The 55,112-nt window shown below is 44.1% G+C and carries 65 protein-coding genes (1 of these 65 running past the window's edge); 53 read left to right on the forward strand and 12 right to left on the reverse strand.

What is annotated here, in order from left to right; genetic code table 11:
- From EZE20_RS08100 to EZE20_RS08115, 4 genes are all read right to left on the reverse strand, one after another.
- On the reverse strand, positions 1–1,183 hold the 5' portion of the coding sequence (locus EZE20_RS08100) for a tetratricopeptide repeat protein (protein ID WP_132116341.1). It extends 1,076 nt beyond the left edge of the window; the window shows 1,183 of its 2,259 coding nt (coding positions 1–1,183); the start codon lies at positions 1,181–1,183; the stop codon falls past the left edge of the window.
- 181 nt (positions 1,184–1,364) lie between these two features.
- The gene (locus EZE20_RS08105; protein WP_132116343.1) at positions 1,365–3,680 is read right to left on the reverse strand and encodes a family 65 glycosyl hydrolase domain-containing protein; all 2,316 of its coding nucleotides are present in this window, start codon (positions 3,678–3,680) and stop codon (positions 1,365–1,367) included.
- Between the two features lie 35 nt (positions 3,681–3,715).
- Positions 3,716–4,378 (reverse strand): beta-phosphoglucomutase, encoded by a 663-nt coding sequence (gene pgmB, locus EZE20_RS08110; RefSeq protein WP_132116345.1) that lies wholly within the window; start codon positions 4,376–4,378, stop codon positions 3,716–3,718.
- A gap of 187 nt (positions 4,379–4,565) precedes the next feature.
- The gene (locus EZE20_RS08115; protein WP_132116347.1) at positions 4,566–6,491 is read right to left on the reverse strand and encodes a glycoside hydrolase family 13 protein; all 1,926 of its coding nucleotides are present in this window, start codon (positions 6,489–6,491) and stop codon (positions 4,566–4,568) included.
- 181 nt (positions 6,492–6,672) lie between these two features.
- Between EZE20_RS08115 and EZE20_RS08120 the strand changes: the two genes are divergently transcribed.
- From EZE20_RS08120 to EZE20_RS08140, 5 genes are all read left to right on the forward strand, one after another.
- Positions 6,673–8,418, forward strand: a complete 1,746-nt coding sequence (locus EZE20_RS08120) for an alpha-amylase family glycosyl hydrolase (protein ID WP_228713637.1) — start codon at positions 6,673–6,675, stop codon at positions 8,416–8,418.
- A gap of 13 nt (positions 8,419–8,431) precedes the next feature.
- Positions 8,432–10,000, forward strand: a complete 1,569-nt coding sequence (locus EZE20_RS08125; protein ID WP_132116494.1) for an MFS transporter — start codon at positions 8,432–8,434, stop codon at positions 9,998–10,000.
- Between the two features lie 252 nt (positions 10,001–10,252).
- Complete coding sequence (locus tag EZE20_RS08130; RefSeq protein WP_132116351.1) at positions 10,253–12,478, forward strand: bifunctional alpha,alpha-trehalose-phosphate synthase (UDP-forming)/trehalose-phosphatase; 2,226 nt, start codon at positions 10,253–10,255, stop codon at positions 12,476–12,478.
- A 9-nt stretch (positions 12,479–12,487) separates the two neighbouring features.
- Positions 12,488–13,327 carry an N-acetylmuramoyl-L-alanine amidase-like domain-containing protein gene (locus tag EZE20_RS08135; RefSeq protein ID WP_132116353.1) on the forward strand — a complete coding sequence of 280 codons (840 nt, stop codon included), beginning with the start codon at positions 12,488–12,490 and terminating at the stop codon, positions 13,325–13,327.
- Positions 13,328–13,329: 2 nt separating this feature from the next.
- Positions 13,330–14,400: a mechanosensitive ion channel family protein gene (locus tag EZE20_RS08140; RefSeq protein ID WP_132116355.1), complete on the forward strand. Its 1,071-nt coding sequence runs from the start codon at positions 13,330–13,332 to the stop codon at positions 14,398–14,400.
- A gap of 186 nt (positions 14,401–14,586) precedes the next feature.
- Here EZE20_RS08140 and EZE20_RS08145 read toward each other — a convergent pair whose 3' ends face one another.
- On the reverse strand, positions 14,587–15,147 hold the full coding sequence (locus EZE20_RS08145) for a DinB family protein (RefSeq protein WP_132116357.1): 561 nt from the start codon (positions 15,145–15,147) through the stop codon (positions 14,587–14,589).
- A gap of 263 nt (positions 15,148–15,410) precedes the next feature.
- Here EZE20_RS08145 and EZE20_RS08150 point away from each other — a divergent pair, with 263 nt between their 5' ends.
- Both EZE20_RS08150 and EZE20_RS08155 read left to right on the forward strand, forming a co-directional pair.
- Complete coding sequence (locus EZE20_RS08150; protein WP_132116359.1) at positions 15,411–18,647, forward strand: WD40/YVTN/BNR-like repeat-containing protein; 3,237 nt, start codon at positions 15,411–15,413, stop codon at positions 18,645–18,647.
- 136 nt (positions 18,648–18,783) lie between these two features.
- Positions 18,784–19,332, forward strand: coding sequence for a DUF6580 family putative transport protein (locus EZE20_RS08155; RefSeq protein WP_132116361.1), 549 nt, complete (start codon positions 18,784–18,786; stop codon positions 19,330–19,332).
- A 106-nt stretch (positions 19,333–19,438) separates the two neighbouring features.
- Here EZE20_RS08155 and EZE20_RS08160 read toward each other — a convergent pair whose 3' ends face one another.
- Both EZE20_RS08160 and EZE20_RS08165 read right to left on the reverse strand, forming a co-directional pair.
- Positions 19,439–19,810, reverse strand: a complete 372-nt coding sequence (locus tag EZE20_RS08160; RefSeq protein WP_132116363.1) for a hypothetical protein — start codon at positions 19,808–19,810, stop codon at positions 19,439–19,441.
- A gap of 59 nt (positions 19,811–19,869) precedes the next feature.
- Positions 19,870–20,772 carry a histone deacetylase family protein gene (locus EZE20_RS08165; protein WP_132116365.1) on the reverse strand — a complete coding sequence of 301 codons (903 nt, stop codon included), beginning with the start codon at positions 20,770–20,772 and terminating at the stop codon, positions 19,870–19,872.
- Between the two features lie 250 nt (positions 20,773–21,022).
- Between EZE20_RS08165 and EZE20_RS08170 the strand changes: the two genes are divergently transcribed.
- From EZE20_RS08170 to EZE20_RS08180, 3 genes are read left to right on the forward strand one after another with little or no spacing between them, the layout of a single operon-like run.
- Positions 21,023–21,643, forward strand: coding sequence for a DUF4136 domain-containing protein (locus EZE20_RS08170; RefSeq protein ID WP_132116367.1), 621 nt, complete (start codon positions 21,023–21,025; stop codon positions 21,641–21,643).
- 59 nt (positions 21,644–21,702) lie between these two features.
- Positions 21,703–22,359, forward strand: a complete 657-nt coding sequence (locus EZE20_RS08175; protein ID WP_132116369.1) for a porin family protein — start codon at positions 21,703–21,705, stop codon at positions 22,357–22,359.
- Positions 22,360–22,373: 14 nt separating this feature from the next.
- Positions 22,374–24,530, forward strand: a complete 2,157-nt coding sequence (locus EZE20_RS08180) for a hypothetical protein (RefSeq protein WP_132116371.1) — start codon at positions 22,374–22,376, stop codon at positions 24,528–24,530.
- Here EZE20_RS08180 and EZE20_RS08185 read toward each other — a convergent pair.
- Positions 24,523–24,849: a hypothetical protein gene (locus tag EZE20_RS08185; protein ID WP_132116373.1), complete on the reverse strand. Its 327-nt coding sequence runs from the start codon at positions 24,847–24,849 to the stop codon at positions 24,523–24,525. The genes EZE20_RS08180 and EZE20_RS08185 overlap by 8 nt on opposite strands.
- A 360-nt stretch (positions 24,850–25,209) precedes the next feature.
- Between EZE20_RS08185 and EZE20_RS08190 the strand changes: the two genes are divergently transcribed.
- Positions 25,210–25,458, forward strand: coding sequence for a hypothetical protein (locus tag EZE20_RS08190; RefSeq protein WP_132116375.1), 249 nt, complete (start codon positions 25,210–25,212; stop codon positions 25,456–25,458).
- 67 nt (positions 25,459–25,525) lie between these two features.
- Here the strand turns inward: EZE20_RS08190 and EZE20_RS08195 are convergent, their stop codons facing one another.
- From EZE20_RS08195 to EZE20_RS08205, 3 genes are all read right to left on the reverse strand, one after another.
- Entirely contained in the window at positions 25,526–26,035 is a 510-nt protein-coding gene (locus EZE20_RS08195) for a glycosyl-4,4'-diaponeurosporenoate acyltransferase CrtO family protein (RefSeq protein WP_132116377.1), read from the reverse strand.
- A 231-nt stretch (positions 26,036–26,266) separates the two neighbouring features.
- Positions 26,267–26,680 carry a hypothetical protein gene (locus tag EZE20_RS08200; RefSeq protein ID WP_132116379.1) on the reverse strand — a complete coding sequence of 138 codons (414 nt, stop codon included), beginning with the start codon at positions 26,678–26,680 and terminating at the stop codon, positions 26,267–26,269.
- Positions 26,681–26,766: 86 nt separating this feature from the next.
- Positions 26,767–27,123, reverse strand: coding sequence for a helix-turn-helix domain-containing protein (locus EZE20_RS08205; RefSeq protein WP_132116381.1), 357 nt, complete (start codon positions 27,121–27,123; stop codon positions 26,767–26,769).
- A gap of 209 nt (positions 27,124–27,332) precedes the next feature.
- On the opposite strand from EZE20_RS08205, the gene EZE20_RS08210 reads away from it, so the two are divergent.
- The 37 genes from EZE20_RS08210 to EZE20_RS08380 all read left to right on the forward strand — a co-directional run bounded on the left by EZE20_RS08210 (position 27,333) and on the right by EZE20_RS08380 (position 49,394).
- Positions 27,333–27,608, forward strand: coding sequence for a hypothetical protein (locus EZE20_RS08210; RefSeq protein WP_132116383.1), 276 nt, complete (start codon positions 27,333–27,335; stop codon positions 27,606–27,608).
- Complete coding sequence (locus EZE20_RS08215) at positions 27,605–27,925, forward strand: helix-turn-helix domain-containing protein (RefSeq protein ID WP_132116386.1); 321 nt, start codon at positions 27,605–27,607, stop codon at positions 27,923–27,925. The genes EZE20_RS08210 and EZE20_RS08215 overlap by 4 nt, the downstream gene beginning before the upstream one ends.
- A 223-nt stretch (positions 27,926–28,148) precedes the next feature.
- On the forward strand, positions 28,149–28,355 hold the full coding sequence (locus EZE20_RS08220) for a hypothetical protein (RefSeq protein WP_132116388.1): 207 nt from the start codon (positions 28,149–28,151) through the stop codon (positions 28,353–28,355).
- Entirely contained in the window at positions 28,346–28,696 is a 351-nt protein-coding gene (locus EZE20_RS08225) for a hypothetical protein (RefSeq protein WP_132116390.1), read from the forward strand. Before EZE20_RS08220 ends, EZE20_RS08225 begins: the two co-directional genes overlap by 10 nt.
- Positions 28,620–28,973, forward strand: coding sequence for a hypothetical protein (locus tag EZE20_RS08230; protein WP_132116392.1), 354 nt, complete (start codon positions 28,620–28,622; stop codon positions 28,971–28,973). The genes EZE20_RS08225 and EZE20_RS08230 overlap by 77 nt, the downstream gene beginning before the upstream one ends.
- Before the next feature lie 8 nt (positions 28,974–28,981).
- Positions 28,982–29,227 (forward strand): hypothetical protein, encoded by a 246-nt coding sequence (locus tag EZE20_RS08235; protein ID WP_132116394.1) that lies wholly within the window; start codon positions 28,982–28,984, stop codon positions 29,225–29,227.
- A gap of 414 nt (positions 29,228–29,641) precedes the next feature.
- Positions 29,642–31,105 (forward strand): hypothetical protein, encoded by a 1,464-nt coding sequence (locus tag EZE20_RS08240; RefSeq protein ID WP_132116396.1) that lies wholly within the window; start codon positions 29,642–29,644, stop codon positions 31,103–31,105.
- Between the two features lie 43 nt (positions 31,106–31,148).
- Entirely contained in the window at positions 31,149–31,490 is a 342-nt protein-coding gene (locus EZE20_RS08245) for a hypothetical protein (protein WP_132116398.1), read from the forward strand.
- A 4-nt stretch (positions 31,491–31,494) separates the two neighbouring features.
- Positions 31,495–31,833: a hypothetical protein gene (locus EZE20_RS08250; protein WP_132116400.1), complete on the forward strand. Its 339-nt coding sequence runs from the start codon at positions 31,495–31,497 to the stop codon at positions 31,831–31,833.
- Positions 31,814–32,158, forward strand: a complete 345-nt coding sequence (locus tag EZE20_RS08255) for a hypothetical protein (RefSeq protein ID WP_132116402.1) — start codon at positions 31,814–31,816, stop codon at positions 32,156–32,158. The genes EZE20_RS08250 and EZE20_RS08255 overlap by 20 nt, the downstream gene beginning before the upstream one ends.
- A 364-nt stretch (positions 32,159–32,522) precedes the next feature.
- A complete protein-coding gene (locus EZE20_RS08260) occupies positions 32,523–32,969 on the forward strand; it encodes a hypothetical protein (RefSeq protein ID WP_132116404.1) in 447 nt (148 codons plus the stop codon).
- Positions 32,970–33,131: 162 nt separating this feature from the next.
- Complete coding sequence (locus tag EZE20_RS08265) at positions 33,132–33,695, forward strand: hypothetical protein (protein ID WP_132116406.1); 564 nt, start codon at positions 33,132–33,134, stop codon at positions 33,693–33,695.
- A gap of 12 nt (positions 33,696–33,707) precedes the next feature.
- On the forward strand, positions 33,708–35,276 hold the full coding sequence (locus tag EZE20_RS08270; protein ID WP_132116408.1) for a hypothetical protein: 1,569 nt from the start codon (positions 33,708–33,710) through the stop codon (positions 35,274–35,276).
- Positions 35,276–35,692, forward strand: coding sequence for a hypothetical protein (locus EZE20_RS08275; protein ID WP_132116410.1), 417 nt, complete (start codon positions 35,276–35,278; stop codon positions 35,690–35,692). The genes EZE20_RS08270 and EZE20_RS08275 overlap by 1 nt, the downstream gene beginning before the upstream one ends.
- Positions 35,689–36,063 (forward strand): DUF1353 domain-containing protein, encoded by a 375-nt coding sequence (locus EZE20_RS08280; RefSeq protein WP_132116412.1) that lies wholly within the window; start codon positions 35,689–35,691, stop codon positions 36,061–36,063. Before EZE20_RS08275 ends, EZE20_RS08280 begins: the two co-directional genes overlap by 4 nt.
- Before the next feature lie 302 nt (positions 36,064–36,365).
- On the forward strand, positions 36,366–37,232 hold the full coding sequence (locus tag EZE20_RS08285) for a S49 family peptidase (RefSeq protein WP_132116414.1): 867 nt from the start codon (positions 36,366–36,368) through the stop codon (positions 37,230–37,232).
- A gap of 45 nt (positions 37,233–37,277) precedes the next feature.
- Positions 37,278–37,808 (forward strand): hypothetical protein, encoded by a 531-nt coding sequence (locus EZE20_RS08290; RefSeq protein ID WP_132116416.1) that lies wholly within the window; start codon positions 37,278–37,280, stop codon positions 37,806–37,808.
- 53 nt (positions 37,809–37,861) lie between these two features.
- Complete coding sequence (locus EZE20_RS08295) at positions 37,862–38,875, forward strand: hypothetical protein (protein ID WP_132116418.1); 1,014 nt, start codon at positions 37,862–37,864, stop codon at positions 38,873–38,875.
- A 79-nt stretch (positions 38,876–38,954) separates the two neighbouring features.
- The gene (locus EZE20_RS08300; protein WP_132116420.1) at positions 38,955–39,623 is read left to right on the forward strand and encodes a hypothetical protein; all 669 of its coding nucleotides are present in this window, start codon (positions 38,955–38,957) and stop codon (positions 39,621–39,623) included.
- Positions 39,624–39,660: 37 nt separating this feature from the next.
- On the forward strand, positions 39,661–40,107 hold the full coding sequence (locus EZE20_RS08305) for a hypothetical protein (protein ID WP_132116422.1): 447 nt from the start codon (positions 39,661–39,663) through the stop codon (positions 40,105–40,107).
- A 265-nt stretch (positions 40,108–40,372) separates the two neighbouring features.
- A complete protein-coding gene (locus EZE20_RS08310) occupies positions 40,373–40,588 on the forward strand; it encodes a hypothetical protein (RefSeq protein ID WP_132116424.1) in 216 nt (71 codons plus the stop codon).
- A gap of 61 nt (positions 40,589–40,649) precedes the next feature.
- Entirely contained in the window at positions 40,650–41,372 is a 723-nt protein-coding gene (locus EZE20_RS08315) for a hypothetical protein (RefSeq protein WP_132116426.1), read from the forward strand.
- A 19-nt stretch (positions 41,373–41,391) separates the two neighbouring features.
- A complete protein-coding gene (locus tag EZE20_RS08320) occupies positions 41,392–41,730 on the forward strand; it encodes a hypothetical protein (RefSeq protein ID WP_132116428.1) in 339 nt (112 codons plus the stop codon).
- Between the two features lie 75 nt (positions 41,731–41,805).
- A complete protein-coding gene (locus EZE20_RS08325; protein WP_132116430.1) occupies positions 41,806–42,420 on the forward strand; it encodes a ParB/RepB/Spo0J family partition protein in 615 nt (204 codons plus the stop codon).
- Positions 42,417–43,157, forward strand: a complete 741-nt coding sequence (locus tag EZE20_RS08330; protein ID WP_132116432.1) for a GREB1-related protein — start codon at positions 42,417–42,419, stop codon at positions 43,155–43,157. The genes EZE20_RS08325 and EZE20_RS08330 overlap by 4 nt, the downstream gene beginning before the upstream one ends.
- 31 nt (positions 43,158–43,188) lie before the next feature.
- Positions 43,189–43,437, forward strand: a complete 249-nt coding sequence (locus EZE20_RS08335) for a hypothetical protein (protein ID WP_132116434.1) — start codon at positions 43,189–43,191, stop codon at positions 43,435–43,437.
- Between the two features lie 260 nt (positions 43,438–43,697).
- Positions 43,698–44,132 carry a JAB domain-containing protein gene (locus tag EZE20_RS08340; protein WP_132116436.1) on the forward strand — a complete coding sequence of 145 codons (435 nt, stop codon included), beginning with the start codon at positions 43,698–43,700 and terminating at the stop codon, positions 44,130–44,132.
- A gap of 181 nt (positions 44,133–44,313) precedes the next feature.
- Positions 44,314–44,730, forward strand: coding sequence for a hypothetical protein (locus EZE20_RS08345; protein WP_132116438.1), 417 nt, complete (start codon positions 44,314–44,316; stop codon positions 44,728–44,730).
- 192 nt (positions 44,731–44,922) lie between these two features.
- Complete coding sequence (locus EZE20_RS08350; RefSeq protein ID WP_228713639.1) at positions 44,923–45,771, forward strand: hypothetical protein; 849 nt, start codon at positions 44,923–44,925, stop codon at positions 45,769–45,771.
- A 76-nt stretch (positions 45,772–45,847) separates the two neighbouring features.
- A complete protein-coding gene (locus EZE20_RS08355) occupies positions 45,848–46,207 on the forward strand; it encodes a DUF6876 family protein (protein ID WP_132116440.1) in 360 nt (119 codons plus the stop codon).
- A gap of 234 nt (positions 46,208–46,441) precedes the next feature.
- Positions 46,442–47,254, forward strand: a complete 813-nt coding sequence (locus tag EZE20_RS08360) for an N-6 DNA methylase (RefSeq protein ID WP_165933438.1) — start codon at positions 46,442–46,444, stop codon at positions 47,252–47,254.
- Between the two features lie 137 nt (positions 47,255–47,391).
- Positions 47,392–47,610 (forward strand): hypothetical protein, encoded by a 219-nt coding sequence (locus tag EZE20_RS08365; protein ID WP_132116444.1) that lies wholly within the window; start codon positions 47,392–47,394, stop codon positions 47,608–47,610.
- Positions 47,607–47,885, forward strand: a complete 279-nt coding sequence (locus EZE20_RS08370; RefSeq protein ID WP_132116446.1) for a hypothetical protein — start codon at positions 47,607–47,609, stop codon at positions 47,883–47,885. Before EZE20_RS08365 ends, EZE20_RS08370 begins: the two co-directional genes overlap by 4 nt.
- A gap of 270 nt (positions 47,886–48,155) precedes the next feature.
- Positions 48,156–48,347: a hypothetical protein gene (locus tag EZE20_RS08375; RefSeq protein WP_132116448.1), complete on the forward strand. Its 192-nt coding sequence runs from the start codon at positions 48,156–48,158 to the stop codon at positions 48,345–48,347.
- Entirely contained in the window at positions 48,347–48,523 is a 177-nt protein-coding gene (locus EZE20_RS23995) for a hypothetical protein (RefSeq protein WP_165933439.1), read from the forward strand. The genes EZE20_RS08375 and EZE20_RS23995 overlap by 1 nt, the downstream gene beginning before the upstream one ends.
- Positions 48,520–48,684, forward strand: coding sequence for a hypothetical protein (locus EZE20_RS24000; RefSeq protein ID WP_165933440.1), 165 nt, complete (start codon positions 48,520–48,522; stop codon positions 48,682–48,684). The genes EZE20_RS23995 and EZE20_RS24000 overlap by 4 nt, the downstream gene beginning before the upstream one ends.
- Positions 48,685–48,824: 140 nt before the next feature.
- Positions 48,825–49,394, forward strand: coding sequence for an AAA family ATPase (locus EZE20_RS08380; RefSeq protein WP_132115836.1), 570 nt, complete (start codon positions 48,825–48,827; stop codon positions 49,392–49,394).
- 35 nt (positions 49,395–49,429) lie between these two features.
- Here the strand turns inward: EZE20_RS08380 and EZE20_RS08385 are convergent, their stop codons facing one another.
- Positions 49,430–50,425, reverse strand: a complete 996-nt coding sequence (locus tag EZE20_RS08385) for an abortive infection system antitoxin AbiGi family protein (protein WP_132116450.1) — start codon at positions 50,423–50,425, stop codon at positions 49,430–49,432.
- A 118-nt stretch (positions 50,426–50,543) separates the two neighbouring features.
- On the opposite strand from EZE20_RS08385, the gene EZE20_RS08390 reads away from it, so the two are divergent.
- The 5 genes from EZE20_RS08390 to EZE20_RS08410 form a co-directional block, all read left to right on the forward strand.
- On the forward strand, positions 50,544–51,068 hold the full coding sequence (locus EZE20_RS08390; RefSeq protein WP_132116452.1) for a hypothetical protein: 525 nt from the start codon (positions 50,544–50,546) through the stop codon (positions 51,066–51,068).
- Positions 51,061–52,656, forward strand: a complete 1,596-nt coding sequence (locus EZE20_RS08395) for a hypothetical protein (protein WP_132116454.1) — start codon at positions 51,061–51,063, stop codon at positions 52,654–52,656. Before EZE20_RS08390 ends, EZE20_RS08395 begins: the two co-directional genes overlap by 8 nt.
- A gap of 238 nt (positions 52,657–52,894) precedes the next feature.
- Positions 52,895–53,158 carry a hypothetical protein gene (locus EZE20_RS08400; RefSeq protein WP_132115830.1) on the forward strand — a complete coding sequence of 88 codons (264 nt, stop codon included), beginning with the start codon at positions 52,895–52,897 and terminating at the stop codon, positions 53,156–53,158.
- Positions 53,158–54,483, forward strand: coding sequence for a phage portal family protein (locus EZE20_RS08405; RefSeq protein WP_132116456.1), 1,326 nt, complete (start codon positions 53,158–53,160; stop codon positions 54,481–54,483). The genes EZE20_RS08400 and EZE20_RS08405 overlap by 1 nt, the downstream gene beginning before the upstream one ends.
- Positions 54,470–55,112 (forward strand): DUF6712 family protein (locus tag EZE20_RS08410; protein WP_132116458.1); only part of this gene is annotated, 643 nt, incomplete at its 3' end. The genes EZE20_RS08405 and EZE20_RS08410, both read left to right, overlap by 14 nt.

Raw genomic sequence — 55,112 nt, forward strand, 5'->3', positions numbered from 1 at the left:
AGTAGCGGGCAAAACCGCGACATACATACAAATCAGCGAGTTGAGGATTAGAATCATCGAAAAGTGATTCAGCTTTGGAAAAATCTGTTAGCGATTGCTCATAATTTTTCTTGCCAAAATGCGCCACACCGCGACCCAAATAAGCCGAGAGATAGGAACTATCCGCCTGAATTATCCGATCATAAATCGATAGTGCTTCGGCATATTTATGCTTTGTGACCAACACATTTGCCTGACCACACAACGCTACCGGACTATCCCGCATCATCGTTGCTGCCAGACGATAGTATTTTTGTGCTTCTTCAAATCTGCTCAGGGCATAGTAGGTATGTGCCAAACCCAGAAATGCTTCCTTTCTGAATTGTCGGTCTTCTGCTTCCAGGTAAGCCTCAAAAACTGCCCTTGCCTCCTGATATCGCCGAACTTCCAATAAGGCGTTTGCGTATCGAATTTGAGCTTTTGGATGACGTTTGGCTACTTTTTCAAAATCAGAAACGGCACGTTTGGGTTGTTTAAAATGCATGAGTACATCCCCGCGCAACAAGCGATAGGCAATGCCATTATCCTCTTGCCTAATAGCTACGTTCAGATTGTCTACTGCTTCCTGATCCTGCTGATTTAGTTTATAGAGCAAACCAAGATTATAATTCCATTTGCCCTTCGTGTTTCCAACGGCTTTGGTTTGCGCAAAGGAAAGACCATTTGTTACCTCCCCTTTTTGGCCATAAGCCGCAAGTGCATTTACTGCCGACCATTTACTGGCATCTGTGTTGGAAAGTGTGACAATTGCCTGATCAAAATTGCGATTCAGGAGATGAAGCAAACCTACATAATACGTACTTTGTGGACTAAGCGAATCCACAGAACCGAGCAAACGAAGACTTTTGCCGTAATTTCCAGCCAGTACATTCAGCGCCGCTTCATTGGTAAGTTTTTGAATGGAATCCGCCGGATTGTAGTAAAGTTTGTGATATTCCTGATACTTCTTTTGCAAATCTGCAAGCGCTCGCTGATACTCCGACGTCCGGATCAGAAGTGGATTATTTTCTTCAAACGATTGATTGAATGTTACCAGCAACCGCTCGTATTGATTTTGACACTCCTTAAAATCCTGCGCCTGAGCAAAGGTTAATTCGCTCAGGCACAGAACAAAAAGAAGAAAACAAACAAACACTTGCTTCATTTCAGGTCTCTAAAATTGTAACAACTCCCAAACAACGTACTGCCCGTTCTGTAAGACTAGTAACGTCGTGCTGGAAAAACGATTGTTAGTTTACCTGACATCGCTTTAATTTCTAAAATAAGAAAAAACAATATACTAACGTTCAATAATTTAGCTATTGGTCAGGGTTAAAACGTACCAATCAGGCTTTAAGTGGAAAAGCCTTTTGCCCCGCAACCAGTTCTTTTTGGCCGTGAACCACGATTTCTATTCCTGCCGCCGACGGATTGGTAATCAGAACTGAGTCCTGACTAACTGCAACTGTAAGCGTTACACCCCTGAATCCCAAACGAAAAGAGTAGGATTCCCACTCCTCAGGAATGTACGGATTCAGGATCAGTAAGCCATCCTGTACACGTTGCCCTGCAAAACCTTTCACAACACTCATCCAGGTACCGGCCATCGACGTAATATGCAAGCCGTCTTCGGTGTCGTTGTTATAATCGTCCAAATCAAGCCGGGCCGTGCGCAGGTACATTTCGTACGCCTTTTCCTTTTTACCCAGTCCGGCTGCTAAAATTGCATGAACACAGGGTGAAAGAGATGATTCGTGAACGGTCATTGGTTCATAAAAATCAAAATTTCTTCTAATTTCTTCTTCACTAAAATCCTCTTCAAAAAAATAAAGTCCTTGCAAAACGTCGGCCTGTTTGATAAAGCAAGAGCGCAGAATCCGATCCCACGACCATTTTTGATTAATCGGACGGTGGCTTGTTATTTGATCCACCGTCAACAATTCTTTATCCAGAAATCCCTCCTGCTGCAAATACACCTGTCTTTCGGAATCATACGGGAAATGCAGATTATCGATAATATGCTGCCATTGAGCTGTCTCTGAGGCAAAATCGAATGCAACTTTACTCGAAATATCCTCGATTTTTCCTTGATTCCGCACATACTCCAACGCTTCCAGCGTATAGCGCAAGGTCCATGCCGCAATGTAGTTGGTGTACCAGTTATTATTTACATTATTCTCGTACTCATTCGGCCCTGTCACACCCAGCATGACGTACTGATTTTTTTGAACCGACCAATTGACCCGTTGCTTCCAGAAGCGCGAAATGCCGATCAGAACTTCCAGCCCGTATTCCGTCAGATAGTCTTTATCGCCAGTATAGCGTACGTAATCATAAATGGCATAAGCAATTGCGCCATTTCGGTGAATTTCTTCAAAGGTAATTTCCCACTCATTATGACATTCTTCGCCAGTCATTGTTACCATCGGAAACAGCGCCGCCCCCATGTCAAACCCGAGTTTTGTGGCGTTCTCTATGGCTTTTCCAAGTTGTTTGTATCTATAAATCAATAAATTACGTGCAACTTGTTGTTCGGAGGTAGACAAATAAAACGGAATGCAATAGGCTTCTGTATCCCAATAGGTACCACCACCGTATTTTTCTCCGGTAAATCCTTTGGGGCCGATGTTCAATCGTTCATCTTTGCCGGTATAGGTTTGTTGCAAATGGAAAATCGTAAATCGGATTCCCTGTTGTGCTGCAACGTCACCTTTAATCTGAATGTCGTTTTGCTCCCATTTAGCTGCCCAGGCTGCTACGTGTTCTTCCAGTAACTGCTCAAATCCCTTTTCTGCCAATCGATTCAGGTACACTTTTGTATCAGGAATCAAATTTTCAGAAGTATGATTCATTGAAGACAAATTGACTGCGTATTTAAAAAGCGTCAATTCCTCATTTTGAATCAGTTGTACAGGTACTTTTCCGGCTACGTATTTTTCATCGCGTACAGGAAGCGACTGAAAATCAAGAATTTGTCCATTTTTTTTCAAGTCAAACCTCATCCCTGTCGCTACCTGATATTGCTCTACTCCGTATGGATTTGGCTTGGTTTCCATCACCAAAATACCTTCGGCAAATGAGGTTTCTTTCTTGATTTCGTTCCAAAAGGTTTCATTGTAATTTGAATCGCGGTTTTGGATATTTCCATCCAAAAAGGGCGTCAGGGTAATCGTCCCATCAAAATTTAGGGGAGTTATCGAATAAGAAATAGCTCCGGATTCGTCCTCCACCATATGACAAAACCGCCGGGTTCTGATTTTGAGCTGCTTACCTTCGGGCGTTGTCAGCGTACATTCTCGCTCCAGAACTCCTCTCTGCATATCAAGTACCCGCTGAAAATGTTCATAGGTACAAGTATTCAAATCCAGGATTTCACCGTCAATTTCAACCTCAATTCCGGTCCAGTTGCAGGCATTTAAAACTTTGGCAAAATAATTTGGGTACCCGTTTTTCCACCAGCCAACGCGGGTTTTGTCCGGGAAGAACACCCCGGCTACGTAGTTCCCCAGGAGTGTTTTACCTGAAAATCGTTCTTCAAAATTTCCACGCTGTCCCATCCGGCCATTGCCAAGGCTCATGAGGCTTTCGGTAATTTCGTTAAATTCTTTGTGAAAACCGTCTTCTACAATTTTCCACGCATCACGTGTAATATAATTTTTCATAGGTAATAAATGTATTTAGGAGGATTAAATCCAAATCAAGCTGCAAAGAATAGTTGCTGTATCACCTTCAAATCCAACGATTTGAAGGTAGATATAACAAAATCGGCCTCAGTCAAAATCGTAGGATCGCCCACGCCGATCGCTTTCATGCCGCCTGCTTTGGCAGCCTGCACTCCAGCTACTGCATCTTCAAAAACAACGCATTCTTCGGGCAGAACATCCAGGTCTTCGGCACCCATCAAAAATATTTCGGGGTCAGGTTTTCCTTTTGTGATCCGGTTGCCATCCACAATTATTTCAAGGTAATCGAGCATTTCGATGCGTTTCAGGATCGTTTCAGCATTTTTACTCGCAGAACCAAGGCCCATTTTTATACCTGCGGAGCGCAATGAGTCCATAAATTCCCGAACACCGGGCAACACATCATCAGGTGTCATTTGCTGGCAAAGTTCCAGATACCGAAAATTTTTAACTGTCGCCAGCTGCACTTTGGTTTCCAGGTCAAGCTCCACATTTCCAATCGCGAGAATAATATCCAGCGATTCCATGCGACTGATTCCTTTCAGCAGTTCATTTTGAGCGTGTGTCAGGTCAAAACCCAAACTTTGGGCCGTTTCGCGCCAGGCGATATAGTGGTACTGTGCGGTGTCAACAATAACTCCGTCCAGATCAAATAGACATGCTTTTAATGAGGGCATTTGTGGTTTGGTTTGGTAAATAGTTTACTTATATACAAGTGAAAAGTATCATGCTGACGCAAGGTCAGGAAAAAATATTCTTCAATTTTTTGTAAATAAAAGAAAAAAGGGACGAACCGTCAGGTGAACCCGCCCGGCTTATCCCTTTAATTCAATAAAAAATACATAAAGTACCGTAATGTTTCTTCTATTTCATCAATTCCAGCACAACTGCTGATTGTGGTGGAAGTGAAAGTTTCTGAATGGAAGTTAAAGTATCGTCGGTCAGGATATTCTTTGCCGAAGCAAAACCGGCCATACGTTCCTGAAAGCGTTCCGTAGTAATTTCAATTTCCGACTCGTTAGAATTGATACACACCATCACTGTTTTGTGATTGTCGTACCGAAAGTATACATAAACACCATCAACTGGCAAAAACTGCATCAACTGACCGCTATGCAGGGCAGAAGTGTTTTTACGGTAGTTGGCCAACGTTTTGACAAAAGTAAAAGCTTCATTTTCTGCGGCAGTGCGTCCTTTGGCTATAAATTTATTTTCAGAATCACCCGGAAATCCACCGGGAAAATCACGGCGTACTTCGGCATCTGACGGATTCTTAAAATTTTTCATCAGAATCTCGGTACCATAGTACAACTGCGGAATTCCGCGGGTTGTCAGTAAAAACGTCAGACCCATTTTGTATTTGGCAAAGTTCTCGCCAATGACGGAGAAGTAGCGATCCATGTCATGATTATCCAGAAATGTTACAAGTTTGGAAGCATCTTTATACAAATAATCCTGTCCTAAAACCTGATAAATTCGCTGAATCCCCTCGTTCCAGCCCGGTTTCTGATTTAATGCGTCGTTGATTGCAAATTGTAACTGAAAATCACAGGAACCGGGCAAATTACTTTTGAAAGGAACGTTCAGATTATTCTGCTGAAAATAAGACTGATTTGCGATGCTGTTCACCCAGTTTTCTCCAAAAATATGGAGCTTTGGAAATTCTTCCAGCAAAGCGGCGTTGCAACGATTCATAAATTCCAGATCGTTGTACATATAGGTATCAATGCGCCAGGCATCAATTCCAAAATACTCCACCGTCCAAAGCGCGTGCTGAATCAGATAATTGGCCACAAACGGATTGGTCTGATTGAGATCTGGAAGGAACGGCACAAACCAGCCATCAGAAGTAACTTTTTTATCTATGTTAGAAGCATAAGGATCTACCAGCGGCTGATCTTTGTAGGACGTATTGGTGTAAGTAGGCCACTGATGCAGCCAATCTGCTGAGGGTAAATCCTTTACCAGCCAATGATTGATGCCAACGTGGTTATATACCGCATCCTGAATGATTTTAAGACCATTGGCATGCGCCACTTCTACCAGTTTTTTATAGGCAGCATTGCCACCTAGACGCTTGTCTACCTGATAATGATCGGTGAAGCCGTAGCCATGATACGCACTTCGTTTGGCTCCTCCTTCATCAGTCAAAGGTTGGTTGTTTTCCAGCACCGGATTGAGCCAAAGAGCCGTAACGCCGAGTTCTTTAAAATAATCCAGGTGGTTGATAATTCCCTGTAAATCACCTCCATGCCGAAGAAACGGATCTTTACGATCGGCCTGTGTATCTGCCATGTCCTTGAAGGTGTCGTTCGTAGGATCTCCGTTCGAGAAACGATCCGGCAAAAGCAGATAGATAAAATCAGCCGAGGTAACCCCCTGCCCTTTTGTGTAGGTAGCTCTTGGTTTGAGTTCGTAGGTTAGGGTTCGGGTAGCTAGTGTCTTTACAGGTTTCCGTTTTCCTTTTTGCGAAATTATCTCCTTCGAAAGCTCAATAGAGAAATTTCCGGCTCTACAATCGGGAGAAATAGTCAGATCGACAAATAGATAGTTAGGATTTTCAACCTGATTCACTTTATCAACATGCACTCCCGGATAATCAATTTTTACCTGAGCTCCTGCTATATTTTCTCCATGAATAAGTAGCTGCAATCGCGGATCTTTCATACCAATCCACCAGTTGAGGGGCTCCACCCGGTCTATGGATATCGTTTGACCAAAGACAGAATTTATGTCACCACAAATCACACTCAAAAAGATGAGTATTTTAAAAATAAAGGTTTTGTTCATACTAGTTTAAGGATAAGTAAAGTGCCAAATTAAAGCAAATAGTCTATTTTTTCATAAATAAATCCTTTTTACATTTGATTTCAGAATGAGTAAAACTATGCTAAATCGGATACTTTTTACGGTACTTTCATTTTTTATTGCTTTTTTAGGTGCCTGTACTAAAAGGAACGATAAAAAATCTATGGATTCTTTGCAAACAAAACACCACAAACTAGTTGTTTATCAGGTCTTTACCCGTCTTTTTGGAAACCAAAATACTACCAATTCTTTTTATGGTTCCCGGGATGAAAACGGCGTGGGAAAATTTAATGACATTACAACACTCGCCCTTAAAGAATTAAAGAAGTTAGGAATTTCTCACGTGTGGTACACCGGAGTAATTGAGCATGCCACGATGGCTGATTACTCTGAATTTGGCATACGCCCCGACAATCCCTTGATTGTGAAGGGGAAAGCGGGATCTCCCTACGCCATTAAGGATTATTACGACGTTAACCCAGACCTCGCTGTTAACGTTTCAGCACGTATGACTGAATTTGAGGCACTAGTCCAGCGCACGCACGACGAGAATCTGAAAGTTCTCATAGATTTTGTACCCAATCACGTTTCGCGCCAATATGCCTCTGATCAGAAACCACAGGGTGTGCGGGATTTTGGAGAAGGCGACAAAATTTCAGTCGTTTTTGACCAGCAAAATAATTTTTACTACCTGCCCGATCAGCCCTTTCGCTTACCGGATGGACTGAAACCACCGGTTGCTCCCAAAGAAATGTATGAGGAATTTCCGGCCAAGGCTACCGGAAACGACGTTTTTAATGCCCAACCCACGATTAATGACTGGTTTGAAACGATTAAACTCAACTACGGCGTGGATTATTTGGGGGGGCATGCCAAGCGCTTTGATCCAATTCCTTCTACATGGCTCAAAATGCGGGATATTCTGGCTTTTTGGACTAAAAAAGGCGTAGATGGTTTTCGGTGCGACATGGCCGAAATGGTACCCGTTGAGTTTTGGGGATGGGTTATTCCGGAAATTGAGGCAATAAATCCTGACATTATCTTTATCGCAGAAATTTATAATCCCGAACAGTATCACAACTATATCAAAAACGGTAAGTTCTCCTATTTATATGATAAAGTTGGCCTGTACGACGCGCTACGCAGACTGATGGAAGGGCACGGATCGGTGGAAGACATTACGCGCGTTTGGCAAAAAGAATCAGGAGATATTTCGGAACATATGCTGCGTTTTCTTGAAAATCATGACGAACAACGCATTGCTTCCGAATTTTTCGCAAAAGATCCGTTTGTGGCAATCCCCGCAATGACCCTCAGCGCTACCTTGCATACGGGTCCACTGATGATTTATTTTGGGCAGGAAGTTGGCGTGAATCCTACACAGGCAGAGGGCTTTCAGGGCAACGATGGACGCACCACTATTTTTGATTATTGGGGCGTGCCTGAATTTCAGCAATGGGTTAATAAAGGTAAGTTTGATGGCGAAAAACTTGATTCAAAAGCGAAGGAGCTACGGGAATTTTATCAGGCTTTAAATCATTTTTCCACCAGTCAGGAGGCTATTCACTCTGGAAAATTTTATGATTTACAGTACGCCAATGTACACGGTCAAAGCGCCAACTACGATTCAACCCGGGTATATAGCTATTTACGCTATACCGAAAATCAGAAGTTTATTTGTGTGTACAATTTTGATAAAAACCGGACAATTTCCACAACAATTAAACTACCTGCGCATGCGCTTGTAGATTCCATGCAGTGCGCTTTGGATAAAAGTTATGAAGTATTAGAAGTCTTTCCCGCAACCGAATTCAAAGCTAAAAGCATTGGCAACGAGCTTGTAAATCAGGGACTTCCCATTACTCTTCCTCCACTATCGGTAAAAATCTTACAACTACGCGAAAAATAATATGGCAATTTCTATGTCTTCTGCAACACCTGCGGCCACCCGTCAAAAACCAAAGTTACATTTTTGGGACATATGGAACATGAGTTTTGGCTTTTTGGGTATTCAGTTTGGCTTTGCGCTTCAAAATGCAAACGTCAGCCGGATTTTTGAAACCCTCGGTGCTAATGTAGACGACATTCCGATTCTTTGGGTAGCTGCGCCTTTGACCGGGCTCATTATTCAGCCCATCATCGGGTATTTCAGCGATCGTACCTGGACAAAGCTTGGCCGTCGAAGACCCTATTTTTTGGCAGGTGCTATTTTGGCTTCACTTGCACTGTTCGTGATGCCGAACTCACCTAGTTTATGGTTTGCTGCCGGCATGCTGTGGATCATGGATGCTTCCATTAACATCACAATGGAACCGTTCCGGGCTTTTGTGGGCGACAATCTTCCCTCTTCTCAGCGTACCACGGGCTTTGCCATGCAGAGTTTCTTTATCGGCATCGGTGCCATCGTGGCATCTTCTCTGCCTTATGTTATGACCAATTGGTTTGATGTGCCCAATCAGGCCGCAGAAGGAATAATCCCAAATTCCGTAAAATGGTCGTTCTATTTAGGCGGAACGGTGTTTTTGCTCGCGGTACTTTGGACAGTAATTAAATCCAACGAATACCCCCCCGAAGAACTCAATTCATTTGCTGATAATGCCGAGGAAATTCTCCCGATACCTGCTTCAACTAGGGCCGCAGAAATAGTTTTTCAGACGAACGGAAAATCTCAACTCGTCAAGGGCGGAGTTCTTACCGTGATTGGCCTGATTTTTACGTGGTGGCTTTCTACCCAAAACCTCAACAAAGAACTGTATATATTCTCCATTGGCCTGGCACTTGTAGGCCTTTTACTCGCTGCCTCAGGTTATTTGCAAAAGAGCGGTTCGCATCAAAATGGTTTTGTGACCATGATGAACGACTTTGAGCACATGCCACCTACCATGAAACAACTGGCAGTTGTTCAGTTTTTTTCATGGTTTGCCTTATTCGCTATGTGGATTTATATGACGCCTGCCGTAACTAGCCACTTATACGGAACCACCGACACAACCTCCAAAATATACAACGACGGGGCCGATTGGGTCGGACTTTGCATGGGTGTCTATAATGGAATTTCGGCTTTGGTTGCCTTCGCAATTCCGGTTGTTGCACGCCTGACAAGCCGCCGAATGACTCACCTGATTTGCCTTGTGGCAGGAGGATTAGGCCTGCTGTCTGTTTATTTTCTTCCCAATCCCAACGCACTTATGCTATCTATGATTGGTGTTGGTATCGCATGGGCGTCAATACTTTCAGTTCCATACGCTATGTTGGCAGGTTCATTACCAGCCCAAAAAATGGGGTATTATATGGGCGTTTTTAACTTTTTTATTGTTATTCCTCAAATCGTTGCCGCAGCTCTTTTGGGTTTTTTGGTGAAAGAATTATTTGCTGGCGAACCCATTTTTGCCCTCGTTATTGGCGGAGTTTCGATGATTGTGGCCGGACTGCTTTGTTTACGTGTAAAAGATCAGGACGATATAGAAGTCAGCGAAATAGGTTTGCCATAAGTATTCAAAACCTGAAAAAAGTAACTAACGGAAGAATCGAAAGAATCTTCCGTTTTTTTTATTATTGGAACATTCTCCTGTACAATTTTTATAAATTTAGGTATTAAAGCATTATTAGGCTAAATTAGTTGTAACCCAGTTCTATTACCTGGGCATGCCTTTTTAGTTAACTCTTACGTTCGGTTTCCTGTAAATCTTCTTTTCAGGTAAATTACTCCATCTTTTTCATCACCGGACGAAAAATTCATTCTCATGAAAAACACACCTTCACGAACCAAAGGAAGGCTGATTTTGGCGGCCTATCGCCTTCCCTTCAAAATCATTCAAAACGAGACCGGATACTCACTATTTCAAAATTCAGGCGGCCTGGTTTCTGCGGTTCTTTCGCTCGCTCAGGGTCAGGTTAACACGAGTTTTGATTTTGCCGACAAAATTCAATGGGTTGGTTATACAGACAACAATCCGGAAGAATTGGCTGGTGTCACGCTCGAAAACGAAAGCTTCAAAGCACACCCTGTTTTTATTCCACCTCAAATAAACGAGCCTTATTACGAAGGTTTCTGCAACGATTTAATATGGCCGTTGTTTCATTACTTTCCTTCGTTGGCCCATTTCGAAAATACAAATTTTGAAGCCTATCAGGAAGCCAATCTGTTATTTTTTGAAAAATTAAAAGAAATTATTCAACCAAACGATGTCATTTGGATCCACGACTATCAGCTCATGCTTCTGCCGGATTTGATTCGGCAGCAGTTCCCAACTAACAAAATTGGTTTCTTTTTCCATATTCCATTTCCTTCATACGAAATCTTCCGCCTGTTGCCAACCACCTGGCGCGAGTCCATTATTGACGGAATTTTGGGTGCTGATGTGGTAGGTTTTCACACCAATGATTACGTAGAGTACTTCCTGAAAGCAGTCAGAATGGTGGTTGGTTACGGAAATAAATTACATTATGTCAATCTTAATAACCGGATCGTCAAGGTTGACTCCTTTCCAATTAGCATTGACTATCAAAAGTTTAACGATGCTTTCGATCTCCCCGAGGTAAAACACGAGCGAGAGCAGGTTCGGGCAACACTCAAAGAGAAAATTATATTTTCGGTCGATCGACTCGACTACTCCAAAGGGCTGCTGCATCGCCTCAAAGGTTATGAGCGCTTCCTGGAACGATTTCCAAACTGGCACGAAAAAGTTTCCTTCGTCATGGTGGTCGTCCCCTCACGAGATCAGATTGAACAGTACCAACAAATGAAATCGGAGATTGATCAGACCGTCGGACGAATCAATTCCAGTTTTGGAAAAATGCACTGGCAACCGATTATTTATCAGTATCGCTCCATGCCATTTGAAGAACTCGTTGGCATGTATACTGCAAGTGACGTGGCCTTGATAACTCCCGTAAGAGACGGGATGAATCTGGTTTGTAAGGAGTATGTGGCAAGCCGGAAAGACGTGCAGGGTGTACTGATACTCAGCGAGATGGCCGGAGCAGCAGCGGAACTCGGTGAGGCCTTGATTATTAATCCAACGGATGCAGAAGAGATTGGCAGTGCTGTGGTCCGCGCACTGGAAATGGAAACAGACGAACAACGTAAACGCATGGAAGCCATGCAAATGCGATTACGGGAATATGATGTTTTTGCATGGACAAACGACTTTTTTACCCAAATGCTTATGATCGAACAGGAACACAAAAAACTAAGTCATGCGTATCTTAAAACAAAAGACATGCAGGCAATTGGCCGAGCTTATCAGGCGGCGGCTAATCCTATTTTCTTCTTTGACTACGATGGTACCCTCGTCCCGATTGTGCGCGATCCGTCCGAAGCATTGGTGACGCAGGAAGTTAAACAAATAATCGCCCAACTAGCCGAAGAAGCCACGGTGGTAGTCATCAGTGGCCGGGATAGAGCGTTTTTGAGTAGTGTTCTTGGCGACTTGCCGGTACATTTAGTAGCTGAGCACGGCGCACTTATCAAGAAAAAAACGGATACTGACTGGGTCTTAAATCCTGATTATGTAGAAGATTGGAAAGATAGCATTCGTTCGATTTTAGATTTATTTGTCAAAAGATGTCCGGGAGCTTTTGTAGAAGAGAAGGAAACGTCATTGGCCTGGCATTACCGCACGGCCGAAGACCAGGAATATGCCCTCAGAAGAGCGCAGGAGCTGGCCTGGCAACTAAAAAGCTTTATTCAGCCGGAGCTGAACCTGCAAATTATTGAAGGTAATATGGTGATTGAGGTTAAAAAAACAGCATTTAATAAAGGCACTTCGGCACGTTCATTTCTTGATCTTGGCGACTACGATTTTATTTTGGCAATGGGTGACGACACTACGGACGAGGATATGTTTGCCGCTTTACCAAAATCCGCCTATACCATTAAAGTGGGTGATGCTTTGTCCGTCGCCAAAAATCATGTAAAAAATCAGCAGGCAGTTTTTGAATTACTTACTATTTTTAAAGCGAACTAGCTTAAAAATATGAAACTACTGATTTTTGCAGGAGGCCTCCTGGGCTTGTTGCTCGCTCAACAATCGTTGGCGCAGGTTACACAGGAAGAAAGTTATTCAAAAAAAATTCAACAAGTCAGTTCGGGGAATTTACCTGAACTGACTTTTCAGATGGCCAAAACCTTTTTGGGTACACCTTACGTAGCCCAAACGCTCGAAGGAAACGAAAAGGAGCAACTTATTTGCCGTTTTGATGGCCTTGACTGCACAACGTTGGTTGAAGTTTCGCTTGCACTTGCTATTTCAAAACAGAATTCGCTGAACTATTCCCAATTTCTTACTCAACTTGAACGAGTGCGCTACAAGGATGGAAGGATCAATGGATACGGTTCCAGACTTCATTACTTCACTTCCTGGATGCTCGAACATCAATCCAAAGGCTTGGTTCGGGATGTAACGAAGGAACTTGGCGGGGTACCTTTTACCAAAACAATTAACTTCATGTCTACCCATGCAGATTTGTATAAAGGAATTTCTTCAACAGAACTTTTACAGGAAATTAGTAAGAATGAGCAGGAAGTTAACCAATCTGACCTATACTTTATCCCAAAATCAGCGGTTCGTTCCGTAGAATCTATCCTACAAACCGGTGATATTATTGGAATTACGTCCACCGTGGCTGGCCTTGATTGTAACCACCAGGGTGTTATTCAAATACGTAATGGACGTGCCTACCTTTTACACGCTTCAACTACCGCGCAGGCAGTGATCGCAAGCAAAGAACCTCTGACAGACTATTTACAATCCGTGAAGCGGCACAGTGGAATCATTGTTGTCAGACCGGTTATGCAAGCTACAACTTTGAAATAATCATGGAATTCAGCTACTGGTACATCTTGGTTTTGGCTGTTGTATTGGGCATTTTCACTGCCTGGTCTCTGATCCGGATCATACATTTTTTATCAAAAAAACCTGATCGAACCTTTCTGAAAACGGTCAATCAAAACATTACCAACGTCATCTATTTCTTCTTTCCTGTTCTTTTTCTGACGATTAGCTCCACAAACCCTTTATCGCATGAGCTCAAAATGCCCTTATTTTTTCCGTTGAGCAAATTGGCCCTGCTTACCGTAAGCACCTGGCTCGTCATTCGGATTGTGGTAATATTCGAGAAATTTGTACTGGCTCAGCTTGATCTGAATAAGGCAAATAACAACGAGGAAAGGAAGCTTTTCACGAAAGTCAAGTTCATCAAACGGATCATCATCATTTGCATTTTTATCATCTCCTTTTCGCTGCTTTTGCTCAGTTTTGAGAAAGGAAGAGAATTTGGGCTGGGTTTGCTCACATCGGCAGGGATTGTCAGTGTAATTGTCGGTTTTGCCGCTCAGAAAACAATTGGGAATTTGTTGGCTGGTATTCAGATTGCTTTTACACAACCGTTGAAAATTGAAGATGTAGTGATAGTTGAAGGAGAATGGGGACGAATTGAAGAAATTAATCTTACCTACATTGTAGTAAAAACCTGGGACTTCCGACGCCTGGTTTTGCCAATTACATACTTTATTGAAAAACCTTTCCAAAACTGGACACGGAACGATTCGAGCCTCATTGGTTCGGCTTTCTTTTACCTTGATTTTCATGCACCGATCGAGAAAATACGCACCAACTTTCTCGAACTTTTGAAAAATAATCCTTTGTGGGATGGGAATGTGGCTGCATTTCAGGTAACTGATACAAAAGATCAGTATATGGTAGTTCGGGCAATTATGTCGGCTCGGAATGCCGGTGATGCCTTTGATCTTCGCTGTGAAGTACGTGAACAAATTATACGCTTACTTACAACCGAATTTCCAGAGGCCTTGCCCCGCGTGCCACTTGCTTTTCCTCAGGGCGACACGCCCGGCGCGGGTACATTTCTTTCTTCAAAGAATGTTGATTAACAGGTAATTTTTTATAGAACCTCACATTTTCTAAAAAATATATACACAAAAAAGCCATTCGAAATTTCGAATGGCTTTCCGACATATATCCACACCATTAAAAGCACAACCCTAGCAGGTTGAACTTTATCTTAAATGCAATTTACTTATATTTTTCCAATATAAGTTATAATATTGTTATTACTTTTAATCAAAGTCATTGTAATTTTCCCCAAAAGTACTACTATCCTTGTAATCTTCCAAGTCTTCCTCTTCAAAAGCCTTCAAAGTTAATCCTTTTTTTATTAATGAGATTTGGCCGGCATGATACATATCGTGATTGACCAACCCATGTAAAAGCGTATAAAAAGTATAATCCCGACCGGGAACTATGTCTTCCAGAAAAGCGTCACTCGTTTTTTTCTCTAATTCGCTGATTAACTCTTCCTGCGACAAACTTAATTCCATTTGGAGAGTTTCCCACTCAAAATCATCAAAAAATGTAAATTTCTTCCAATTCTTTTCTTTTGTGTTAACGTCAAAAGCGGCATCTCCCTGCAATTTCCTGACCGCAAATATTCGCCACGTGGTAATATGAAACACAAGTTCGGCAATTGTATGCGTATTTGGGACAATCCTTTTATCGGCTTTTTTTGGGGTAACATCTCTTAAAACTTCCACGAGACTTGGTCCATGCCATGCTTGCTCGCTTTCATAGGTATCGTTTAAAAGATCTATTATACGTAAGATTTCCTCCTTTGTTTCCATTCCATCTGTTGTTCAGCTGCAAATATGTTGATTTTAGAAAAATCAAACCAATAGATTGCTCTTTTTTATTTCAAATAAATTTTCAAATCCAATCAATTGTCCAAATATAGCTCTTAGGATACAAATACAAGAGATACCACTATTTACATATTTTTTGAGTATCAGGTATTTGGAAAAAGATTATAGGTCAAAATATGGTTGTTGCTGCATGAATCCACTTTTTTGGCTAAATTTCCTTTTTGATCAACCTAAACAACGAACTAATGCGCACAAGGTTTTTTGCCGGAAGCAGGATAACACTCCTGACCCTTCTGGTATTTCTGTCGTTTTCCGGATCCAATCCGACTTTTGCACAAAAAAGAACCGGGAAACAAGTGGCCGCAACTCCAACGGCTTCAAAAGGTTATAATCCAGAATTTTTCAAAGGCCTTCGCTGGCGTAACATCGGGCCTTTTCGCGGAGGACGTTCCCTGGCAGTAAGCGGCGTGGTAGGCCAAAGCAATGTGTACTATTTTGGTGCCGTCGGTGGTGGAATATGGAAAACCGTGGACGGTGGCAACAATTGGTTTCCAGTCTCTGACTCGACTTTCAAGGCAAGTTCTATCGGAGCAATTGCTGTGGCTCCTTCCAACCCAAATGTACTCTATGCTGGAACCGGCGAAACGGACATTCGGGGAAATATTTCTTACGGAGACGGCATGTACAAATCGGATGATGCAGGAAAAAGCTGGAAGCATATTGGCCTGAAAGCGGCCAATGCCATTGCAACGATTCAGGTAAATCCTACAAACCCGGACATTGTTTTTGTGGCCGCAATGGGCAATATTTTTGGTCCAAATCCTGAACGAGGCGTGTTCAGATCCAAAGACGGCGGAGCTACCTGGAAGCATGTTCTGGCAAAAAATGACAGCACGGGCGCCGTTGATTTGGTCATTGATCCTTCCAATGCCAATGTTCTTTACGCTTCCCTTTGGCAGGCGTATCGCAACCACCACTCCATGAGTAGTGGCGGTCCCGGCAGCGGACTGTACAAATCTACTGACGGTGGTGAAACATGGAAAGACTTGTCCAAAAATCCGGGTTTGCCCAAAGGGCTGCTGGGAAAAATCGGCATTACGGTATCGCCGGTAAATGCCAATCGTCTCTATGCCATGATCGAAAATAAGGAAAATGGCGGTTTGTACACATCGTACAATGGTGGTGATACCTGGCAACTTGTAAATGCCAGTGCTGATTTGAAACAACGTCCCTGGTATTATATGAAACTTGCCGCGGATCCTAAAAATGAAAATGGACTTATTGTGCTGAATGTCGATGCCTGGAAATCTTTTGATGGTGGAAAATCTTTCTCGGGAATTGACGTACATCATGGCGATACGCACGACATTTGGATTAACCCCGACAATCCGGACAACTTTATTATTGGCGACGACGGCGGCGGAGAGGTTACTTTTAATGGCGGTGGTACATTTACCGAACTGGACATTCCAACGGCTCAGTTTTATCACGTACATACCGACAACGAGTTTCCCTATAATGTCTATGGTGCACAACAGGACAACAGCACCGTGCGCATTGCGAGCCGCACCACGGGTTATTCCATTACGACTAGTGATTGGTGGCCCGTTGCCGGTGGCGAATCGGGCTATGTGGTGGAAGACCCACTCAATCCTGATGTGACAATCGGTGGCAGCTACGATGGTTTTTTGAGTATGATGAATAAAAAAACGGGAGAACGTAAGCTCATTAACGTTTATCCTGAATTTTATATGGGACATGGTTCTGATACACGTGAATATCGTTTTCAGTGGACATACCCCATCCTATTTTCTCCACATGATCCAAAAACGCTATACGTAACTTCACAATACGTGCACAAATCAACAGATTATGGACATAGCTGGGAAGCCATTAGCCCTGATCTGACCCGGCACGATCCGGCAACGATGGGAGCAAGTGGAGGGCCAATCAGCAAGGATAATACGGGTGTAGAAACCTACGCCACCATTTTTGCAATGGTAGAATCTACCCACGAAAAAGGGGTTTTCTATACCGGATCTGACGACGGATTGTTGCACATAAGCAAGGACAATGGAAAATCCTGGCAGAATATCACCCCCGCCACCTCCCTGCTGCCTGATTTCTCCATGATCAGCATCATTGAAGTTTCCCCGCACGATCCTGCTACGGTTTATGTAGCTGCTACCCGCTATAAACTCAACGATTTTAAGCCGTACCTTCTAAAATCGACAGATTATGGAAAAACATGGAAAATGATAACCAATGGAATTCCGACTGATCAGTTTACCCGAGTAATTCGGGAAGATCCCACGCGTAAGAATTTGTTGTTTGCGGGAACTGAACAAGGCATTTGGGCATCGTTTGATGGTGGCGATTCATGGCAATCGCTTCAACTGAATCTTCCTATATCCCCGATTCATGATTTGGTAATTCAAAAACGTGAGCATGATTTGGTAGTAGCTACCCACGGTCGCTCGTTCTGGATTTTGGACGACCTGACTCCACTGTATGAACTTTCGGATCAATTGGCTCAGAAAACTACGCATTTGTTTAAGCCCAATCACTCGTACCGAATGAACGGTGGCAGCCGCATTTCGGCCATTCCAACGGAAGGAGAAAATGCCGCAAATGGTGTAGTGATCCGATATTTCATGAAAGAAGCACCAAAAGAAGAGCTCAAAATGCACTTCCTTACTATGTCCGGCGATTCCATAATTTCGTATTCAAGCAAGAAAAATAAGAAAGGTGAACCGCTGAAAATACCGAAGGATTTTTATACGGACGATACTCAGAATCGACCCGGTTCGCTACCTGTTCAAAGTGGAACAAATACCTTTGTCTGGGACATGCGCTATCCGGATGCAACGCAGGTTGAAGGAACCAACGTGATGTGGTCGGGATCGGTAGTTGGCCCAAAGGCAGTTCCGGGTACGTATCAGGTTCACTTGTATGCGGGCAAAGAACTAATTGGTAAGCAGGAATTTACAATCCTGAAAGACCCACGCATACAAACCACCGACGCTGAGTTTAAGGAGCAGTTTGACCTACTGATGAAGATCAATGAAAAATTATCTGAAACGCATAAAAACATCAATAAGCTTCGTAGCATTCGCAAACAAATGAATGATTTTATGCAGACCGTGAAAGATTCATCGACTAGTACAAAACTGAAAGAATTGTCGAAACCTGTGCTGGAAGAATTTGAGAAAATAGAAAATGCACTCATGCAGCCAAAATCCAAGGCAATGCAGGACGCACTGAATTTCCCGATTCAACTCAATGATAAACTGGCAGGCGTAAAAACCGTGGTAATGTCCGGCGATTACAAACCGACCAAGTCATCTTATGCGGCCTTTGAAAGTATCTCAAATCGTATTGACACGCACCTGAACCGATTGTCAGAGCTGATTGAAAAAGATGTTCCTGCGTTTAATCAGGCAGCTAAATCTTCCGAAATGAAAGCCATCATCATCAATTGATCCTTTAATTTTGAAGGCAAATAAGAGCTCTCAGGATTGGATTCAGGTCCAAAACTGAGAGCTTCTTTTTTGGTGAATTTTGAACCATTGGCCGCTTATACTATCTTTACGGAGTTAAAGGAAAAACCAAAAACCAATGAAAATAAATAACCTTCAAATTACCACGCTGACGATCCTGATTTTTGCAGCGGCTCTTACGCGACTTTTACCTCATCCATTCAACTTCACACCGATTGGTGCAATTGCTCTCTTCGGAGGTGCTCATTTTGGCCGCAAGTTCCTGGCTTTTGTAGTTCCTCTGACAGCGATGCTCCTGAGCGATGCTCTCATTGGCTTCCATAGTTCGATGTGGGCAGTGTATATTTCGTTTGTATTAATTGTTTTTATTGGCATGGGAGCGCTCAAAAAAGTAACTGCGGGTCGCGTGTTTGGCAGTGCCATTGCATCGTCAGTTCTCTTTTTTCTGATCACCAATTTTGCCGTATGGTACGGTGCCGAAAATTTTTATCCACAGACTTTCGCCGGTCTGCTTGCTTCGTATGTAGCAGGATTACAATTTTATCAGCAGAATCTTTTTGGGAATTTATTCCTGAATACGGTTTATGGAGATCTGTTCTTTTCAGGACTACTTTTTGGTTCGTATGCTTTACTGAAAAGCAAGGTTCCTGCGCTTCGGACGATATAAGATTTTCAATACTATTCCTTGCAAAAAAGCCCGCACATTTTGCGGGCTTTTTTGCAATTTTATGAATACAATCTGAGAGAAAGTATCTGTGGAAACAGGGCTTTATTTATGCATCATTTCTGATAAACAAGACTTTATCTTTTCCTTTTCTACGTCTTACCAAACCTTTTTGAAGGGAAAGATTATGTTCAAAGAATTCAATTGCCCGAAAAATGCGGTAGTTTTTTACTGCCGAAAAATAGGGTTTTTTATCTTTTTGCTGAATCAGCCGAACATCCAATTTATAAACAGTACCTTCTGGAAAAGCTTGAATTGCCCAGGGTTTGCAGCGAATTTTCAGGTCAGCCGGAACCCTCTGCCCTTCCATTGTGACCAACGTGGGTTTGTGGGTTTTGGGGTCAATACACATTTTGGCATAAATATCCAGAAAAACGTACTTGGTAAGTTCCGGAAAATGCTCTACCAAAGAAAGCTGCATGCGACTTAGGGTTTGTTCTGCAAAAATTAGGTTTTTTTTATAATTTCCTAATTTTATTCCTAAAAATAGAGTTTTGAAGCCATGCGAAAGGTATTGCAATGCGCCTCCACAATATCCGCAATGCGGCTGGAATATCCACCACCCATCGAGACTACCACCGGAACCTGATAGTGTTGGCAGGTTTTGAACACAAATTCATCACGCTGACGGCACCCCTCGCGAGTCATGCTGAGATGACCAAGCTTGTCGGTTGCTAATGTATCAACACCTGCCACAAAAAAGGCAAAATCAGGGCGGTGTTCTTCAAAAAGACGGGGAAGCGTATGATGTAAAATGCTCAAATATTCAGCATCTGTTGTACCGGTTGGCAACGCAATATCCAAATCCGACTCTTCTTTTTTTAACGGATAATTGGCACTTCCGTGCATTGAAAACGTAAAAACTTCCGGTCGGTTTTGGAACATGACTGCCGTTCCATTTCCCTGATGCACATCCAAATCAATGACCAGAATTCTCGTGGCCAATTGCTTTTCCAGCAAGTAATTAGCCGCAATTCCTACATCATTTAATAGACAAAAACCTTCTCCCCTATCCGGATAAGCATGATGTGTGCCTCCGGCCACATTGAGTGCTACGCCATGCTGTTGAGCAAAAAAACAACAATCCACAGTTCCCTGTGCGATCACGAGTTCCCGAACGACAAGCTCGGCAGTCAGTGGAAAACCAATTCGCCGGATCATTTTTGCCGGTAAACCAAGCGAGTGAAGTTCTTGCCAGTAGTTTACCGAGTGGACAGCCAACACCCATTTTTCATCCAACTTTTCAGGACAAAAAAAATTGGATTCGGTACACGTACCTTCATGAATAAGCTGTTGAGGAATAAGTTCATACTTCACCATTGGAAATCGATGTCCGTCGGGAAGTGGTTGTTGATAAAGGGTACAGTAGGCAACTTTTAACATTTTCAAGAAATAGTAATAGACAATTACAACTCATCGCCTCCCGAAATGGTCGTTAAAATATGGCATACAGTTTAATCAACGGATCTGGAAGGACTGTAATCAATCTATAAATCAACCTCAGGTTTGGAGCTTTGTTTAGATTGGTAGGGCCACAAATGGACAAAAACTAACTATTCGACCCACATTCAAGTAAAATCTTTTAAGGTAAAATTTCGTTAAATCTGTAACACATTAAAAATAAAGTACAACTATGAAGTATCTAACATTTTTTGGTTTGGCAGCCCTTTTGGGTTTATTTTCAGCTTGTACCAAAGATCCGCTTAAAGATTTAACCCTTGAAGAGTCTCAGGTTTTTATAACCAATTATGATAAATCTGTAAACTTTTCTCAATATCAAACATTTAGTATTCTGGATTCAGTATTAGTCATTGGCAATCAGGGCAATGGCTCTTCACTTACCGATATTGACATTCAGTTTTTGACACAGGTTGTGGATCAAATGAAAGCACTTGGTTACACGTACGTAAGTCCACAAGACAACCCGGACCTCGGAATCAACGTAGCGCAGGTACGAAATAGTTTTCTGAATGTTGTGTCGCAACCGATTTCGCCTTTTTTGGGTAATTTTTGGGGTGGAGGATTTGGTTATGGCTATGGGTACGGCTATCCGGCCTATTTTTCCTACTACCAAACCCGCGAAAATTATTGGTATATGGAAATGATTGATTTCAAAAATCCAGATACTGCCAACAATCAGGTCAAGGTTGTTTGGAATGCTGAAATCCGGGGAAACGGGTTATTTGAGCCGGATTTACTAAACTCTGTTATCCAACAGGTTTTTGAGCAATCTACGTATTTAAATAAGAATTGATCCACAAATTTTTCTGATTGCCGTGCACAATCATGGCTCAAAATTCACCCACATTACCTATGAAAATTATTCAAACTTTGCTTTTGGCACTTGCTTTCAGTTCGCAGGTCATAGCCCAACAAGCGCCCAATTTATATTCAATACCTACTCCCTGGGAGCGATACTCGCATTACAGCATTACGCTTCGGGGCGGGGCAGGCCTGCCTATTGGCCCAATGGCCGAAAATTATATTGATAAAGTATCGATGGATAACTATTCGGTGGCCGTTGACTGGATCCTGCAACAACCTTTTTCTGTCGGAGTTGAAGTATCTCAAAGCTTTTTTTCAAAAAAACTTCCCCGCGCAATTTATAACATAGAAGATCAGGACGTCTCCGCAGTACAAACACGAACGTTAAAGCAAATACCTGTACAGGGAGTGGCAAGCTATTATTTTGGCACTCCAAACGCCCGCATCAGGCCCTACGTTCAATTGGCGGCAGGTGCAAGTTTTGTTGATTACACGCTGTATTATGGCAATTTGGCCACGCAGGAACAAGCCATTAAATTCACCTATGGTGCTGCGGCAGGTTCCAGGTTCCTATTTAAGAAAGATGGATCAGTTGGGGCAGATTTGCGGGTAAAATATAATCAGACTCCGTTCGATTTTGACTACCTTGACCGAGGAATTGGGCAGATCAACGCTACAATCGGCCTGTTTTACAGATGGTGGTAATCGAATTTTAATGCATGCAATCCAAACGCTCCGTGCGAATCTTCGTTCTTATTGGCACCTCCCTTGCCTTATTGGGAAGTACATTTGCCTGGATATGGAACCGATACGGCCCCACCGAACCGGTTTCATATCCGATGTATACGGAGACTTTTAGGAGTATAGAAAACGCCTCTCCTCCCAGTGCCGCATGTGGACTTGAGCTTCGGCACTATCGCCAAATCGGTCGTGAAATGCAATTTGAACTCTATGCAGGAGTTTCGGGAATCGCGCCTTATTCTGTTGAAATCGTTCAGAAGGGCAAGCGATTTTCATTTGATCCGGTTGCTCACCGGGCTGGCAAGTGGATGATTATCAAAAAATTGCCTATTGAAGCCGGGCAGGCAATCATTCGTATTCAAAGCAAAAATGACCCTTCCTGTGTAGCTTCCGGCACCTTTACTTTCAGTGCGCAGGTAGCCGTGGAAGAAGTACCGGAAGAGCGGTGGATTCGGCAAGGTAGTGACGATATCATGCTTGATGTACGTCCGGTTCAGGTTGGTGGCAAACTATTTCTCAAAGATTTCTCCAATTATCAGGACGGCCGTACCAGGGTATATTTAATTGATACTCGGGTAGTTGATAATCTGGAACAGGGAATTGAAATTCAGCCGGGGTATCTTTATTCTGTGATCGCTTGCTGGATCGATGCACCCTACTCGGAGTGGTGGAACCACCTCCGCACGCGGACGATTCGCCAACAGAATATTTGGGTGGATGTTCCTTTGACAAAGCCAGTCACCGAAACATCCCTCTCACAAATCACGATCCCGGAATGGTTCACTTTATCAAGAAAGCATACCGTTTTTTTTGACACAAAGTTTCCAGAATTTTCGCCTATTCAGGGCAAATTAGTCATGCAGTATCGGCTAAATGCGAATGTGCCCACCCAAAATTATTTTAATCGCGGAATCACGCACTTGCCCAAATGGGAACCTGATATACCACCGGCGAAGGCTCATTGGACCGAACCACCCGGTTTTTTTGGCGATAAAGATGCTGATTGGTTTGAAGGTTTGTCCCGACAAGAGGTAGAAGCCTATGCAGATCAGGTTTTCCCTTCAAATGTATATGCATTTGATTTTGAGTTTTGGCAACAGGAATACTCGACCGCCATAAAACAGCGCCTGATTTGGTTTGCGCAGCGGGTAAAGAAAAACAACCCAAACATTCAGTTATTTGATTATTGGGGAGGCTCGGCCTATCACAACCCGAATTTTAGGAAAAATAATAAAATTAACCCGTCGGCTTTTATGGAGGATTATGAAAGGCCGAAATCCACTTACCTAAATTTTGATCCGCTACCAGATGGACAAACTCTGGCTGATTTTACCTCAATCACTCCGGTAGATGTCTATCCAAAAAGCTTTTTTGGGGAAACTCCTGATGGACTCACGCCAAACAATTACCTGGTTTTGGCAGGTATACATACTGCCCGGATTAATCGACTTTTTCCTTTTCAGGAAAAAAATAAGACCATTTGGTATGCCTGGAATCGGTATATGCCCCTGTACAAAGATCCGGCTGTGCCCTGGAATGTGGCCACGAGTGAACCAGCCGGAGATCTTGTATTTGATGAATTAGTAACGATGCCGGCAAGTCAGGCGCTAGCGATTTCCCTTTTTTCCCTGATTGAGTCTGATGGTTACTATTTATGGCATGACAATCAGGCCATGGGAAATGGGGAAAACAACTATGACCTAAATCAAAAAGAATCGGGGAATTTTCAATGGTTTCCGGCCGATGGAAAAACTCCGTTTAGTGCCTTCCGAAAAAATGTCGTAGGCCCGGCTTCACCAAGATATTGGGACTACCCTACGGAATTCTTTGCGTTAGGGAATTGGATGGCCAAACAAGTTGAGGATATTTTGGTGGACGGTAAATCCATGGACCTGGATTTTAAACAAAATGGAGAATGGCAAAAGGCTTCTCCAAAACAAGCGGTTACCGCAGCCACAAAGCAACTACCTTTCGTGATGGGCATTGTGAACGGAAGTAAAATAGTGATTCTGGCACTGGATTCTTTTCAAAAACCAACTGAAAATAAGTCTATTGAAGTGCGACTTCCTTCCGGAAAGATTGAACGTATAAATCTATACGGTAACTGGCCATCGCTTTACAGAGGCACTATGTAGTAGAGTTTGGCTTGTTAATATCACTCAAACGTGGAGTTAGTCGCGTTTTGTGATACCATTGCAGAAGTTCACGCATGTAAGAAACAGGTGGTTCTCCTTTCTTATCAAAGTCTCTACGCACTTTAATAAAATATATATCTCCCTTAAAATCAACCTTATAATGATCAGGATCAGAGGTTGGAGCCACAATTTCGAATATATATTGGGGGTAGTGACCACGTAAAATCAGGACGGACTTATGGTGTGAACCTGGATTTATTAAAACAAGCCACTTCTCAAACCCCTCCTTCTTTTTCTTAATTATTCCGGTTGACAGCATAAAAAACAGGTAATTCCTCAAATAAATTTTATTCTCTATTCTTATGCCATGAGTGAAATTGCGTATTTATTATTATTTTAATTATATTATTTATTGTTTTATTTAAATAGTTTAAGAGTTTGATCTTAATGTGTGTAAAAATACCTCAGCGGATTGGCACAGTATTAATAATATTTTTTCCAGAATAAGGGATAAAAATCAGGATTTCTGTCTTATATATATGAGACTTATGTATTTAAGTTACCCCACCATTCATCCGAAGCCAAAACCCTGCCTGTAATTGACTGACAGACAGTGCATATGAGAATTTATTTAATTTTATTATAGTATATTTTAGCCATTTCTTGATCAATTAGTATTATGCCGATTATTACGAGTAAGTTTAAAACAGGGCTTGACAATTTGGGAATTGAAGAGTCAGCAGTTGTCAAAATCAAAAAAGGGGCCGCCAACCCAGCAAATCCAAGACTTTGGGTGCTTTACTTTTGCGGAGTAGATGAAGGTAATTCTGAAAAAGTGGTAAGAACCTGGTATTTTGAATCTGAGAAAAACCGGGAAAAAGACATTCAGAATATTTTACAAAAGTATCCAAATATTGTAGTTGAGTAGATTAAGATAATTCCTCAAAAAAAAGGACTCGCCGCAGAGTCCTTTTTTTATATATCAGGGTTGAGGATTACGCTTTGGGCTTAAATCTCAATTTATTATACTGTTGGAGTAAAATTGGATATACGTTGTAGGGAATATTGAACAAAAATACGAGCAAACCGATTTGCCACTGCCTTTGCCAAATGGCTAATCCTGCGCTTACCAGAAAAAAGATCAGAAATATCCAATGAAAGCGTTCGTACATCGCAATTGTACGTAAATAGGTTTGTTGATTGGCTTTTAGACGCACTCTCCTTTTGGTATTTTCTTTTTCAGAGCTCAATCGGTAGACCCACTCCCCATTTTGTGTAATTTTCCTGAAAACTTTAATTCCTGCTTTCTCGTACCATTTTTTTTGATTGGATAGTTGCGTTGCAGTATAAAAATGCCTGGGCAACAAACCGGCGATAATACTGATAAGACTAATGCCGAGCAAGTCAGAAATCGAATTCTGCCGGGACCAATACAGAACTAATAGCCAACTCGCCAAGGCCGTCCAAAAAACATTCAAAATTTGATTTACGGCTTCTCTCTTCATGGCAATCTAAAATTTTGGAGAAATTAATTGAAGAGGAATCAATTTTTGATCTTACCTAATCCAAAGAAATTTTGAATACACAAAAAGAAAGCCTACTCTTATGGAGTAGGCTTTCAATGTCGGTAATGTCACTTGCGTGACCCATAGGGGAATCTAAGCGAACCCAGATAACCGACTTATAACCAACTCATTAATCTATTTTTTCAAACTAATTCTGAAACAGCTCTGAAACTATTCACATTCAAAGGCTTTGGTCAAAGCCCCATCTTGGGCGAAATCGAAACATCGCTTTTCAATTACAAGAGCACCAAATGAATTTTTCGCTTGGTACTTGATTGAGGTTTGATAGTATGCCAAGGGAGTCGGATCCGTGATTTTATATTCTTCATGGTCAATGAGCTCGAAGCTTTCAGGATCCTTCAAATTCTTTCTTATCGACATTTCAGAAAGAATTCTAATATCCATCAATTTGGTAGCAAGTGAATCAGCAGATGCCTTCGCTGCTTGAACTAAGGCTGCCTCCTGCAATTGTTCAGGAGTAGCTTTGGTCATATTTTTCAAAAGGTTACTTATAAGTACAATTATTACAAGACCGATTCCAATCTTAATCCACTTAGACTTAGGCTCTTTGGTCGAATAAGGCATTTTACTTGGTATAAATGGTATTAAATCAATTTAAATGTTTAATTTTTTTTGTATACTTGTAGTTATATAGCCGCAAGTATTCAAAGTCATTTATCATTTTTCAGCCGAGCAACTTGCTCTTCTGCTTGTCGCTTTTCTTCCAATGTTTTGTCAAGGGCAATTCGCCTTAATTCCAAAAGCTCATCTTTTGAAATGGTTACGTAATCATTATTTGGAGGTGGTGGCTTGACCTTGTCCTCTATATTCATTGTTCCGACTCCCATAAGTAACCAATCAATCGAAATTTGATATACAGTTGCAATTCGAATTGCCAGATCAGTGGACAATTTTGATCGGCCATTTTCAATGTGGGATATGTTGGCAGATCCAATTTCAAGGGGCTCTGCAAACTCTTGTAAAGTTTTTTGACCCCGTAGCCGCCGTAAACGATCCCCTACTGTCATTTTGCTTATTTAGAATTAGTTTAATTATAAATTAAATATTATCACTATTTTTTTCTTTCATATTTATAATCTTATTATAATATTTGTACTATCACTATGTGCAGAAGATTTATAAATATAAGCTCACTGCAAAGTAGCACACTTGATAGATTCAAACAACAAGTAATTATACCCGTATGATTGATTGGACAGAACCTGTATTGGTCGGAATGGAAGGTAGAAGAGCCCGAAGAACCCGAATCGGAGAATTGATACGGGTAGTAACTGGGAATCGTGGTTGGCGTCGCCCCTTTCTGGACGCTTATCCAGAATTCGATTCCTATCAGGGAACAGCAGAGCTTAACCGCGGGCAAGCTGGGAGATCCGATGATCCTGCTCTGTTAAGAGCTTTGGAAGAATGGATACCTAAGGTCATAGAAAATCTACCCGAATGGTACCAGAAACAGAATCATTTAATATCCAACCCTTTTGATCTTGAGGCATGACAGCTACAACTATCTCTCTCTCGCTCCCAGAGGAGCAATTAGAACTTCTAGCGACTGTACAAGAGCTATTAAATCGGCAGGTTGAACAAAATAACCATGCGGTTTGGCTGAAAGAACAAGAGGCTGCAGATCGCTTGAAAGTGTCATTATCAACGATCCGCAAATGGAGAGGAGAAGGATGGCTGAGATATATCGGAATCGGAGAAAATATCAGATATCGAGCCAATTATCTGGATGATGACTTTGAAGCCAAAGGCTTGGTTGAAGCCCCTCTTCAAAGAACTATTCCTCATTTTGGAAAGAGGAAAGCTTCCTGAAAAATCAAATACCACTATACACACAGCTGCCGCTTGGGCCTGCAATCGGGCAGGTCCAGGCATTGAAATTCAACCATTCATTTTAAATGATTTACATATTTCTATACATCTGCCTATGTCTGGCAATCCTTGCCTGGGGAAGGCAAATTGCCAAGGGATTGAATAACTCAGATCCGTAAGGAGAGCATTTTAGAGTCTAATTTTCAACTATACATCTAAGCAAATGATCACGATTGAAAATCAATGTACCGTCCGGGTGGACGGTAGACTGGTGGGGTATATCCCTACTTCAAAATGGAACGATGCCCTACTTGCCCTTGGCGCAACCGGTGGTTTTCGCAAAGAAGCAAAGGTTTATACGGCAACGCCCATGTTGCGCTACAAACCAAGGTTGGTGAAAACTTTGAAACAGTTAATGCAATGCATTTGATATCCTACTACAAGGAAAAGCTGGAAAATCACTACGAGCGAATGCTTGAATGTGAGGGAGATATGATTCAGGAGTACCAACATCTGATGGCGATTGCCCGGCTTTGTCGGAAACTTATGCTGGCTCCTAACAGCTGGCTAATTCAAAAGGCAGAAGAACGTCGGGGAAATCATATGAAAGTTGAAAAGAAAGTTCAATCTAATGATATGAGAACTGTGCAAAAAGATACCCAACACATAATCCCACAATTTAGCTGCCCGGATTGTGGCAAAAGCTTCAGCTCCAAACAGGCTCGTGGAGCTCACGTCCGCTTTTGTGGGAAAGGAGGTAGTCATGAATGAATACGCCATCACTTCCACGCCCATTCGCTACGAAAATTTGATCCAGGGCAACTTGAAATTCCTGATTATTGAACAGGTTTTTTTTGATGAAAAAGTTTGCATTGGCGACAGACTCATGATCAAAGAACGGTGCGCAATAAAGGGAGAATTCACCGGCAGATCTGCTGAATTCATGATTACGAGCGTCGAAAAATCATTTACAATGAAAGGCTTACATGAAGCATTTCTTGGCTTATCGATAACGAAGATTTCAGAGAAATTGAATGGCTCAATCTGACAACTATTATGAAGCACGAAAGCAAAACAATAGGCCAAAGTCGTACCTGGGCAGCGGCCTTGTGCGGGCAATTAGAGGACTCCTCCGGATTAGAAGCATCAGCAGCGCTTTTCGTTTTCTGGGAATGGGCGGTCCGGGAATCAAAAAATAAATATCCCTGGCTGGTGTATATGCGCTGGGGATGCAGCCGGTCAAGGCTCATCAGGAAACGAGATGATGCGATGAAAGAGTATTTGAGAAAAACAGGAAAGTGAGTAAACGTGAGAACGGGATACTAGTGTAAGGTGCTGTCTGCTTACTCAGGCATGAAGAAAGCTGTTGGAGCCCTCAGAGTGGATATTGAATGTAGGTATTGGTGAGGCCGGGTTCGACTCCCGGAGCTTTCGTATCTGATGATGTAAAGACATCAGATATCGGATAGAGGAGGGTTTTTAAGAAGGAGTTGCCTGCTTACTCAGGCAAGGAGAAAGCTGCCGGTGCCCCCGTGTTGGTTCGGGGCCGGGTTCGATTCCCGGAGCTTTCACAGGGTAGAGCAGAATTCTACATGAGTGCCCAAACCACGCCGGGGTAACGCCTGGCGTGGGTAAGGGAAGGTTTGTTTAAAATTTTATGCAATTGCCAATTTAGTATGAACAAAATGAAGTCACTAACCCCACTCCTACGCTTGTATGCTACCCAGAATTGAGATATCAAATGTAGTACGGCGGGCTTATAAGGCCATTGATGAGCATAATAATAGCTGCCCAATGCAAGCTGTTGAACGAAGGATCATGACAGCAGATGGCAAACCAGATGTTCAGCTCATACACCGCAGGGTTGGTTTAATTCCGGAAGCGATCAGTACCACCTTTCACGCTTTGGTAACGGAGTATGTACGAAATTATAACCGTATGGCTTCCATGATGGCTGATGGAGCCTATACCAAAGATTCACCGCCTGGCCTACGTACCAATAATGTACGTCTCGCTCCTTTTTGTCGATGCACCGATCGAACCGTCAGAAACCATCTTTCCAGGCTCCGGGAGCTTGGCTACATCAAAACAAAATTTCATGGGACAAGGAAGGATTTTGAAGTGTGGATAAGCCCAAAATTCTTGTTTGAGCCAGAATCAGAAGCCCCTGTCAATGAGTTCAAAAATGCTCCAAAACCGCATTTTGAAGGGGAAAACCCGAAAAATTTTCCGCTTAATAGTACCTACATAGAGATAATAGAAAAAAAAGAAACAAGGAAAGTGGATATGTTGGTTGAACACGGAGAGAACGTTCAGGGACAGAGGGGTCGAGCAGAAACCATAGCTGTCGGCCAGCAACCCTTCAATACCGACAGACGGAGAGAAGATCAAGTTGGGGGCGGCAGCGTGCGGCCCCGGCAGGCGATAACCACCCTACGGCTGCCAAAACCTACAACACCTCGTCGTAATCCTAAGGATCTCGCCCCTCAGCATCTCAAAATGCTCGTTGAATTCTGGCTTTATGCATGGCAAGTGATTTACCCGGGACAAGATTTCAGTGACCAGGAGCAGGAAGCAGCCCTATACGCCATAATGGCAGGTGTTTACAACAATTTTACTGATCCGCTTTCGGATGCAGAATGGCTAAACGTACAAGTCTATCAGCTGAGCAAACTTGATAAAGCCGGACGTTACTTTGATCGACACCCAGATGCCTATCGACCGGATCCATACGCAGTGGTCATCGCAGGAAAAGGCTATTTTGACAGAGAAAACCATCTCGGATTCATTGGTATTGAAGCCTGGATGAAGAAGGATAAAATTGAACAGAAACGGCAACGAGATGCGTATGCCCACCGAAAACGCTGTGATCGATTACTCATTACTGCCCGTCGTGACTTCCTGAAACTACGAATGGGGATACCACCCCGCAAAGAGGTAGCTGGAAAAACTGAATTGGGATTGTATCAATACTATGATGCCTTATTCGCAGGCCTGGGCACCAAATACCGTGAACGTTTTGCCAAACAATATCTTGATCGCCAAACCCACAATTTTCAGTCACCCCGCTTTCAGGCCGCCCAACGAGCCCGCCGGGCAGGTGGAGAAGTTACTAAGGAGGTGATTGTATATGTTGAAAATTACATTGAAGGTGATGGTACAGGATACTATACTGATTGATTAAAATTTAAGCAGTTATCCATTTATAAACACATCTAAGCAAATGAAAGATCGTCGATTTTTAGGACAGCAGACCTCCAAACGTAAACCGCTGACCCAGGAGCAGAAAGATAAGCAACGAAAAATGGCCAGCTGCTACATGGTCGTTAAATTCCACGATGGCAATCAGTGGTCCAAGTGGTCCAACGAATGGGCTCAGCCCCGGATCAGGAATATTGGCGATGCTGTAAACGAAATGTTCCGGATCATGGAGACCTATTTCAGAGGAAAAGTACATTCTGCCGCAATCTTTGATACCAGAATTAATAAAGATACCAGGGCTGATAACAAAATCTACCAGTTTGAAAATGGGATCTGGAAAATGGAAAAACAGTTTAACTGGTAACAAAATGGCAACTAAACGACGTTTTTTCATAATAGGACGAATTTGTAAAAACCCTGTAAACTCTTTGCAGAGCCGACTAATTAACGAACTGGAAGACTTATCAAAATTAATGACTGATGATCTTGATAAATTTATTGATCAAGTACAGGAATTGGTCGAAACGGGGAACCGGGAATTGCCCAGATGCAGAAAGGAAAAAGTTTATACACATGATCATTTTTTTCATGGCGGCGAAGGCAATTACATAGATTCCATTAAGATTGGACTGTTTTACAGTTTTGAAATAAATATTGTACGTATGATCTCAGTAAATGAAGGATTGTATGGAGCCATTACGAATTAAGCTCAATATGCATGAGCTCACACATTTAAGAAATTATGTGCGAGTCGCTGAGCGAATAGCCCATAACCCTCAGGCGCGGGAAGAACTGATTGTATTGGCCGAATTTTCTTTAAAACTGGAAGTAATGTACATCCGAGCTTCCCGGAAAACAGACCAACGAAAATCTTACCATTATCAAATACCGGTTTCTGTTTCCAGGATTTTGCATCGAAGATTTCAGCAGGAAGATATTTCGTCAGAATTACAAATGGTGCTATGCGGGATAGATTATGAGTTAACTAAGCGTGGATTGAAGCCCAATCCTGTAAAGCCTGAGCTTTTTTAGAGTTTCGGTTTTTAAAGAAAACCAAATATTCTATGGTTGGTAAATGCATAACAATGGAAAGTAGCCGCCCCTGATCCTAGTCGAAATGGCCTGTATCAACCTCCGCAGTATCTGGTGTAGCAGCTTTCCAACCAAATTATTTTTTGTTTTCGATTTTTTACACATAAACCCATTTGAACTTGATTCCCAGACCGAAGATTGGCAAATGATAGAATGAAGACGGGTCTAATGAGAAGTCCAGGCATCACAGATACCTGGACTTCTCATAGTTCAAATACAGAAATTTAAGGGTTGGCTCCACTCAGTAAAAATAAGTAGCTAGTACTTTGGCCGGGACTAATTTACTATTTTTTCCTTAGAAGCGATGCAACTCGAAATTCCTGTGAAACCACATGTCAAAACTTTTTTAGAGCACCCGATCAACCTTGGGCCGGGACCTTCTGATATTCGGAAGGATCACTGGCTGGGCGAGATCCTACTGGCGGTCCTGAGCTTTCATCCGCTCGATCGTAATGACCTCGGGGTTGATTACATGCCTGCACAGATAAGCAAGTACTCAACCATTGTAATTAATCCAACTTTCAAGATCAACTATCAGCTGGTGACCGACGGACATTTGGCCAGAATTGGTATGGGCCTTGAAGCGTGGTTCAAAATGGCGATGGTATTTTACGTACAGGGACGAATGACCCTGCTCCTATCCGAACAGGGTGCCGTACGAAAGTTTTATGAGGAATATGGCATTTCGAGCGAAGATTACGATCTGGATGCAGCCTTCAAAGTAGCCCAACGGGCAAGAGCACATTTGTAGAAAGTCTCTGAATAGTTGGAAAGCCTCCTGAAAGCGGGAGGTTTTTTTATGTCCTGTTTTCAAAGAAAGTTGTCCTGATTTGTAGGTTTTGTGTCCCAAGTCAAATGCCCTTCAAAAAAGCTGTCCTTGTAAGAGAAAGTGGCTATTGCCAACTTGCTATGTATGATTACAGTTCAGGAAATTGGTGGATTTGATCAGGACACAAACGCTGGCTTTGTGCGGCGGATCAGGCTATTGAGAAAACGAGATGTAATCAGCGTAATGGATCCTATCCGGTTCCCTGGGTATGGGCCCATGTACGAAATTCCATTCTCGGGTCTGATTGTTAAAGAGGGAGCTCAGGGATTTACTTTTTCATTGCCTCCCAAAACCATCCGGTTTTCTGAAAGTGAATTTGAAAATGAACAGGGCCTGGCTTTTGATACTTCTTTTTCATTTGAAGTTCCAAAACCAACCACGAGCCTGCTTCACTGGCTGCTCACTCATCAGCACCAAGATTGGGTGGTACTATGGGAAGACTATAATGATGTGGCCTGGATTTCGGGAAATGAAGAATTTGGCCTTAGGCTGCAAAGGAGCCGGACCGCAAGCGGCCAAAACATTCTACTGGTAGCTATTCAGGGAAGTTTCTCCTTTCCCTCTTTCAAAATTACAGGCTTTGAACTTCAGGAACTATTCCCCCAGGGACAGTTCTCCTACCACTTTGGCCTACATTTCAATACTTAATAACTTTCAACAATGGCTTATTTCGCAAGTCTTCAACAATTCATTGACACAATAACCGCCAGGCTTATAAAGCCTATTCGCGGTGTTGGCGGCTCGGAAGGTGTAAGCAACCTGGATGTTCTGGAAGCGCTTTCTGATACCGGCAAGTGGGCAGATGATATTCGGGTACAGGCCAATGGTTTAATGGCTGACTATCCTACCCGGTTTAGTAGCCTGCAAACTACTATCTATATAAACCCCTTAACCGGTAATGATGCAAATCCTGGAACGTCCGGCTCCCCCATTGCTTCCCTGCATCGATTGGCGGCAATCGTATCGGACAAATTCAATCTGGTCATTGTCCAGATCCAGGGCGGAGTAGTCGAAGTAACGCAGGACGTGATGATTAATGTATCTTTCATTGCTTTTGCATTCAATGCCGGGACTGGTTTGTATTTCCGAAAGAAAACGTTTGGATCTGGACCGACCGCCTATGAGCAGCCCTATAAACTGAGCCTATTCTGTCTGAATGCCATGTTTACACCAAACTCCGGCGTTCCGACCCTTCAAACCGAGAACTGTAATCCCGTAGGTGGTGCCAACCTCACTTCCTATATGTTAGCTCAGGGTACAATCAATTTGGTGCAACGCGGTGCCCAGGCATGGATGAGTTATACCAAACAGAATATTTCCATTAGGGGATTGAATCTGAATGTCGGGAATAATACCATCATGTTTTCGGGTACAAATTCCGGCAGTGTAATTTACAATCCGCTGGGCGGAGACTCGAATTATACCCGGAACAGTGGTACTGTTACCCTTGGAGAAAATGCTTTTGAACAGGTTAATTTTCTGGACAAAGCTGTTTTTACGCTCAATGGTCGGGTGGTGATCTGTAAGCAGTCGATGAATGATATTGAGATTACCTTTCCTATTACATTTCCAGGTGATGGTGCCAACGCAAAAATAGCCCACGTTGAGTTCCTGCCTGGTATGGGCATTTATTGTGATCTGGAAATGACGGTAGGATCTGGCTTTGGGGTTGGATGGGTCATGCAGAAAATGGTCACGAAACATTTTTCCTTTTACTCAGCAGCAGTTGGTAGTCAGTCGAGTATAAGGCAGACAAAAGTAGTTGCTTACAGAAATACCGGAGGAGCGAGCAGCTTTACTGCCATTATTGGTGCCGCAACTCCGGGGGCAGCCATTGAGAATGTAAAAATCCCTATTCAACGCCCAGCTAATATTTATACCAATCACTTTTGGGTAACACTAAAATTTACTGGTAATTCCATAAGTACTGCTGTTTCCATTGCCCGGAACATTGTCAATTTCCTAAAAATTAATGATCCGGTAAACGACACCTCTCCTCAGTATGAGAATCTGGATAGCACGCCTCAGACTTTGATGCTGAAGGCGGGTGATACCTATACGGTCAACCGCCCTTTTCCCTTTTATTATACGATTTTACATAAGGATGCGGCTTGTACGGTCGGAAGCACTACGCTTTCAACCTCGGTGATCAATGCCGCTAATACGAGTTTCAGCCTGCCGTTAACCGGATCAGGTTTTTGTACCATCCAAATAACTCCCTGGACGTAATGAAAATTTCAAATCACCCTGACGCTCCTTCGGTTGAGCGCTTTGTAGAAATATTGGCGCGTGTAGATATGCCCACTGAGCGCCGGGGCTCGTATACCCTACGCATCTCGCATGTGAAAGATGGTGCGCCCTGGTACGGCATTGAGTCGCCTACGATCAACCGCACGGTTGAAACGAGTGATGATAAGTTGGTCGATTCGTTAACAGGTGCTCGCGTTCATCCAGATTCAGAAGGAGCCACTCCCGAAGGAGCCGTTGGCGAATATTCATTTTTGGCGGCGTTTGTCCCCAGAAACCCTGAATCGGGTGAAGCCATGGCGCTTCCGCTAGGTCAGGTACATCAGATTCTGGATGAATTTCTGATTCAACGCATGGATGAAAGTGGGGTATTTGATGATTTTAGAAGCCTGGTATGACGAAGTATCCTGACATCCGGCTCCGGAAATGCGTAGAGCCCCATGCAAAGATTGACTGGTTTGAAATTGCGGAAGATTGTGACTGTGGAAAGATGATCATTACTGCTGGCTACAAAACGGACTTTGCTTCGGTACCGAGGATTTTGTGGAGTGTGTTCCCACCACATGGCCGGTGGACGAATGCCGCCATTAAGCATGATTGGTGGTATGACCAAAAGGTAATGGAAAATGAGCTAGGACCGCAAGAAGCCAGGTACTGGGCCGATCATGACTTTTTGTTTGATATGCTCCGAGAGGGCGTACCGAAGTGGCAAGCCTACCTTTTTTACGGTATTGTGCGTCTTTTTGGTCGTAAATGGTGGGTAACTTGATTTAGATTTTTTTAAATTAGCACTTTAATGGTGTGGATATATGTCATTACAGCCCGGCTGCTCTTGCGGCCGGGCTGTATTTTTATATACTCAACATAATTTTTTTTGTATAAAGAAAAGTGGATAGTGCTACTTTAAATACTTTCCATAACTTGCAGCATCATTTTTAATTTTAGAGGAGGGATATTCCAGTCAGCCTGGTTGCTTTGCAGCTGGGCTGACTTTTTTTCGTCCTAATCTATTGACTTCTTATTCTGCTATTTCGTACCTGACGATTTATGTAAAATCAAACGTACGCTAATGTGACGGCAGAAACTTTTTCGGGCATGTGGTTTATTGATGAGCCATTTGCCTCTCGTATGCAGGGAATCATTCTCCCCCGCCTGGTGGCAGGCAAAGACCCCATTCCAGCACATTTAAATCAGGCTTCCTCCCGGCTCCGTTACGAAATTTCTCCCTATGATGAGAAAGGCGGATGGAATGAAGACCGGTGGTATCTGCGAAATTTTCTGAGAACGGGCGGTGGTGATGTTGCCGTCATCCCGGTGGAAGGAACCATGAGCCGCTACGGTTTCTGTGGCTATGGCAATGAACGCATTACCAGCGTTTTGCAGGAAGCTGATAGAGAGCCGGAGGTTAAAGCCGTGGTGTTGAAGCTCGACACGCCGGGTGGTACGGTCGATAGCACCGATATGCTGGCGGATGTTATCCGAAATTTTTCAAAACCCATCATTGCCTGGACCAACTACTGTGCCAGCGCCGGATATTTTGTGGCCAGTCAGTGCGATGAGATCATGCTGGAAAACTCCATTTCCAGCGAAGTTGGCTCGATTGGAGTCCTGATGGTTTACGTCGATCAAAGCGCCGCCCTGGAAAGAGAGGGGTTGGCAGTCACTATTTACCGGGCCAAAGGTTCCCAGGAAAAGGCATTGATCAATGGCATAGAGCCTTTGACCGCCGAGCTGGAAAAACAAATTCAAACGGATCTGAATGAAGCCATGGTAGCCTTTCACGGCTACGTCCGGCGTGGAAGAGCGGGAAAACTCAAAAGTGATGATGTACTGACCGGCCGCATGTTCAAAAAGAAAGCCGCACTCAAAGAAGGTCTTGTAGACCGGCTCGGTACCCTGGGAGATGCCATCACGCTCGCCCGAAAAAAGGCTGTGTAGAATTCAATTTCTGCGATAATTAAGTATCAATTTTTTCAACTAGCCATGACAAAACCAATAACTCTGGGAGGACTGCTGGCCAGCCTGTTCCCAAAATCCAACCGGGCTTTGAGTGAAAAACTCAGCACCGAGGAATTCAATGAACTTACCGAGGATGTTCAGGCAATTCAGGGACGCCTGGGCACCGAGGCCACTGCCCCACCTTTACCCACTGCTTTGGAAGCCGGTGAAGTACAGGTGGATGACAAAAAACAAGAAGTACCGACTGCCAAGGAAGAAAGCGCGGCCGCAGATCCGGAGCCGGGCGCCTCACAGGAAACCCAGGATCCTGAGCCGGAAACGCCACTGGAAGAACCGGCCCTGGCGGGTGTACAGATGGAATCCATTGCCTCCCAGGAACTGGCTCAGCTGCGTGCTGATGCAGGCGCCTGGAACAAGACCAAAGCCGAGTACGGCGTACTCAAAAGCTGGTACGAACACGCAACCTCCGAAATAGGAGCTGGTAGTTCAGCAGACGCGGTGGATGTTGGTCCCGCCGAAACCAAAAGCTGGCAAAAGGCGCCCTGGAACAACTAGGAATTGCCGGTCATTTAACGAGTTTTTATCAATTATTAATTTTTCTATTAGCTATGGCAGATTCAGTGGATTTATCACTATTGGCCACAACGGCGACAGACTACGCCCGGGACAATAAGGATCACATTTTTTCCAAGATTTACAGCGGTGGTCTGGCCGGCCGGCCAGGTACGCCTATCAAACCCATTACGGACTACATGATGCCCGTAGTGGGTAATGATGAAGTAGTACTAACAGAGCTGTACATCGACAGCGTGCTCCAGCCCGGAGCCAAAGACAGCTTCAACCCCAAGAACAACGCCGTAAAGCTCAAACCCCGCAAAGCGAAGGTAAAGCCCTGCAAGGTGGATTTGCTCATGAAGGAAACCACGATCATGGCCATGTACAAATCGTACTTTGGTCAGATCCGCGGCGGAAAGATTGACCGGACCACCTATCCGTTTGAAGCGGAAGTGATCAAAAAGGTATTCGACCGCCTGATGACAGACCTTCGGAATATCGCGCTGATCAACGGCGTGCGGAATGAAGCCGGTACCGCTGCCGTGGATACCATGGACGGTTTGTTCTTCAAGCTTGCCACCGAAAAAGCATCGGGTGGGATTACAGCTGGACAGATTGCTACAATCAATGCCATCACGGCCGCCAACGGCGTGACCGAGATTGAGAAGATCATTGACATGGTACCTTCGGATTATTTTTATGAGGATCTGGTTTGTATTACGCCTCTCAAATACAAGCAGGCCTACGAGCGCCACTACCGCGAACAGTACGGCACGAGCCCCTACAATGCGGGTTTTGACAAAATGCAGATCGAGGGTACCATGATTGAATTTGTGGTAGAACCCGGCATGGCTATTACCGGCGCCACCAAGTTTGAGTCGCCCGTGATCACGACCCGTGAGAACCTGGCCTGGCTCTATGATGATGAAGGCGATCAGACGCGGCTTGAATTCGATTACGACAAGCGTACCCGCTCACTGGCCTACATGGTCGATTTTCAGGTAGGAATGGACTGGGCCATCAGCGAACTTATCTGGATGGGCGATGTCGCCGACCCAGAGGAATAAGACCACTACGCCCCAAAGCATCAGCTGATGCTTTGGGGCCTGTTTTCAAATTGTTTCATCTATTTTTTACATTGATTTTATGAAAAAGGTATTGAATGTTTTTGTGGCTCTGGCGGTATTTGCGGTGGCAGTTGTATTGCCCAATGAGGTACTGGCCCACGTAATGGGCGATCCCGCTGCGAGTGGCCTGGTCCTGGGTGCTGTTTTGAATTTTGCGACTCTGGATGCTACCTCCCACCAAACGGGAAACCCCGGAGGTACGCGTCAGCTGCTGGTAGCACTGGCAAAATCCATAACCGGCGTATGGCCAAAGCGATCGGATATTACGGGCGGAGAAATCACCTCGGTTCCGACTCTGGATCCGGAAGCAACCAAGTGGGCAAGGTATGAATGTCCGGACGGAACGATTGAAGTGAGTTCTGAAAAACAGGGTGATCCCGGATTTCAGAGCTATAAGCACGCGATTGAGTTTATGTTTTCCGGATTTTCCAAAGCGATTCAGGCTGAGCTTGAAAAATATATGAATGCCGGTGCGGTGTTCATTGTCGAGATGAACGACGGAACCTATGCCGTGGTAGGATCGAGCGACAACGCGATTTTTGTAAAGCAGGCCTTCAAGGGTGGAAAGAAAGGGAATGACAAGCGTGGATTTACCATGAAAGGTGAGCAGGACGGTTTTGTGTGGGACGTTCTGCCTTTGGCGACTGCTCAGGTAGCTGAACTCGAAATTGCAACGGAGGGCATTTAAGGATAAATTCCTTATTCCAATTTTTAAGTCAAAGGCAATGAAGCAACGAAAATATGTGATCATGGGTGTTCCCAAAGAAGGAATCGGGCATTGTGTGCCGGGTTTCGGCTTTGTGAAAATCCATGATCAATTGCAAGACAAGACGATTGATGCCCTGATGGCTTTGGGCTTTACTCGTTATTTCAAACTAAATATTCCTACAAAAAGCGATGAGCAAAACTCAGCAAGCACCAAAGACGCAGCCGATACCACCCACTCTGGAGGTAGAGCAGGCAGCAACTCCAATACAGCTGGTGGAAACAACCCCGGAACCAACGGAAGATCCAACAGTAGCCAGCGAGAGCCCGAACGTGCCTCAATTACCGCAGGAGCCGGAGATGATCCAGCCACCGACACTGTCAAAAGTAAAGACCTGGGAAGAACAAATTCAGCAAAAAGCAAAAAGGCAGCTGGAAGCGCTGAAAAACCAGATGGAGGAGTCTGATCCTGACCCAATTGATAGTGCCATCAGTGACCCAAGAATGCGCCTGACAGACAATGAGTAAGGATTCTCTTTAAATTTTGATGCAGATTACAACCAGAATCCCGCCCGATCAGGCGGGATTTTTGCGTATATTGCCACCGCTAAGCTCAGTTAATATTATTGTACAGAGACGAACCGGTAAGAACTTGCCGGTTGGCATGGGGTTGTAAGTACCCCATCGTCTCTGTCTTAACAGTGAGTTTAGCAGTGACCAACCGGTATCTTTATGCAAATTCTTACTCAGGAGCTTCCCTTTGAAGGGGTTAGCCCGTTTCTCAGATCAAGGGGTATTGATGTAAAGGAGCTGAAAAACGCCCTGCATGAATACAATGACTACTGCGCAGAAATGACCTCTGAAAAGGATCACTATGAGGATCCGGTGGGCTGGCTGGAAGCGGTGGGGTACCGGCAAACGGTTGAAGATTTTTTAGGGTTGATTTAATTCGTGTTGTTTAATAGTTGATATGCTCCCTCCTTTTTAGGATCGGGAGCATTTTTTTGTCTTGGCAATTGCCGGTTTTCCGGATGATTTTTGGAGCATGGACGAAAAGAAGCTTCTGGAAGAACGGATTAAGGCGAAGGCAAACTGGGAACTGTTGAAATTACGTCATCGGGCAGGTAAAGCTTCCTCTGAGGAAGTAGAAGCGGCCTGGCGGGTGAGTTGTAAGCTCGGGAAACATATTCCTGCCTCAACAGATAAAGTCAAGGAAACAACCGAAAAGCCCTACGTACCTGGGGCCACGAAGGTTGAACAGGCAATTGCCGCACCGGAAGTGGTACTCAGTCCGGAAATGATCCGCCACATTCAGGAGCTGGAAGCACAGCGGTCTACCCTCGATGTGGAAAAGCGGAATGTTTCCATGAAACTCCAACAGATACCGGCTTCGGTGCCCTGTCCTGAGCTCACCGAGCGGATCATGAATTTAAGGAGGCAATGGGAAGAACTGGGCGATCGGATTTGGTACGTAAAGCGAAACGGGCAATTGCCGGAAAGCGCACTTCCCCAGGATACCGCCCTGTTCCCCACTAAATTCACTGCCGAGCTTCCCCGAGAAAAATTCGAGCTCGACCGGATGATCAAAAATCTGGCGATCAATGTGCAGCACAAGTGGCCGGCCAAAGTATCAGCTGCCAAGACCTCAGCCAAAAAAGCGGAATACGAACGGAAAATTGCGGTGGGGCTGGCAAAAATGGAAGTAATGCAGGCGTTGTTTGTGACCTTATAAATCTTAAACCGACTAACCAATGGTAAATCATTTAATGAATATACGGGTCCAGACCCAAAAGCTGCCTAAGGCTGTTTTCCGGGCTGTCAATACCACTCCACTCCCTCGACGAGGAGAAGTGGTGGTTCGGCTTAAACGGGTTAATCAGGAAACTATTACACACCGGGTGACGCCGGATCTGGTTCAGCCCGGCCGGGCCTGGCTCTTTGTTTTTGATATTCCGGAAGTAATGGATTATTTCTACATTTTTGACTGGTGGTGGGTAACGGATGATGATGAACTGTCTGGAAAGGGCGGAAACTCAAACCTGAAAAAATCCTTCAAAGGAAAAATTGCCGATGGCTCTTCAACCGATTGAAGGGCCATTTTTTGTCCTTATGAAATTCAGAGGTGCAGGTTTTCTTTGAGGCAGTACACTAACTGAGTTTTAAAAATGAATGATCTTTTTCAGATTGGGCAGCGGCGCCCAAACGAGCTTCTGCCGTACGCCAAAAATCCGCGGAAAATAAAGTCTACCCGCAAAAGAGAACTTGAAGAAAAGCTAAAAGCCTATGGGTTGATCACACCACCGGTCATTGATTCGGACGGAACGATCATCAGTGGCCATCAGCGCCTGACCGTTTTGCAGGAGCTGGGCCTGGGCAATGAACCCATCAACGTAAACATTGCCAGTCGGAAACTGACCGAAAAGGAATTCAAGGAAGTGTCGATCATTGAGAACAGCCACTTTGGAGAATGGGATCTGGAACTATTAAAGGCTGAGTTTTCGGAGGAAGTGGATCTTGCTACCTACGGGATTGACCTTGGCAGTCTGGATGCGGCACTGGAAGAATTGTCCGACTCCCACTTTGAAGAGCCTGAAATGCCCATTGTGGCAAAGTTTTCGGAAAAATACGATTCGATCGTGATCATTTGCCAAAATGAAATTGACTTCAATCACGTCTCCGAAAAGCTTGGGCTCGACCGGACCAAATGCTACAAAAGTTCCAAGATCGGAACAACCCACGTAATCCACGCCAAACAGGCAATTGCCGCTCTCACCAAATGAAAGACATCAAAATAGTAATCCCGAGCCACAAGCGCTGGAACCGGATCAGGACGACCAGTGCGGTATATGGCGCTGCCCTATGCGTGGAAGAAAGTCAGGCGGAGATTTATAAAAAATGTAATCCGGGAGTTGAACTCATTGTGCATCCGGATTCTATAAAAGGCCTCAGTCGCAAGCGCGACTGGATTATAAAGCACATAGGAGATTGTTTCATGTTAGACGATGACATTGACCATTTGTCACGTATCTACACGGAGAAAGGGGAAGAATCCGTGGTGGATCCGGAAGTTGCCTACGAGATTATCCAAATGACCGGCTATGCAGCCCGAAAGGCAGGAGCTTTTCTTTTCGGGTTCAGCTCCTCTCCTACGCCCATTTCATTCAACAGCCTGAATCCTATCCAATTGAGCGGATACGTTACCGGCTGTGCCCACGGGGTACTGGAAGGATCAAAGCTTTGGTACAGTCCGGATATCATCTGTAACGAAGACTATTGGATCTCGCTCCTTAATGCGCACCACCACAGAATGATCTGGAAGGACACCCGGTTCTATTGGGCCCAAAAGGACACCTTCGTGAACCGGGGCGGACTGGCTGAGTTTAGAAACGTGGAAAATGAAGAAAAAGACTTTTTACTACTGCAAAAGGTCTTCGGGAGCGTGGTGGAGTTGCGGAAGTCGTCCGGAAAATCTAATTTAAGGCATCCGTTTCAGAAAAGCCTGAAACTGCCTTTCTGAGTTTACATCATAAATTAACATCTAAGCTTTTATGGCAACATTTTTGAGAATTGATAACGAAGAGTTTTTCAATTTTGATCACGTAAGAAAATTTTTAATAAATAATTCTTCGGATGCAGATCAAGAATTTTTCATTGAAATATTATTCCAGGATGGCACAACAAGTACCATTAAATTTGAAACTGAAAGTTTAAGGGATATAGCCTTTCAGACATTGAAATTGAATATTGATTTTATAGATATTAATACCAAAAAAATAGATGATATAGCCGCATGGTAAATGTTTCTATAAATGTTGGGCCTTTCTTCTCATGCCAAAACGCTGCTATTTTTTTGAGGGCCAACATCTCCTGTTACACTTCCACCCCTATCCTTCCCCATGTAGCGCCATTCTAATGGGCATCTTTTCCTGAAAAATCAAGCAAAAAAACCTCATTTTTCAACAAAAAAATGAGGTTTTTGCGTTGTATTTCCGTTCTGTCGGGAGATCTTTATATCAGTTAAATATCTCATATAAAGCCAGTTAACTATCTAAGCACGATGGAATTAGCAGAAATTAAAGTTTCGTATCAGCCACCAGCCAAACAAGACCGCATCAAAGTTACGTGTAGTAAGGATGCCGAAAGGTTCCTTCGAAATGTATGGTCGGATCAAATCGAATTTCAGGAGGAAATGTACCTCATTATTTGCAACCGGGCCAATGAGATTGTAGGATACAAAAAGCTATCCAGTGGGGGAATGTCAGGATGCATCGTGGATTTAAAAATTCTTTTTGGTGTTGCCCTGCAATGTGCCGCCTCTGGGATTATTTTAGCGCATAACCATCCATCCGGAAATCTGGAACCAAGTAAAGCAGATATTGAAATAACCAAACGGATAAAGGAAGTAGGTAAAATCATGGACATTATTCTGTTGGATCACCTTATAGTTTCAGTAGGTGGTTTCAATTCAATGTCAGATTGCGGCTTCATTTAACGGCTGTTTTACAATGCCTTTCAAGGCTCTGTTTCAAGCGAAACGGAGCCTTTTTTTATGATCAAAAATGGCTGAAAAAACTTTAAATTTTTGGAAAAATAAATGAACCGTGGTGTTGTTAATCCGTTCTGTCGGGAGATCTTTATATCAGTTAAACATCTCATATACAGACAAATAAACTATGAAAACGCTATCATTCGGAAAATTTGCCAGTCCTCGGGCCATTGAATTTATTAAGCAAATAAGAGCAGAAGTTTGCGAGCATGCAAAAGTTAATAACAATGACAAAACCGACAGTCGATCACTGGTTTATCTGGGACGAAACAAAGTACTTGTTTTGTATATGCGGGACTTTTCAATGTCTCGCGAATTCGGGCAGGAGCCTTTTCCAAGAGTATATGCTACCTCGGCAATTGAAAGGGCAGCTTTAAGAATACTTGAGAAGGAAGCCCCAGCTATTCCTGAGGAAGTTCGTAAGGAAATTGCCGCCAAATTTATGTCTAAAAATGATATTGATTACACGTGGTTCCGTACAAAGTATGGGGAGTGCGTCTATTTCACGTTAGAGATTTCTTTGAAGGCCATCCTTGCAAAATAATTTACAGTTCTCAATCCTATCAAGGCCCTGTTTCAAGCGAAACGGGGCCTTTTTTTATGGTCAAAAAACGGTAAAAAAAACTTTAATTTTTTGGAAAAATAAATGGACCGTGGTGTTGTTAATCCGTTCTGTCGGGAGATCTTTATATCAGTTAACAATCACATATTCAGTCAATTAAAACAACTAAGCAAGATGGAGAACATGCAAGTGAATGCCCCGGTATCAGCCAAATCAAGTGCTCGCAAAGTAAAAAACACCGTGGCGGTGAAAGCCAAAACGGCAAAGAAAAAAGTGGAGAAAAAGGTATCCGAAAAAGTGGTTAAAGAGAAAATTGTGGAGACTCCCATTGTTCAACCAACGCAACCCAAAGTGGCTACCCGCCGAAACATCGACCGCTTTTTGGAAGCCACTGGCAAAACTGAAAAAGACTACTTTGACTGGGCAACTGAGGTAGGACGCCGGATGCACATTAACAAGTTGGATGCCCTGGTTTGCGCCAAACTGGAACTGTACACCGTGGCTCACCTGGCCAACCGTCCTACCGAAATTCCGGAAGGCATGCCCGAAACAGAAATGGATGAGCACCTGGTTGCAAACAGCGAAAATCCCTACGAGCTGGCTTGTCTCTGGCAACGGGTAACGGTCAATGCAGAAAATTGGGTAAGCAAGGAAACAATCCTAAATGAATGGCTGACCGGAATCAGCAAGGAAGACTTCGAGCGCTGGGGAGACAAAAATCATCTGGGAGACATCAACAAAAAGTGGTGGAATAAAGACGCAGCGGCTTTGGATGTAAAATTGGAGGAAATCAACAGCATGAGCCTGCTCAATCAACCGCTGACCTTTGAAGATGCCATTGACTTCATCAAATGCCACAAACCCGGCTCCTACGTCAATCCCGCCCAGCTGCTTATCAAGCGCATCGAGGAGCGGTTCAAGGCTGTGACCACTTTCCGAATCAAAGATTATTACGTAAGCCACTTGATGAAAATGTGCCATCTGGTACCAGCCAGTGAGGAGTTAGCTGACCTGCCGTTCTGATCCGCCGAGAGCCCCGAATTTCGGGGCTTTTTCATTTCTAATCCAATTTCATTTTTACAAGTAAATATCTAAGCAAATGGAAGTTCAATTTGATCTAAACGAAAGGTATCAGCAGTACTGCGGTACCGAAAATCTGTACCAGCACTGGTTGCCCGGGATGTGGTTTACCGATGGGGCAAAGGCCGTGGCCGAAGAACAGCAATGTTTTTGGCTACTGGATATCATTGCCAGCCACCAACTCACGCAGGGAGTGGTGGGAAACTACTTTCAGGTATGGAAACTCCTTCGACAGAAACAGGGTGAATTTGAAGTACGCTGCGATGACGGCAACGGGAAAACGCTTGTCTCCCAATGCGTATGGAGTCCGCATTTTGATCATGACCTGCTCACGCTTTGGTGCGTCGATGGAATCATGATGGTACCCTCCGAATACTGAGTAACGGGCCCCGAGCGATCGGGGCCTTTTTTGTTTCATTTTATTCAAAGACACAATGCATTTACCTACCACTAATAAAGCAATGCTATTCCACGGCATTGCATCCGAACCCAGCTCTATATACAGGCATTGCTTTCTGCTAGCACAGCTATGGCAGAAACGAGCAAGCACCTGCAAAATGCATGCTATATCGGGCTTCAAGGCTTTTTCAACCCTCCAAACCAATATTTACCTATGAGCTATTTAATGGATGCTCCCCGAAGCGTTGAGCCAATGATCCGGGTTTTGCGGGAGATGGGAAAATACCGATACGATCCCTCAGAGGTATTCAGAGACTGGATTGATTATGCTATTGCCTGCTTTTTGGTGGAAGGAGATAAGGAGCTGGCTCAACGCCTGGAAAAGAAGTACGAAAAGGCGTATCCCAAAATGCAGGAACTGATGCTCGCATGGTTTAAGGTCATGGATCAGCGGGTGACTGATAGTCCTACGAGCTGGTTTGATGCCCTGGGGACCATCTATGAGTATCTGGCAAGCCAAAGCAAACGCAGCTGGATGGGGCAGTTCTTTACGCCACCGGACTTGTGCGACCTGATGACTCAGCTAACGAGTCACGGCCAAGACCGGCCAGTCGGCAAACGAGTCAATGATCCGGCCTCAGGCAGCGGCCGGCTATTACTTTCCTTCAATGCGTTTAATCCCGGCAATTATCTTTATGCAGAAGATCTGGATGCGATTTGCGCCAAAATGTCTGCCTTAAACATGGCCATTCACGGCTGTCAGGGGCAGGTGTGCTGCCTGGACTCTATCGCCCTGGATAAATGGTGGTTCGGCTACCAAATCAACTATTTCCACCAATTCGGGGTACCTCCCATTCCTCACCTGCAACCGATCACCAAAGAGCAAAGCGAAACCATGCAGCACTGGGAAAGAAGGCGACAAAAGCTGGAAGTAAAAGCAGAAGTAAAACCCAAAGAGCCGGTATCCAAACCAGTCATTGAACCCCTGCAAACCCAGGTTCGGGCGGGTCAGCTATCACTGTTCTGATCGGAATAGCCTTCCTATTCGGAAGGCTATTTAATTCTATAAAACGCTGAAAATAAACGGATTGTAGCTTTTTATATCCGTTCTGCCGGGAGATATTTATATCAGTTAAGTAACTCATTTTAAATCAGTTAATCAGTATGAAAACGATAGCAGACGCAAAAGTTGCCCTTGCTGAATTGAGATCAGCAGGCTACAATTTTATTGATAAACCACCTGTAAGATGTAATCAGGTTGAAAAATGCCGCAACGTCATTGTGATGAGCCAAAGGGAAGACTTTGCATTCGGGATTTGCTTTTATCGCGGGAAACCTAAACAGTTTATCTGCTTTACAGAAAAGGAGGTGTTTTTCATATGAAAAAGGATTTCAATGAAGGTCTGCCGACTTCGATAGAAACCCGGCAGGATGCGATAGAATTTTTACAGCAGATAATCATTATAGAAAAGGCAAATTACCACCCTGACGATGATTTTGAGGACTACGAACGCTATGGATCAGGAAAACCCATGTACAGCCCGGGCGAGTCAGCTCAACGGAACAAACTCAATGCTCAGGCGCTGGATCTGATTGGGGACGAGCTGTACGATATGGCTATCCAAATGATCAAACGATATTTTGGGCTGCAGACCTGATTGTCAGATTTCACTTTGTTTAATTGGCCATACGCTCTCCCGGTTCTTCGGGGGAGCTTTTTTGTGAGGCTCTACATTCATTCCAAAAAAAAGAGCCCTATCAACCCCCACGCAGCGCAATTCTTAGGGGCGAAAAACACTTCAAAAAAACTGGTTAAATACTTGATTTTCAGGGAAAAATAAATGGACTGACGCTTTTTAAATCCGTTCTGTCGGGAGATCTTTATATCAGTTAAACATCTCAATATCAGTCAATTAAATATCAAAGCAATGGCACATGTAAGCGTCGATTCGAGTAAGTACAAGCGGGTACACGGCAAAGGGCCCCGCGGATTTGGGTGCTGGGCCTTCCAGATCCAGGACGAAGTTTTCACTTTCATGGCAGTGTATGGCAAAGCCAAACGCTTGGCCACCCGGAAAGCCAGACAACTGGGAGTATCCTACCTGCAAACGCTCAGCTGATGCGAACTATCAGTGAAAAACTTCGAGCCAAGCTAAGGCTGATTATGCAGCGGGCCTGGGGGCTTTTCCACCGGGGAGTTGTCAGTTTCTCCATGAGTTTAAGACTCTCCTGGGGAATCCAGAAAGGTAAAGTAAATGAGTCTACCCTACTATCCAAACTACGTAAAAGAGGATGAAAAAGAAAGATTTCAAAAAGTTAACGCCGGTGGAGCAGGCAGCGCTCCGGGAACTAATGACTGAACAACCCAATTCGGTGGGCGGAGTCAGGCGTGATCAGAAAAAGGGTTATACGGATCTTCCATTGTTTTTTCGGGACGATCAAACCAAGCTGTTCTAAAACAAAAGAGCCCGCCTGACGGCGGGCCTCCTGTGAGTCTAATTTTGCAATTAAACATCTAAGCGGGACAAATATAGGCATTATTCGGATGCATGCCAAAGAGAAAATAGAGTATCAATCAATACCAAAAAATTGAATAAATGGGCAAATATGATATTACGACCGTGAACGGTTATGACTTCTTTGAAATCAGTTCGGCCATGCAGAAATGCATTCGCCGGGGTCTGGAAGAAGAAGCTTTGTACTGGGCGGTTGAGCTGTACAATTCAGGTTACAGTGAATATGTATGGAAAAGGTTACGGATTATGAGCTCGGAGGATGTGGGCCTGGCCAACCCCTCGATTTCCTCAGAGATTTGGGCGCTGTATTCCATGTTTAAGGAACAGGCCAAGAAGAAAGAAGACAAAAATGAGCCGCAAAGGTTGTTCATGACGCATGCAATTTTTATCCTGTGCCGATCCCGAAAAAGCCGGCTGATTGACTGGGCGCTGATCTGGGCCTGGATGAGCCACAAAATCCGAAGGCTGGACGTTCCTGACTTTGCTTACGACAAGCATAATGAGCGCGGTCGGATGCTGAAACGTGGATGGGGGCATTTCTTCCGGGAAGGCGCCAAATTGGAGAACCCTGCGGATGTGTATCTGGAAGACGAGTACAAAAGAAGGGCGATGAAGGCCATTGAGGATCCGGATGGTATGGGGTTGTTTTGAATCTATGAGAGCCCTAATTGGGGCTCTCTTTTTGGTTAATGGGAGAAAATATCATTTTTGATTTGATCGTAAGATAGAATTTTTGAAATTAGAGTATATCTGGAATTTATATCCGCTATTTCATTACCTCCTACTCGGAAATTAGTTGATTCTAATAAATATCTGATTAATTCTTCAACATCATTGGAATCATTTACGATAATAAAGGAAATGTCTTCTGGTTTGAAACTAAGAGTCTGGTAAATAGGATCAATGGTTACTTTTCTATTGGCATCAAATTGATGCCTTAAAGAGTTAATAATTTCTTCCTTGGAAATTTTCTTTATCGCATGAATAATTTCGATCAATTTAGGATTATAATCTGAACAAAAAGCATTAATTATATTTACCCCTTCTGGAACATATCTCCATTCTCGCTCATTGTAGTATATATGGTTACCTACATTTCTGCCATTATGAAAATAATTACCTGAATATGGCTTCAAAAATAGAAATATTCTAGAAAGAAATGTATCAGTATTAAATTCAGGCAATTCAAATCTTATCCGAATTAAGGATCGGTCTTCAAATACATTAAAGCTTGAAAATGACTTTTCTAAAATCTTTAAAACGGCATTTGCCTCAGGCTGTTTTTCGTTATCAGAAAGTAATCGCTGAAATTTACTTTCCAATTCTGCCATCCTTAAACCAATATCCTCAATGTAATCAAAGCTTTGTTTAAGATAAGATTCATTATTAATATAAATTACAGGATTAAGTTTATTATTAATTCCCCAGTCTTTATTCATTCCAATACCAAAAACTTTCTCACCATTATTAAAACAGTAAATCTTAATATGGCTTTCGATTAATGATAAAGGAATATCACAAAAACAAACCATTGGAATATTAAAATGAGTATCACTTTTGCCATATTGCGATCGTAAAATCTCTTCTGACTTGCTTACTAGAAAACCATTTTCTAATATTTTTTTTAGAATATTCAAATCACCACTTGTAAAATGGAACAGTGAGCTAGAGCTTATTGGCATATTCTGGAAGTTTAATTTTGTGGTTCACTCAAAAGAATGACAATATAAAGCTTTTTCCTGTCCTACTGCCCCAAAAAACCACATTGTATCTAGCAGTGTGGTTTTTTAATGATGATGCATGGGAAATGTAAAGAGCATTGGCAGGCTCAAACGTATACTGAAAATTGATGAAGGCAAGCTGGATATCTACCTGAGATACTACAATCAGGAGGTGGACACGGCCGATCTGAATGGCACTCAGCTGAATATGCTGGAAAAATACCGAAAAGCGTGGAGCTGGTACTGCATGGGCCGAACCGAAGATATGGTGCGGGCCATGCTGATGAAGGATTACAACATCGAGGAGCGGCAGGCCCGGTATGTTTTTGAGGAAGCAAAATTCATTCATGGCAAATTGGATCAGGTAGACCGTGATGGTCGCCGGTCGGCCTCCATTGCCTTTTATGACCTGATTGCCAATATGGCGCTGAAAGAGAAAAATCTGGAAGCTGCCGTAAAAGCCCGGGAACGGGGTGACGATCTGGCAAGGCTCAACGAGCCCGAAGATATAGGCCTGGATCCGAATGATTTCATGAAAGCCTCCAAGTTCATTTTCGTCAATAATGTGAACGTGTACAAGAAACAGCTCGATCTCGATGAGTAAGGAACTGGTTCGGAAAGTACACGCCAATGACAAGCAGATCAAGTTTCTCAGGTCCAGAGCCAAGCGCAAAAGCTTCATTGGCGGCCGTGGATCCGGGAAATCAACGGTGATGGGCATGGCCGTGGGGATTCTGTTCAATCACTTTCCCAAAGCTACCTGGGCAATGGTCGGGCTGACCTACGTCCAGCTCGACCTGATTGTGATTCCATCCATTCGGGATGCGCTGGGCATGATGGGCCTTACCGAATTCAATGCCAAAATCAACCCCTCAGGCACTTATGTCATCGGGGTCAAACCGCCTGATCACTGGGTGTCTCCCTACAAAAAGGTGGGGCGGTTGGGTTATCAGTACTGCATCACCTTCATTAACGGCTTTACGCTCAGGCTCATCAGTCAGGACCGGCCCGAAACCCACCGGGGATTGAATCTGGACGGTTTTCTGGTGGACGAATCGGCTACCATGAATCCGGACTTTATCAAGAAAGTCATTCAGCCGGCCGTGCGTGCCAACAAGTACGCAAAGTTTGCCAGCCATCCCTGGCACCACGGCTTCTTTGATTTCTCTTCGGCCTCATGGAGTCAGGAAGGCATGTGGATTTATGAGGTGGAAGAACGCTGGATGCAAATGCTTGAAGAGCGGGCTACCCTGTCTCATGAGCAATTACAGCAGCTGCCCCCGCAGTATCTTTTTCTGGAAAGTACTTTCAAAGACAATCAGGATGTACTACCCGACGATTATGAACAGCGGCTCAGCCAGGAACTGGAACCACTTGAATTTGAGGTGGAAGTTCTGAACTTCCGTTTGGGAAAGCTTCCGAATGGTTTTTACCACGGATTTTCGTCAGCCAAACATTGCTACTCAAAATCCTACACCTACCAGGATGATGATAAGACCGGCCTGGTCCTGTTTCGCTCCAATGATTACCTGAGCGATATGCCCCTTGATCTATCGCTCGACTTCAACTCAGACATTGTATGGGGCATCGTTGGTCAGGAAATAGGTAAGGAACTACGGGTCATCAGCTCCAAGTATGTTAAGCCTACCGGCAGCAAGGAGGATCAGGACACCAGTATCATTGAACAACTGGGCGCCTGGTTCTGCGATACCTACGAAAGCAATGAGGTCAAGGACGTATACGTATACGGTGATCCGGGTGGGCGATCTACCAGCGCCGCTACCTCCTACAAAAACCGCCCCTTTTACAACATCCTTTGTGACGTGCTGCACAAAAGAGGGTGGCGTGTATTCCGGCGTGAGCTCACCCATTATCCCAACCATCAGGAAAAGTATACTCTCATTAATCTACTACTGGAAGAGAACAACCCACGTGCCCCCAAGCTGCGATTCAATCAGAACACCAACAAAGTACTGGTCATCAACATTCAACAGACACCAGTCACTACGGACAAGACCTTTAAGAAAGGCAAAGGCAACACAGCAAAGAAAGACAAGGCAAGTGAGACCAGGGCACGCAACCGCGAGTATGCCACTGATGGTACCGATGCGCTGGACTACTGGCTGTGGGTTAAGTGTAAAAAGTATCTGAACATGCAGCGCAGGCAACGCAATTTTATCCATTCGAGGTAGGCCCGCTGGCCCGATCGCCAAACCTATATTCCCTTTTTTGATTTTGGCAATTGCCATTTATGGTAAAGTGCGGGCCAGCTTACTCTGCGTCATTGGCTTAAAAAACGGTTGATTTTTTGGCAAGGCCTTAAAAATCAACCTACTACCAAAAAAAGGACTGCAAAAAATACCTAAAAACTTGTGTCCTACCTTAAAATAAAGGCCGGAAGTATCATTGCCGTATCAAAAATGTACGAAGATGATCCAATTAAGTGCCGTACTGTCCGAAGTCAATAAGCCGGGCAGTGTTTTCAACATTACCTATCGAAAGGTTGATGGAAGCTGGGGAGAAAAAAAATCCTGCATGCTGCGGACATCCACCCACTCGGCTGGCGGAGAACGTAAACGGATGAACCGGTCGGGTACGCTCAAACTGATTCAACAATCCAACAACCAGTTGCTGGATGTATACATAGATTTTCTGCTGACTTTCAACGGCCAGGCCATTAACCACCTGTACTGATGAGTTTTAAAAAAATTTCGAGAAATGTGTACGTGGCAAGCTACGCCCCGCAGGCAGGTGTGCTGGTAACCTTTGGAAAAGATGCCTCCAAAGCGGTGGATCTTGCCAACGGCGAAAAACCCTCGACCATCCAATCGGCGGCAAACGAGTACGTCAGGCGCGGGGAGAATGATGACAAGCTGCTGGTCATGCACCGGCTTGCTACCGAGAGCCCCAACAAGTGGCAGTTCATCACCACCCGCCGCAACTTCATTGGTGGACTCGGCATTGGGCCCCACCGCAAGGAAATTGTCAACCGGGAATTTAAATACGTACCGGTACTGGATCCTGCTTTTGATGAGTGGCACGAGCGCCTGGATCTGGAAGTGTATTTGGCGGCGGCCTCCTATCAGATTGCCTTTTGTGGCGAGCTCAATGTACTGCTGACTTTGACCACGGACAAGAAAGTGAAGTCTCTGGAAGTAGTGGATGCCATGGAAGTGCGGGCCAAACGGCCCGAAGCCAAATCAAATAAGGTAACCAAATACTTGATTAGCCCCCGCTTTGGCTACGAGAAAAAGGTACCCAAAGCCGATTACAAGGAAGTTAATGCCTTTGATCCGTCGGCTCCTACCAAATTTGCTCAGGCGCTGATCCATGTCAAGCATCCGCTGCCGGGTCAGAAATACTACGGATTTGAGCCGTGGTGGGGCTCGGCCAAATGGACCTCCATTTCCAACCGGGTTACGGATTACTACGACGCAACCTTTGAAAATGGCGCGTTCCTGACGCATCACGTGGACATCCCGGATGATTACTTTGATCAGGATGGATCCACGCAGGAGGAGCAGGACGAGCTGAGAAACAAGGTTCTGGATGAAATATCCAATACCCTCATTGGTCTGGACAAGGCCAACAAGATCCTGTTTACCTTCTCTAAAATCACCATTGACGGCCGCACGATTCAGGGAGTGAAGGTGACGCCCATTCAGAATCCGATCAATGACGAAGCCTTCATCAAAATGTTTGAAGTCGCCAATCAGGTGCAGGCAAGCGCCCACGGCGTGCGGCCCGATCTGGCCGGCATCACCATCGGCAATCAGCTGGGCACGAGTGGAAAAGAGATTGTGGCTTCTGCCAACTACATGCAGGACTACATGACCATTTTTGACAAGAAGCTGCTGTGCAAACCCGTGCTGTTTGCCATGCGAATTGACGGCGTAGCCGAAAGCCTGATCCCTTACGTGTACCGAATCACTTCCTATACCCAGGACGTCACGCCCAAAAGCTCCCCGGACAACCCTAATAGCGAACCCGAAACCAAAGAGCAAGATGCTGATAAATAGTATTGAGGAGCTGAAAGAGTCCATCGGCGGGATTCAGCAAACCATGAACTGGCGGACGTGGAAGCCCTTTGTGCAGCAGGCCGAAATGCTTTATATCCTTCCTGCCATTGGCCAGGAATTGTATGACGAGCTGTCAGAAGCTCAGACGCTGAGCGATAAACAAAGCACGCTGTTGGACTGGCTCCGAATGGCTATTGCCGAATATGCGGATCTTCTGGGCGGCATGCGGCTGGTGCTGCACACCTCCGACGCCGGCAAACAGGCTCCCTCCGGTGCCAACATGCAGTCCCCCGGCAAATGGATGATTGTGGCCGCCCGAAAGGAAGCCATCAATAAGGCAGATTTGGCCCTTGAACAGGCATTGCAATATCTGGAAAGCAACAAAGCCAGTTTTACCACCTGGAAAAACTCGCTGAGCTATACGCTTTCCAAAGAACTTTTCATCGGCTCGGCTACCGAAATGACTGCGTACTTTCCAGCGGCCCGCCACTCTCGACGGATCTACCTGGCCCTGCGGGATTACCTGCGAAAAGCCGAAAAGTTTTACATCAAACCGCTCCTAGGCGATGCGCTGTATACCTCCTGGAAAAACCGATTGGTAGCCGACAATCCCGGATGGACATCTGCGG

The organism is Arundinibacter roseus, assembly GCF_004348825.1.
Taxonomy (GTDB): Bacteria; Bacteroidota; Bacteroidia; order Cytophagales; family Spirosomataceae; genus Arundinibacter; species Arundinibacter roseus.

Coding starts and splice junctions, on each gene's coding strand:
- EZE20_RS08395 (WP_132116454.1), top strand. CDS start 51,061: ATGAGTAAGGAACTGGTTCGGAAAGTACACGCCAATGACAAGCAGATC.
- EZE20_RS08390 (WP_132116452.1), top strand. CDS start 50,544: ATGGGAAATGTAAAGAGCATTGGCAGGCTCAAACGTATACTGAAAATT.
- EZE20_RS08175 (WP_132116369.1), top strand. CDS start 21,703: ATGAAAATTATTCAAACTTTGCTTTTGGCACTTGCTTTCAGTTCGCAG.
- EZE20_RS08105 (WP_132116343.1), bottom strand. CDS start 3,680: ATGAAAAATTATATTACACGTGATGCGTGGAAAATTGTAGAAGACGGT.
- EZE20_RS08115 (WP_132116347.1), bottom strand. CDS start 6,491: ATGAACAAAACCTTTATTTTTAAAATACTCATCTTTTTGAGTGTGATT.
- EZE20_RS08120 (WP_228713637.1), top strand. CDS start 6,673: ATGGATTCTTTGCAAACAAAACACCACAAACTAGTTGTTTATCAGGTC.
- EZE20_RS08355 (WP_132116440.1), top strand. CDS start 45,848: ATGGAAGTTCAATTTGATCTAAACGAAAGGTATCAGCAGTACTGCGGT.
- EZE20_RS08250 (WP_132116400.1), top strand. CDS start 31,495: ATGGCAACTAAACGACGTTTTTTCATAATAGGACGAATTTGTAAAAAC.
- EZE20_RS08345 (WP_132116438.1), top strand. CDS start 44,314: ATGAAAACGCTATCATTCGGAAAATTTGCCAGTCCTCGGGCCATTGAA.
- EZE20_RS08125 (WP_132116494.1), top strand. CDS start 8,432: ATGTCTTCTGCAACACCTGCGGCCACCCGTCAAAAACCAAAGTTACAT.
- EZE20_RS08335 (WP_132116434.1), top strand. CDS start 43,189: ATGGCAACATTTTTGAGAATTGATAACGAAGAGTTTTTCAATTTTGAT.
- EZE20_RS08325 (WP_132116430.1), top strand. CDS start 41,806: ATGAATGATCTTTTTCAGATTGGGCAGCGGCGCCCAAACGAGCTTCTG.
- EZE20_RS08145 (WP_132116357.1), bottom strand. CDS start 15,147: ATGGAAACAAAGGAGGAAATCTTACGTATAATAGATCTTTTAAACGAT.
- EZE20_RS23995 (WP_165933439.1), top strand. CDS start 48,347: ATGCGAACTATCAGTGAAAAACTTCGAGCCAAGCTAAGGCTGATTATG.
- EZE20_RS08405 (WP_132116456.1), top strand. CDS start 53,158: ATGAGTTTTAAAAAAATTTCGAGAAATGTGTACGTGGCAAGCTACGCC.
- EZE20_RS08195 (WP_132116377.1), bottom strand. CDS start 26,035: ATGAAGAGAGAAGCCGTAAATCAAATTTTGAATGTTTTTTGGACGGCC.
- EZE20_RS08295 (WP_132116418.1), top strand. CDS start 37,862: ATGGCAGATTCAGTGGATTTATCACTATTGGCCACAACGGCGACAGAC.
- EZE20_RS08370 (WP_132116446.1), top strand. CDS start 47,607: ATGAAAAAGGATTTCAATGAAGGTCTGCCGACTTCGATAGAAACCCGG.
- EZE20_RS08185 (WP_132116373.1), bottom strand. CDS start 24,849: ATGCTGTCAACCGGAATAATTAAGAAAAAGAAGGAGGGGTTTGAGAAG.
- EZE20_RS08270 (WP_132116408.1), top strand. CDS start 33,708: ATGGCTTATTTCGCAAGTCTTCAACAATTCATTGACACAATAACCGCC.
- EZE20_RS08275 (WP_132116410.1), top strand. CDS start 35,276: ATGAAAATTTCAAATCACCCTGACGCTCCTTCGGTTGAGCGCTTTGTA.
- EZE20_RS08245 (WP_132116398.1), top strand. CDS start 31,149: ATGAAAGATCGTCGATTTTTAGGACAGCAGACCTCCAAACGTAAACCG.
- EZE20_RS08135 (WP_132116353.1), top strand. CDS start 12,488: ATGAAACTACTGATTTTTGCAGGAGGCCTCCTGGGCTTGTTGCTCGCT.
- EZE20_RS08290 (WP_132116416.1), top strand. CDS start 37,278: ATGACAAAACCAATAACTCTGGGAGGACTGCTGGCCAGCCTGTTCCCA.
- pgmB (WP_132116345.1), bottom strand. CDS start 4,378: ATGCCCTCATTAAAAGCATGTCTATTTGATCTGGACGGAGTTATTGTT.
- EZE20_RS08220 (WP_132116388.1), top strand. CDS start 28,149: ATGATCACGATTGAAAATCAATGTACCGTCCGGGTGGACGGTAGACTG.
- EZE20_RS08180 (WP_132116371.1), top strand. CDS start 22,374: ATGCAATCCAAACGCTCCGTGCGAATCTTCGTTCTTATTGGCACCTCC.
- EZE20_RS08150 (WP_132116359.1), top strand. CDS start 15,411: ATGCGCACAAGGTTTTTTGCCGGAAGCAGGATAACACTCCTGACCCTT.
- EZE20_RS08375 (WP_132116448.1), top strand. CDS start 48,156: ATGGCACATGTAAGCGTCGATTCGAGTAAGTACAAGCGGGTACACGGC.
- EZE20_RS08205 (WP_132116381.1), bottom strand. CDS start 27,123: ATGACAGTAGGGGATCGTTTACGGCGGCTACGGGGTCAAAAAACTTTA.
- EZE20_RS08215 (WP_132116386.1), top strand. CDS start 27,605: ATGACAGCTACAACTATCTCTCTCTCGCTCCCAGAGGAGCAATTAGAA.
- EZE20_RS08260 (WP_132116404.1), top strand. CDS start 32,523: ATGCAACTCGAAATTCCTGTGAAACCACATGTCAAAACTTTTTTAGAG.
- EZE20_RS08310 (WP_132116424.1), top strand. CDS start 40,373: ATGCAAATTCTTACTCAGGAGCTTCCCTTTGAAGGGGTTAGCCCGTTT.
- EZE20_RS08380 (WP_132115836.1), top strand. CDS start 48,825: ATGGGCAAATATGATATTACGACCGTGAACGGTTATGACTTCTTTGAA.
- EZE20_RS08350 (WP_228713639.1), top strand. CDS start 44,923: ATGGAGAACATGCAAGTGAATGCCCCGGTATCAGCCAAATCAAGTGCT.
- EZE20_RS08385 (WP_132116450.1), bottom strand. CDS start 50,425: ATGCCAATAAGCTCTAGCTCACTGTTCCATTTTACAAGTGGTGATTTG.
- EZE20_RS08170 (WP_132116367.1), top strand. CDS start 21,023: ATGAAGTATCTAACATTTTTTGGTTTGGCAGCCCTTTTGGGTTTATTT.
- EZE20_RS08320 (WP_132116428.1), top strand. CDS start 41,392: ATGGTAAATCATTTAATGAATATACGGGTCCAGACCCAAAAGCTGCCT.
- EZE20_RS08160 (WP_132116363.1), bottom strand. CDS start 19,810: ATGCAGCTTTCTTTGGTAGAGCATTTTCCGGAACTTACCAAGTACGTT.
- EZE20_RS08190 (WP_132116375.1), top strand. CDS start 25,210: ATGCCGATTATTACGAGTAAGTTTAAAACAGGGCTTGACAATTTGGGA.
- EZE20_RS08340 (WP_132116436.1), top strand. CDS start 43,698: ATGGAATTAGCAGAAATTAAAGTTTCGTATCAGCCACCAGCCAAACAA.
- EZE20_RS24000 (WP_165933440.1), top strand. CDS start 48,520: ATGAAAAAGAAAGATTTCAAAAAGTTAACGCCGGTGGAGCAGGCAGCG.
- EZE20_RS08210 (WP_132116383.1), top strand. CDS start 27,333: ATGGAAGGTAGAAGAGCCCGAAGAACCCGAATCGGAGAATTGATACGG.
- EZE20_RS08330 (WP_132116432.1), top strand. CDS start 42,417: ATGAAAGACATCAAAATAGTAATCCCGAGCCACAAGCGCTGGAACCGG.
- EZE20_RS08305 (WP_132116422.1), top strand. CDS start 39,661: ATGAAGCAACGAAAATATGTGATCATGGGTGTTCCCAAAGAAGGAATC.
- EZE20_RS08155 (WP_132116361.1), top strand. CDS start 18,784: ATGAAAATAAATAACCTTCAAATTACCACGCTGACGATCCTGATTTTT.
- EZE20_RS08280 (WP_132116412.1), top strand. CDS start 35,689: ATGACGAAGTATCCTGACATCCGGCTCCGGAAATGCGTAGAGCCCCAT.
- EZE20_RS08255 (WP_132116402.1), top strand. CDS start 31,814: ATGGAGCCATTACGAATTAAGCTCAATATGCATGAGCTCACACATTTA.
- EZE20_RS08265 (WP_132116406.1), top strand. CDS start 33,132: ATGATTACAGTTCAGGAAATTGGTGGATTTGATCAGGACACAAACGCT.
- EZE20_RS08130 (WP_132116351.1), top strand. CDS start 10,253: ATGAAAAACACACCTTCACGAACCAAAGGAAGGCTGATTTTGGCGGCC.
- EZE20_RS08400 (WP_132115830.1), top strand. CDS start 52,895: ATGATCCAATTAAGTGCCGTACTGTCCGAAGTCAATAAGCCGGGCAGT.
- EZE20_RS08140 (WP_132116355.1), top strand. CDS start 13,330: ATGGAATTCAGCTACTGGTACATCTTGGTTTTGGCTGTTGTATTGGGC.
- EZE20_RS08360 (WP_165933438.1), top strand. CDS start 46,442: ATGAGCTATTTAATGGATGCTCCCCGAAGCGTTGAGCCAATGATCCGG.
- EZE20_RS08235 (WP_132116394.1), top strand. CDS start 28,982: ATGAAGCACGAAAGCAAAACAATAGGCCAAAGTCGTACCTGGGCAGCG.
- EZE20_RS08240 (WP_132116396.1), top strand. CDS start 29,642: ATGCTACCCAGAATTGAGATATCAAATGTAGTACGGCGGGCTTATAAG.
- EZE20_RS08200 (WP_132116379.1), bottom strand. CDS start 26,680: ATGCCTTATTCGACCAAAGAGCCTAAGTCTAAGTGGATTAAGATTGGA.
- EZE20_RS08300 (WP_132116420.1), top strand. CDS start 38,955: ATGAAAAAGGTATTGAATGTTTTTGTGGCTCTGGCGGTATTTGCGGTG.
- EZE20_RS08165 (WP_132116365.1), bottom strand. CDS start 20,772: ATGTTAAAAGTTGCCTACTGTACCCTTTATCAACAACCACTTCCCGAC.
- EZE20_RS08365 (WP_132116444.1), top strand. CDS start 47,392: ATGAAAACGATAGCAGACGCAAAAGTTGCCCTTGCTGAATTGAGATCA.
- EZE20_RS08225 (WP_132116390.1), top strand. CDS start 28,346: ATGCATTTGATATCCTACTACAAGGAAAAGCTGGAAAATCACTACGAG.